Raw genomic sequence first — 57,370 nt, 5'->3', positions numbered from 1 at the left:
GCCCTGATCTCCACCTGTGGGCTGAGCCTGCTCGCCCTGCTCATCGCCCGCCTCGGCTCCCAGCGCCAGCATCTGCTCCAGCAGGCCCGCTCCACGGCGGAGGCGGTCCAGCTCGCGCTCCTGCGCAAACTCCCGCTCCGCACCAAGGACTTCGAGGTGTATGGGGTCTATCTCGCCGCCGACGAGTACGCACGCGTCGGCGGCGACCTCTACGAGGTCATCGAATCGCCCTTCGGAACCCGCGTCCTGGTGGCCGACGTCCGCGGCAAAGGACTCGACGCCATCAACGCGGGCGCGACCGTCCTCAGCGGCTTCCGCGTCGCGGGCTACGAGGAACCGGACCTGGCGCAGCTCACCGCGCGCATGGAGAACGTCCTCGACCGCTACAACGAGTACGCGGCCGGCGCGGGCCAGGAGGAGCGCCATGTCACCGCGCTGCTCGTCGAGTTCGACCCGGTGCGGCGGCTGATGCGCCTGGTGAACTGCGGCCACCTGGAGCCCTATGTCGTCGGGCCCGCCGGGGCCGTGGAGGTCGACCTGGGCGAGGCCGGCCTCCCGCTGGGCTTCGGCTCGCTCGTCGCGGACCCGGAGCGCCCGGTCGTGGAGCTCCGGCTCCCGCGCGAGGGACGGATGCTGATGTTCACGGACGGGGTCACGGAGGCGCGCGACGCGCGCGGCGAGTTCTATCCCCTCGCCGAGCGCCTCGAAGGCTGGACCCACCTGGAGCCGGCCGCGCTCGCCAAGGAGATCGAACGGGACCTCGGCGCGTACGTCGGCGGCCGCCTCCAGGACGACGCGGCCATCCTGGTGGTCGCGGCGCGCTGAGCGCTGCCGCGGTTACCCGCAGACCGCGCCGTTCGCCGGGACCTTGCCGTCGAGCAGATAGCCGTCGACCTTCTTCGCCACGCAGCCGCTGCCGCCGTGGTACGCGCCGTGGCCCTCACCCTTGTTGGTGAGCAGGACCCCGACCCCCGCGCCCAGCGCGTCCGCCATCTTCTTCGCGCCCTCGTACGGGGTCGCCGGGTCGCCCGTCGTACCGACGACCAGGATCGGGCCCGCACCCTTCGCGTCGGCGACCGGGTGGTCGCGCTCGCCGGTCACCGGCCACTGGTTGCACCAGCCGGCGGTGTCCCAGGCCAGGAACTCACCGAAGACGGGGGAGAGTTCATGGAACGAGGGGAGCAGCGCCTTGGCCTGGGCCTCGGTGGGGTGGGTCTTCGTGTCGGCGCAGTCGATGGCCCGCTGGGAGCTGGACTGGGTGGAGTAACGGCCCTTCTCGTCACGGTCGTTGTAGGAGTCGGCCATGGCGAGGAGGAGGTCCCCCGTCCCCTGCTGCTCGGCTTCCTTGAGGCCCTGGGTGAGGTAGGTCCAGCTCGACTTGGAGTAGAGCGGCATCACGATGCCGGTGAGGGCGAGCGACTGGTTGAGCTTGCGGCCGCCGGAGGTGGGCAGCGGGTTCTTGTCGAGGCGGGCGAGAAGGGCCGCGATCTTCGCGGTGCCCGCCTTCGGGTCCTGGCCGGTCGACTTGAGGTAGTCGTCGAGGGCGCGCTGGAAGCCGAGGGCCTGGTTGCGGGCGTGCCCGACCGCGTCGGCGGTGGGGTCGACGACGGCGTCCAGGACGATGCGTCCGACGTGCGTCGGGAACAAGTGGGCATAGGTGCCGCCCAGTTCGGTCCCGTACGAGAAGCCGAGATAGTGCAGCTTCGCATCGCCGAGGACCGCGCGCATCAGGTCCATGTCGCGCGCGGTGTTGCTGGTGGTGACGTACGGGAGGACCTTGCCGGAGCGCTCTTTGCAGCCCTGGCCGAAGTCGGCGGTGTCCTTGAAGTAGGCGGCCGTCTCGGCAGGTGTGTCGGGGGTGAGGTCGACGGACCGCTCGGCCGCCGCCTGCTGCGCATCGCTGCGGCAGACGACACCGGCGCTGCGGGAGACGCCGCGCGGATCCCAACTGACCAGGTCGTAGCGGGTGTTGAGATTCCGGTACTCGGAGGCGGCCTGCGGGAGAATGTCCACGCCCGAGCCGCCGGGCCCGCCGAAGTTGACCAGCAGCGAGCCCAGCCGGCTGGACCCGCTCCTGGCCTTCTTGCGTACGAGAGCGAGGGAGATGGTCTCGCCGGCGGGGTGCGCGTAGTCGAGGGGGACCTTGACGGTGGCACAGCTCCATCCGCCCGGACTGTCCTTGCAGGAGCCCCAGTTCGGCTTCTGCGAGGTGAGCGACGCGGGCAGGACGGAGCCGCCCTGGGAGGGGGCGGGGGCCGGGGGCGCGGGCGTGGTGGAGCCCTTCGCCTCGGGCACGGGGGAATCCGTACCGCCGCTGTCGCAGCCGGTGAGCAGGGCGAGCGCTGCCGTGACGGAGAGTGCGGTGGCGCGTATGAGCTTGGTCATGCGGTGGTCCCCCTCGTGATGTCCGGTCATCGTAGGGCAGGCGGTTCAGCGGGGGACGGTGATACGCAGGGGGCCGCAGCCGGTGCGGGCGGCTTCGGCGGCCGCGTAACGGGGGAGCAGCGCCTTGATGTCGGCGGCGTGTTCGGCGTCGTCGAACTGTACGAGGAAGACGGCATTCCCCTTCTGGCAGCCCGCACGGAAGACGGCGAGGTCGGCGCGGACGATGCCTCTGCCCGCGGTGCTCTTGATGGGAGTGCCGCCGTTCAGGACGGTGTCGTAGTAGATGCCGGCGAGACGGGGGTCGGTGATGGTCATGAGGCGCATGCGGGGGCGGCTGTAGTTCGAGGCGAGGTCGCAGGTGCGGACCGGTCCCGTGCCGCTGGTGACCAGCGGGTGGTCGAGGGCCGGGTCTTTTGTGTAACCGGCGGCGAGGGCCAGGCCCTTGACGCCGCAGAAGTCGCCGGGCTTCTCGTCCAGGGACTGGGGAACGGCGGGCAGGTGCGCGGACCGGTCGGCGATGGTGCCGCTGCAACCGCTCGTCACCATCGCGCGGTTGACGAGCTTGACCAGGGCGCGGGCCAGGGCGGCCCGGTCCCCGGCGTCGATCTTCCGGCCCGGATTCGCCGTGCCCATCGCGATGTCGATGACAGCGGGGCCCCTGTTCGCATCGCTGCGGCCGGCGCAGTCCTCCGGCAGCGCCAGCCAGGCGCGGGTGTCGGAGGCCATGCCGAGGAGACCGCCGCCGAGAGGGCTGAGCCGGGCGCTCAGGAACTCGTCCGCCCACTGTCCGCTCGCGCCGCCGTGATCGCCGGAGAGTTCGTGGGCGGTGGCGGTCACCTGCCAGGTGAGCCGGGAGAGGCGACAGGACCCGCTGAGGCCGCTGCTCGTCAAGCCGTTGGAAATCAGGGGCAGTTCGGCGGATTTCACGTTCCCGGGCGTATGGAAGAGGCCGGTGATGTCGCTCTGGTCGAGTGCGCCCCAGCAGGGGGAGCTGTCAGAGGCGAAGGCGCCCGTCTGCCAGGCGGTGGTGCCGGCCCCGATCAGGAGGCCCGCGAGGGCCGCGGCGACAACTGGACGGAGGCGGCCGCGCAGGAGGTGGGCCAGGCGGGGGCGGAGGGGCTTCACGAGGTGGCTCCTGCCGGGGGAAGGGTGGTGATGGCGGCACAACCCAGGCGCTGCGCAACGGCGTTGGCGAAGACGGCGAACGTACGGGCGGGAGGTACGGCGCCCGGGTCCAGCGTCAGGAACGTGGTGGCGCGGCCCGCGCAGTCGGCGCGCAGCACCGCGTAGTCGTCGGTGAAGGTGCCGGTGCCGCGCCAGCCCGGAAGCCTGGTGGTGCCCGCCGTGTCGCCGAACAGGGCGGAGATGCGGGGCTCGGCGACCATGAGGAGGTCGAGGATCTCCGTATGGCTGTCGTGGGAATCGCGTACCGCACAGGACTGGAGATCGCGGCTGACCGCGCCCACCTGGTACTCGAGGCGGGTGGCGCGTGTCTGCGGGAAATCCAGGCCGGGGATGCGGCAGGCGCGCCCCGCGAAGTAGCTCTCGGTCTCCTCGGGGAGGGAGAGCACGGGCGAGGTGATGCGCAGAGGTTTCGCCGGGGCACAACCGGCCTTCTCCATACCGTGGTTGGCGGCGGCGGTGATGATCTCGGCGACTTCGCCGATACCGCCGAGATCGGTGGTGGACGTGGCGTCGGTCTCCAGGGCCACGGCGGTCGGACGGCCGTCGGAGGTGTCGCACTTCGCGGGGAGCACGAGCAGACCGGTGTCGGCACCGGCGGCGCCGGACAGGCCGTCGGGGAGCGGGACCCTGCCGGGGCCGAGATGGCTGAAGATCCAGCCGGTGCGCTCGGACGGGGACGCGGGGGCAGGGCCGTACGAGACGGTCACGGTGACGTCGCCCTTGCTCGTGGCGACCGTGGCGGTGCAGGTGCCCTGCGGGTGGCCGGGGGAGGGCGTGCCGCCCTTGTCCTCCCTGAGCCGGACCGAGTCGCTGCCCTCGCCCTCCTGCCAGGAGCCCCAGCAATGGCTCGTCTCCGGAGAGCTGCCGAACGGGCCGGTGCCGGTGGCCCAGGTGACGGCGGTGGCCGCGACGAGCGCGGCGACGGCCGCGGTGAGCAGTTTGGTGCGCCTGGTCTTTGGTATCACCCGGTGATCTCCCCCTGATCGATCGGCCGGATGATCGTACGCGAGGGCCTGGCGGGAGGTACGGGCGAGGCGGTGGTGCCTACAACTCGCCCTTGCGCGTCAGGTAGTTGAAGCACAGCCAGCCGGGGAAGACCGGGAGCCAGAACGTCAGCAGCCGGTAGAGGAGCACCGCCGCACCCGCGACGCCCGCCGGCAGCCCCGCGATCACCAGCGCCGTCGTCAGGGCGGTCTCCACCGCGCCGACCCCGCCCGGTGTCGGGATGGCGGAGCCGACCGCGTTGGCCGTCAGGAAGACCACGGCGATGGAGGCGTAGCTCAGGTTGTTGCCCTCGCCGAACGCGCGGATCGAGGAGTCCAGGCACATCACGAACGTGGCCGTGAGGAGGAGCATTCCGCCGATGCCGGTGAGGAGTTTGCGCGGGCGCTGCAGTACGTCCAGCATGCGCGGGATCACCCCGGCGAACAGCGAACGCACCCGGGTGACCACGAACTTGCGCAGGAAGGGGACCGCCGTGACCACCAGCGCCAGGACCGCCGCCGTGAGCAGACCGGCGATCACCGTGCGGGAGGGGGAGAGGTCGGCCGTCGACTCCGTGCCGGTGATGTAGCCGAAGACCATCAGCAGGGTGATGTGGCTGGCCAGACCGAACAGCTGCGATGCGCCCACGCTCGCCACCGCGAGTCCCGGGCGGATCCCCGAGCGCTGCAGGAAGCGGGTGTTGAGTGCGACGCCGCCGACCGCCGCGGGGGCGACCAGCTTCACGAACGAGCCGGCGATCTGCGCCATGACCGTACGGAGGAAGGAGACGTTCTCGGGTACGAAGCCGAGCAGGCTCATCGCGGCCGCGACATAGCTGAACGCGGAGAAGAAGACCGCGGCGATCACCCAGCCCCACTGCGTCTGGTGGAGGAGGTCGGCGAAGGGGATGTTCGCCATCTGGGTGAAGAGGAAGTACGCGGCGATCGAGCCCGCGATCAGGCTGATCAGGGTGCGCGGCTTGATGCGCTCCAGGCGGACCGGCTCGACCGGGGCCTGCGGGCGGATCAGCAGGACCTGGTGGCGGATCTGGGTGAGCAGATCCTCCTCGCGGGCGTTCTCCAGGGCGTCGTCGATGGCGTCCTTCTCGGCCTTCTTCTCCGCGCGTACGTCCTTGCGCGAATCGGCCGGGGCCACCTCGTTGGTGTTGCTGCGGGCCCGCGCCTGCCGGGCCGCGTCCGAGGCCTCTATCACTGCCTCGCGCTCGAGCTGGGCGCGCTCGCGGGCGATCTGGCGCAGGGTCGCGCGGGTGGTGCGGCTCAGCGCGATCGGCTGGAGAAGGGGAAGGCTGTCGGCGACGGCGTCCGGACCGAGCACGGACACGGCGGCGGCCACCGCCCGCTCGGCCCCTGCGCGCAGGCCCAGCGTGGTGAGCAGCTGGGCGATGTCCATGCGGAGCACGATGTCGCCGGCCGCGATCTCGCCGCCCCGAAGATCCGTGATGATCACCGCGCCGGAACGATCCACCAAGATCGCGTCGCCGACCAGCCGGCGGTGCGCGATCCGCCGGGACTGCAGCGACTTCACCTGGCGCCAGGCGCTGTGCAGCAGCTCGTCGGTGATCTCGTCGTCGGCGAGGGAGTCCAGGGAACGCCCGCCCAGGTGCTCGTAGACGAGCATCACGGCGTCCGGGCCGAGCTCGGAGGTGGCGATCAGCTTGGGGGCGTTCGCGCCGGCCGCGATGGCCGCGTACGCGAGGAGCGCCTCTTGTTCGAGGGCCTGGCGCAGCGACTGGATGGAGCGGCCGGTGGAGATGGAGCGCAGCGTGAGGCGCCGCCAGACCCGGTAGAAGAAGCCCTGGGCCTGCTGCTCGCGGTCGACGACGGTGACGTCGAGGGGCGGGCCGTCCTCCAGCGTGACCAGATAGCGGCGGCCGCGGTCGCCCTGCTCGGAGGAGTCGGGGACGTCCTCGGCGCGCATCGCGGTGACGGGCTTGAAGCCGACGTGGCGCAGGCCGGCCAGGAGCTGGCGGCCTGTGGGACGGACATTGGGCGAGCCGACGGCGTACAGCGTGCCGTACGCGACGGTCCAGCCGATCAGGATCGTCAGGGCGATCGAGAAGGGGGTGGTCTGGCCGCCGAGGAGCACGGCGAAGGAGTTGACGAGCAGGACCACCCACAGCGCGACCCGCCAGCGTGGTCGTCTGGCCATGCCGACGGCCGTCATATAGGCGATGACGGGGGCGAGATAGCCGTGCACGGGGTCGGTGAGGCCGCCGCTGCCGCCGACGATCGGCTGGGTCAGGGCGTCGGTGATCGACTGGGGGGCGGCGCGCGAGACCCAGAGGTCGGTGGCGAGCGAGACGCCGTGGGCGAGGACGGCGGCGAGCACTCCGTCGGCGATGCGCAGCCCGTCACGTTTGACCAGGCGCTCGATCGCGAAGGCGACCGGGAGGATCAGTATCGCGATGGAGGACGCCAGGCCCGCGAGCTTGATCAGCAGCGGCGGAGTGCCTCCGGTGCTCTTGCTGATGTCCGCTTCGAGGCCGCTGGTGGTGCCGTGGGCGAAGGCGGCGATGGCGAGCAGCAGCGCGATGGCGAGGATGCCGGTGAGCAGGCGCAGCAGGTCGGAGGGGCGGTGCACACGGGCGGCGAGGAGCGGCTCGTCACCCGAGACGCGGTCGATGTGCCAGGGCGCATCGTCGTTCTCGCAGCCGGCGGCGGACGGGGACTCGGATTCGGCCGTACTCCCGGTCCCGGCGGCGGTCCCGGGCGCGGTTTCGTTCGCGGTGCCGGTGCCGGTGCCGGATTCTGGGCGCGGCTCGGCGTCGGGAGTGCTTGCCGCCGCACTGGATGGCTGCACGCCCTGCTCCTCCGTCGTGTCCTTCTGATCCCTGATCACTGGCTCTTGCCTCGCCGCCCCCGGAAGCCGCAGAACTGCACTCCACCTTGGTCACTGCCGGGAAGATGGTGGCACGGCGGACCGACACAAGGGGGCATCAGGGCCCCTTTGCGGGAGGAATCACGCTCCGTGTCCGGGCCGGAAGGGTGCTCCGGGCACTGTCGGTGGTGTGGTGCAGGATGGGTCGGATGAGCGACGAGCTGGACGAGCTGCCGGAGTACGCGGAGAGGGTCCTCGAAGTGGCGGAGATGATTCCGCCCGGGCGCGTCATGACGTACGGGGACATCGCCGAATGGCTGGAGGAAGGCGGCCCGCGCCAGGTCGGCCGGGTGATGGCGCTCTACGGCGGCGGCGCCCCGTGGTGGCGCGTGGTGCGCGCCGACGGCGCCCTGCTGCCCGGCCACGAGCTGCGCGCGCTCGGCCACTACCGCGCCGAGTCCACCCCGCTCAAGGAGGCCTCCCGGGCCGCCGAAGGCCATCTGCCGCGCCTGGACATGCGGCGGGCGCGCTGGGACGGCGGCGACGGGGCTCATGTCTGACAGCTTCCGCCATGCGCGTGTGCGGCGGGTTCTCTGAGGACCGTACGGAGTACGGGCCCGCCCGCACGACCGCGTACGCGACCGATCCTCTGCGCCCCCGACGCCACCTGGCGTAGCGTCGTCCGCAGGCGCCCCGCGCAGCCCCGTCACCACCAGCACACTCCCCAGGACCGGCGATCCACTTGAGCTCCTCCTCCACCCACCGGGTACGGCAACGGACCCAGGGCGCATACCGACTGGTGCGTACCCCGCCGGGCCCGGTGGATCCTCCTCTTCTGGACGCAGAGCAGCGCGCCGTGGTTGACCATGCCGGACAGGGGGCGGGACCCCTGCTGGTTCTCGCCGGTCCCGGCACAGGCAAAACCACCACTCTGGTGGAGGCGGTGGCACGCCGCGTCGCCGAGGGCGGCGACCCCGAGCGGATTCTCGTCCTCACCTTCAGCCGCAAGGCGGCCGCCGAACTGCGCGACCGCATGGCGGTGCGGCTGGGGGGCGCGCGCGGGCCGCAGGCCACGACCTTCCACTCGTACTGCTACGCCGTCGTACGGGCGCACCAGGACGCCGATCTGTACGCCGAGCCGCTGCGGCTCCTCTCCGGACCCGAGCAGGACGTCGCCGTACGGGAACTGCTCGCCGGGCAGCTGGAGCTCGGCCACATCCGCTGGCCCGACGAGCTCCGCGCCTGTCTGACCACGCGCGGCTTCGCCGACGAGGTGCGTGCCGTGCTCGCCCGCAGCCGCGAACTGGGGCTGCGCCCCGAGACCCTGGCGGACTTCGCCCGGCGCACGGGCAGGCCCGACTGGGACGCGGCCGCCGCCTTCCTCGCGGAGTACCTCGACGTCATGGAGCTGCAGGGCGTCCTGGACTACGCGGAGCTGGTGCACCGGGCGATCCCGGTCGTCGAGGAGGCGGACCTCGGGCGTGCGTACGACACGGTCTTCGTCGACGAGTACCAGGACACCGACCCGGCCCAGGTCCGCCTGGTGCAGGCGCTGGCCGGCGGCGGGCGCACGCTGATCGCCTTCGGCGACCCCGACCAGTCGATCTACGCGTTCCGGGGCGCGGACGTCGGCGGGATCCTGGACTTCCCCGACACCTTCCACCGCACCGACGGAACCCCGGCCCCGGTCGGTGTCCTGCGGACCTCGCGCCGCTCGGGGGCCGAGCTCCTCAAGGCCACCCGGCTGCTGACGCAGCGGATGCCGCTGACCCGGCTGCCCGCCGAGAAGGTACGGGCCCACCGCGATCTGGGTGCGGTACGGGCGGGGGGCCGCGTGGAGGCGTACACCTACCCCACCGCCGGAACCGAGCTCGACAACATCGCGGACATCCTGCGCCGCGCCCACCTCGAAGAGGGCGTCCCCTGGGGCGAGATGGCGGTCCTGGTGAGGGCGGGCGGCCGCTCGATCCCCGCCGTGCGCAGGGCGCTGACCTCGGCCGGCGTACCCCTGGACATCGACGGCGACGACCTGGCGCTGCGCCACGAACCGGCGGTCGCACCGCTGCTGCTCGCCCTGCGGGCGGTGGCCGAGGCGGTGCAGGACCCGGACTGCGGGCTGTCGACTGAGGTGGCCCTGGAGCTGCTGGCCTCGCCGCTCGGCGGGATGGACTCCACCGATCTGCGCAAGCTCGGGCGGGCGCTGCGGGACGAGGAGCGGGCGGGCGGCAATCGCGTACCGCCGCCGTCCGACGAGCTGCTCGCGCGCGCGGTCGCCGAGCCCGAGCGCCTCGTCGTGCACGACGCTTCGTACGCGCGCGGCGCCCAGCGCCTTGGCCGGCTGCTCGCCGCCGCGCGGCAGGTCCTCGGCGACGGAGGCACCGCCGAGCAGGCGCTGTGGGAGCTGTGGAGCGGCACCGGCTGGCCGCGCCGGCTGGAGCGGGCGGCGCTGCGCGGCGGGGCGGGCGGCCGGAACGCGGACCGCGATCTCGACGCGGTGTGCGCGCTGTTCGACACCGCCGCACGCGCCGAGGAGCGCACCGGCGGGCGGGGCGCGCTCAACTTCCTGGAGGAGCTGGACGCCCAGGACATCGCCGCCGACACCCTCACCCGGCGGGCGCTGCGGCCCGATGCCGTACGGCTGATGACCGCCCACCGCTCCAAGGGCCTGGAGTGGAGCCTGGTCGTGGTGGCCGGCGTGCAGGAAGGGCTCTGGCCCGACCTCCGTCGGCGCGGATCCCTCCTCGAAGCGGACCGGATCGGCCGCGACGGACTCGCGGAACCGCTCACTCCGGGAGCGCTGCTCGCCGAGGAACGCCGCCTCTTCTACGTCGCGGCCACCCGTGCCCGCCACCGCCTGGTCGTCACCGCCGTCAAGGCCCCCGCCGACGACGGCGACCAGCCCTCACGCTTCCTGGCCGAACTGGGCGTCGAGCCGAAGGACGTCACGGGCCGCCCGCGCCGCCCGCTCGCGGTCGCCGCGCTCGTCGCCGAACTGCGCGCCACCACCGTCGACCCGCACGCATCGCCGACGCTGCGCGAGGCGGCGGCCCACCGCCTGGCACGGCTGGCCGCCCTCGCCGACGAGGAGGGCCAGCCAATGGTCCCTTCCGCGCACCCCTACCGCTGGTGGGGCCTGTACGACACGACGCGCTCCGAGGTCCCGCTCCGCGACCGCGACGCACCCGTCGCGCTCTCCGGCAGCGCGCTCGACCAGCTGGCCAACACCTGCTCCCTGCAGTGGTTCCTGGGCCGGGAGGTCAAGGCGGACGCACCGTCCACGGCCGCCCAGGGGTTCGGGAACGTGGTGCACGTCCTGGCCGACGAGGTGGCTTCGGGCCGTACGCCCGCCGACCTCGCCGTCCTGATGGAGCGGCTCGACTCGGTGTGGGACGGGCTCTCCTTCGAGGCGCCCTGGAAGTCCGCGCAGGAGAAGGAGAACGCGCGCGTCGCCCTGGAGCGCTTCCTGCGCTGGCACGTGATGGACCGGGCGGCCCGCACCCCTGTGGCCACCGAGCACGGTTTCGACGTGACGCTGGAGGCGGGCGCGTACGAGGTCCGCATCCGCGGCTCCATGGACCGCGTCGAGACGGACGCGGAGGGCCGTGCGTACGTCGTCGACTTCAAGACCGGCAAGTCCACGCCGACGCGGGACGAGGTCGCGCACCACCCGCAGCTCGCGGTCTACCAGCTGGCCGTACGGGAAGGAGCCGTCGACGAGATCTTCGGCGGGCAGCGGCCCGTCCCGGGCGGCGCCGAACTCGTACAGCTGCGGCAGGCGGCGGCCAAGAAGGACGGCGGCGAGGAACTCCCGAAGGTGCAGGGGCAGGAGCCCCTGGTGGGGGAGTGGGTCGGCGACCTGCTCGCCACGGCGGCCGGGAAGGTGCTGGACGAGCGGTTCACGCCGACGACCGGGACGCACTGTGGGCACTGCACTTTCCGGGGGGCGTGCAGCGCGCAGCCCGAGGGGCGCCAGATCGTGGAGTGATGTGTTCCGGATCACGTCGGGTGCTGTGCATCCCCTGTGAGGGTTCGGTAGTCGTAAAGACTCGGTAAAGCGTTTCTTTGCGAGGAGAACAACTCATGGCAGCCCAGCGGAAATTCTTGGTCACAGCGGTGGCGTGCGTGGCGGCGACCGTCGCTCTCGCGGGCTGCGGAGGCAGTGACGACGGCGGCAAGGCGAAGGGCTCGGACGGCAAGGGCTCGTCCTCGGCCTCGAAGAGCGCGGACGCTCCGGCCAAGTCCGCCGTCGACGGGCTCACCCCCGAGCAGATCGCGGCGAAGGCGCTTGCGGCGACGAAGGGCGCGGGGTCCGCGCGGGCCGACGGTACCGAGACCACGGAAGGTGACACCACGAAGATGACGGTGTCGGTCACCGACGCCGGCGGCGGTCAGTGCACCGGCACGTTCTACTCGCCCAAGGGGGCCCCTGCGGAGCTGGTCGGCCAGGGCAAGATCACGTACATGAAGGGCTCCGACGCGTTCTGGACCGAGCTCGGCGGGGGCGAGGACGGCGGCGCGATGCTCAAGCTGCTCAAGGGCAAGTGGATGAAGACGGGCGAGGACAGCGCCGGCGGCGATGACGACTTCTGCTCGCTGACCTCCCTGCTCAGCCACCTGGAGGCGAAGGACACCAAGGGGGTGACCAAGGGGGCCGACGCCGAGGTCGACGGCAAGAAGGCCGTCACCCTCGTAAAGAGGACGGGCGCCGAGACGCGCACGTTCTACGTGGCCGCCGAAGGCGAACCGTATTTCCTCAAGGTCGAGAGCAAGGGCGGCAAGGAGCCGGGCACCTTCACGCTCACCGACTTCGGCAAGCCGGTGAAGGCGACGATCCCGCCGGCGAGCCAGGTCGCCGACCTGGACGCACTGGGGGGCTGACCCCTTCGGGGCGCGGGTGGCCTCGGGCAGTCGCGGCGCGGCTGTCAGTGGCCACCGCTAGCCTCACTGGGGTGACCGCACGTATCACCGACCCCGAGCAGCTCAAAGAGCTCCTCGGTATCCCTTTCACCCCGGAGCAGACGGCCTGCATCACGGCACCGCCCGCTCCGCAGGTCGTCGTGGCCGGGGCGGGGTCGGGGAAGACGACGGTGATGGCCGCCCGGGTGGTGTGGCTCGTGGGGACCGGGCAGGTGGCGCCCGAACAGGTCCTCGGGCTGACCTTCACCAACAAGGCCGCGGGGGAGCTGGCCGAGCGCGTACGCAAGGCACTGGTGCGCGCGGGTGTGACCGACCCGGACGTGATCGACCCCGACAACCCTCCGGGCGAGCCCCGGATCTCCACGTACCACGCCTTCGCCGGGCAGCTGCTGAGCGACCACGGGCTGCGCATAGGGCTGGAGCCGACCGCCAGGCTGCTGGCCGACGCGACGCGCTACCAGCTGGCGGCGCGGGTGCTGAGGGAGGCGCCGGGCCCGTACCCCGCGCTGACCAGGTCCTTCATCTCGCTGGTGAGTGATCTGCTCGCGCTGGACGGCGAGTTGTCGGAACACCTCGCCGAACCGGACCGGCTCAGGGCGTACGACACCGCGCTGCTGGAAACCCTGGAGGGAGTCAGACTCTCCAACGCCGACCTGCGCAAAGTGCCCGAGGCGGCCGAGGCGCGCGGCGAACTCCTCGACCTGGTGGAGCGCTATCGCAAGGCCAAAGCGTCCCGCGACCTCCTCGACTTCGGCGATCAGATCGCGCTCTCGGCGGAACTGGCACGGACCAGGCCCGAGGTGGGGACGATCCTGCGGGACGAATTCCGGGTGGTGCTCCTGGACGAGTACCAGGACACGTCCGTGGCCCAACGACTGCTGCTGTCGGGCCTGTTCGGGGGCGGCACCGGCCACGCGGTGACCGCGGTGGGCGACCCCTGCCAGGCTATCTATGGCTGGCGCGGCGCCTCCGTGGCCAACCTCGACGACTTCCCCGAGCACTTCCCGTACGCCGACGGCCGCCCGGCGGTGCGCTTCTCGCTCAGCGAGAACCGCCGCAGCGGCGGCCGCCTCCTCGACCTCGCCAACAACCTGGCGGCGCCCCTGCGCGCCATGCACGCCGGCGTGGAGGCGCTGCGGGCCGCGCCCGGCGCGGAGCGGGACGGGATGGTGCGCTGCGCCCTGCTCCGTACGCACGAGGAAGAGATCGACTGGGCGGCCGACTCCATCGCCCATCTGGTGCGTACGGGCAAGGAGCCGGGCGAGATCGCGGTCCTGTGCCGTACGGCCGGTGATTTCGCGGAGATCCAGGGGGCGTTGGTCGCCAGGGACGTCCCGGTGGAGGTCGTGGGCCTGTCCGGACTGCTGCACCTCCCGGAGATCGCCGACCTCGTGGCGTACTGCGAGGTGCTCCAGGACCCGGGCGCCAACGCGTCCCTGGTGCGGCTGCTGACCGGACCGCGCTGGCGGATCGGGCCGCGCGACCTGGCGCTGCTCGGCCGCAGGGCGCGCCTGCTGGTCCGTTACGAGACGGGGTCCGACGACGATCCTGACCAGCGGCTCGCGGACGCGGTCGAGGGGGTGGACCCGTCGGAGGTGATCTCCCTGGCGGACGCGCTGGACACCTTCCTGGACGCGGGCGGCTCCGGCGTCGAGGACGACAAGCTCCCCTTCTCGGTGGAGGCCAGGGTGCGTTTCGCGCGGCTCGCTGCCGAACTGCGCGACCTGAGGCGGTCGTTGGCGGACCCGCTGATGGACGTGCTGCACCGGGTCCTCAACACGACCGGCCTGGAGGTCGAACTGTCGGCCTCGCCGCACGCGCTGGCGGCCCGCCGCCGCGAGACCCTCTCCAACTTCCTGGACATAGCGGCGGGCTTCGCGTCCCTGGACGGCGAGGCGTCGCTGCTGGCCTTCCTGGGATTTCTGCGGACGGCGGCCCAGTACGAGAAGGGCCTGGACAACGCCCTGCCCGGCGGCGAGAACACGGTGAAGGTCCTCACGGCGCACAAGGCCAAGGGCCTGGAGTGGGACGTCGTGGTGGTCCCCGGCCTGGTGGCGAAGCAATTCCCGAGCGAGCAGTCACGCGAGAGCTGGACGGCCCAGCCGAAGGTGCTGCCGAACGCACTGCGCGGCGACGCGGCGACACTCCCCGAGGTCGGGGCGTGGGACGCGAAGGGCATCGCGGCGTTCAAGGCGGCGAACAAGAGCCACCAGCACACGGAGGAACTGCGCCTGGGCTACGTGACGTTCACGCGCCCGCGCTCCCTGCTGCTCGGCTCGGCGCACTGGTGGGGCCCGACGCAGAAGAAGCCGCGCGGCCCCTCGGACTTCCTGATGGCGCTGTACGACCACTGCGAGGCGGGCTTCGGCGAGATCGAGGCGTGGGCGCAGACCCCGGAGGAGGACGAGGAGAACCCGGCACTGCAAGAGGCGGCCAAGGACCACGCCTGGCCCCTCCCTCTGGACGAGGCGGCGACGGCGCGGCGGCGAGCGGCGGCGGCGCTGGTGCTGGCGTACCTGGAGCGGCCGGAGGACGTGGCGACGGTCCAGGAGGAGCCCCCGGAGGACCTCGCGGATTGGGACGACTGGCCCACGGAAGAGCCAGACGTGGGAGACGAGGACCACACCTCTGCTCACGCGGACGAGGACCTGGCCCGCGCGCACAATCAAGCCCGAACCAGGCAAAATTCCGCCCCTCCGGCGATTGAGGAGCGGGGGTCCGGGGGCGGAGCCCCCGAAAGCGGGGCCCAAGGCGCAGCTCCGCCCGCGGCGGAGCCGCGAAATGTCACAGCGGGAAGGGGCGGGTCAGGGGAACATGCCTCGGCCCAAACCACGCCCGACCCCGGCGCACGCCCGCACCCCACGGACCCCCTCACTCCGGAGGAGACCAGGACACTCACGTCCTGGGACAGAGACCTGGACGCGCTCACGGAGGAGCTCCGCCGGGCCCGCCGGGCCACGGTGGACGTTCCCGTCCCCCCCGCCCTCTCGGCCTCCCAGCTCCTCCACATCGCCGCAGACCCGGACGGCTTCGCCCAGGAGCTGGCCCGCCCCATGCCCCGGCCCCCCGCCCCCGGAGCCCGCAGAGGCACTCGCTTCCACGCCTGGGTCGAGGCCCGCTTCGAGGAGATCCCTCTCCCGATGCTCGGCCCCGACGAACTCCCCGGCGGTCACGACGACGAGCCCGAGATCCAGGACGAGCGCGACCTCGCCGCGCTCAAGGACGCCTTCGAGCGCACCCCGTACGCCCACCGCACCCCGTTCCGCATCGAGGCCCCCGTCCAGCTGACCCTCGCGGGCCGCGTGATCCGGGGCCGTATCGACGCGGTCTACCGCACAGGACCTTCCACCTACGAGATCGTCGACTGGAAGACCCATCACGCCCCCACGGCGGACCCCCTCCAGCTGGCGGTCTACCGCCTCGCCTGGGCCGAGCGGTACGGACTGCCGCTCTCCGCCGTGGACGCCGCGTTCCTCTACGTACGCAGCGGCGAGGTGGTCCGCCCCGCCCACCTCCCGGGCCGCGCGGAGCTGGAGCGGATCCTGCTGGGCGAACCCCTGGGCGAACCACCAGCGGAACCACCCCCACCGGCCGGTTAGGCTCGATGGCATGAGCGACACCCCGGACAGCGCCGTCCGTACGTACATCGAAGCGCACCGCACGGCTTTCCTCGACGATCTCGCCGACTGGCTGCGCATCCCGTCCGTCTCCGCCCAGCCGGACCACGACGCGGACGTACGGCGCAGCGCCGACTGGCTGGCCGCCAAGCTCAAGGAAACAGGCTTCCCCACCACGGAAATCCTCGATACGCCCGGCGCCCCCGCGGTCTACGCGGAGTGGCCCTCCGAGGACCCCGCCGCCCCCACCGTCCTGGTCTACGGACACCACGACGTGCAGCCCGCCGCCGTCGAGGACGGCTGGGACACCGACCCCTTCGAGCCCGTGCTCAAGGGCGGCCGGATGTACGGACGCGGCGCCGCGGACGACAAGGGGCAGGTGTTCTTCCACACACTCGGCGTCCGCGCCCACCTCGCCGCCACCGGCCGCACGACCCCCGCCGTGAACCTCAAGCTCCTCATCGAGGGCGAAGAGGAGTCCGGCTCCCCGCACTTCCGCGACCTGGTCGAGGCGCACGCAGACCGCCTCGCCGCCGACGTCGTGATCGTCTCCGACACCGGCATGTGGTCCGAGACGACGCCCACCGTCTGCACCGGCATGCGCGGCCTCGCCGAGTGCGAGATCACCTTCCGCGGCCCCGACCAGGACATCCACTCGGGCTCCTTCGGCGGCGCCGTCCCCAACCCGGCGACCGCCGCGGCCCGCCTGGTCGCAGCCCTGCACGACGCCGACGAGCGCGTCGCAGTCCCCGGTTTCTACGACGGGATCGCGGAGCTCACGGAAGCCGAACGGAAGCTCTTCTCCGAGCTGCCCTTCGACGAGTCGGAGTGGCTGCGCACCGCGAAGTCCCGCGCCCCGCACGGCGAGAAGGGCCTGACCACCCTGGAGCGCATCTGGGCCCGCCCGACCGCCGAGGTCAACGGCATCGGCGGCGGCTACCAAGGCCCCGGCGGCAAGACGATCATCCCCTCGTCCGCGATGGTGAAGCTCTCGTTCCGCCTGGTCGCGGGACAGGACCCGGCGCGCATCGAGCAGTTGGTCACCGACTGGACGGCCCAGCAGATCCCCGCCGGAATCGACCACACCATCACCTTCGGCGCGGGCACCCGCCCCTGCCTCACCCCGCTCGACCACCCGGCGCTCCAGTCGGTGGTCCGGGCGATGGGACACGCCTTCGGCACCAAGATCCGCTTCACCCGCGAGGGCGGATCGGGACCCGCCGCCGATCTCCAGGACGTACTCGGTGCGCCCGTGCTCTTCCTGGGTATCTCCGTACCGTCGGACGGCTGGCACGCACCCAACGAGAAGGTCGAGATCGACCTGCTCCTCAAGGGCGTCGAGACCACCGCCCACCTGTGGGGCGACCTCGCGGCCGCGCTCCACTGAGCTCCACCGAATCGAACAGTCAGTCCACGAGGGGGAGTTGGAAGCAGAAGTGAGCACCAACAGCCACACCACCACCGAAGACCCGAACCGGCCCATCGGTCTGACCGCTCTGAGCGGCATCGACCGCGCCGCACACCATCGTCTCGACGAGGCGTGGCTCGCGGCGGCCTGGAGCCACCCCTCCACCCGGGTCTTCGTGGTCTCCGGCGCGCAGGCCCTCATCGACGAGAACGCCGAGGGGCAGACCGAGCTCGTCATGACGCCGTCCTTCGAGGCGCCGCTGACCGAGGAGCACCGCTACTTCCTCGGTACGGACACCGAGGGGATCCACTACTTCGCGCTGCAGAAGGACGCCCTGCCCGGCCGCATGGACCAGCCCGCGCGCGCGGCCGGCCTGCGCGAGGCGGGTCTGCTGCTGTCCGCGCGAGACGCCGGGCTGCTGGTCCACGCGGTGGCGCTGGAGAACTGGCAGCGACTGCACCGCTTCTGCTCGCGCTGCGGGGAGCGCACGGTCATCGCGGCGGCCGGCCACATCCGCCGCTGCCAGGCCTGCGGGGCCGAGCACTATCCGCGTACGGACCCGGCCGTGATCATGCTGGTGACGGACGACGAGGACCGGGCGCTGCTCGGCCGCCAGGTGCACTGGCCGGAAGGGCGCTTCTCGACCCTGGCGGGCTTCGTCGAGCCGGGCGAGTCGATCGAGGCGTCGGTGGCGCGGGAGGTCTTCGAGGAGGCCGGGGTGGTGGTCGGTGAGGTGAGCTACGTCGCCAGCCAGCCGTGGCCGTTCCCCTCGTCGCTGATGCTCGGCTTCATGGCGCGGGCGACCACGTTCGAGATCAATGTGGACGGTGAGGAGATCAGCGAGGCGCGCTGGTTCTCGCGCGAGGATCTGCGTACGGCGATCGAGACCGGCGAGATCCTGCCGCCCGCGGGTATCTCGATCGCGGCCCGCCTGGTGGAGATCTGGTACGGAAAGCCGCTGCCGAAGCCGCTGGGCTGACCTGCGGCCGGGCGGGCTCGCTGTTCCTGAGCCCGCCCCGCGGCGGTGCGGCTACGCGCTCAGCGCCTGCTTGACCTGCGCGAGCGACGGGTTGGTCATGACGGACTCCGCGCCGGTGTCGCCGACGATCAGCAGGGTCGGAACCGTCTGGTTCCCGCCGTTCGCCTTCTCGACGAACGCGGCCGAGTCCGGGTCGTGCTCGATGTTGATCTCGTTGTACGCGATGCCCTCGCGGTCCATCTGGCCCTTCAGCCGACGGCAGTAGCCGCACCACGTGGTGCTGTACATCGTCACAGTGCCCGGCATGTGTCTCGCGCTCCTCTGCTGCTTCTGCTCCCACGTCCGACGCGTGTTCGCACCGCGTAGAACGTACGTGACCAGGTGACCATTCCCGCACGGGTACGACAGCAGTACGACTAACCCCGCCCCCTGTGGACAACGCTTCACGTCCGCCCCCGGCGACCTGGCAGCATGGCGGGGTGACATCAGCAACGCACTCCCCGCTCTTCCCGCAGACTCCCCAGGTCCCCGAGGTCCCGGACTCGGCGGACGCGGTGCTCGACGGGCTCGACCCCGAGCAGCGCGAGGTCGCCCTGGCCCTGCACGGGCCGGTGTGCGTCCTGGCGGGCGCGGGCACGGGCAAGACCCGCGCCATCACCCACCGCATCGCCTACGGGGTGCGTGCCGGGATCCTGCAGCCCAGCACGGTGCTGGCCGTCACCTTCACCAACCGCGCGGCGGGCGAGATGCGCGGCCGGCTGCGCCAGCTCGGCGCGGGCGGCGTCCAGGCGCGTACGTTCCACTCCGCGGCCCTGCGCCAGCTCCAGTACTTCTGGCCCAAGGCGGTCGGCGGCGACCTGCCACGCCTCCTGGAGCGCAAGGTCCAGCTGGTCAACGAGGCGGCGGCGCGCTGCCGGATCCGGCTGGACCGCAATGAGCTGCGCGATGTCACATCCGAGATCGAGTGGGCCAAGGTCACCCAGACCGTCCCTGCCGACTACCCGGCGGCGGTCGCCAAGTCCTCCCGTGACGCCCCCCGGGCCCCGGCGGAAATCAGCCAGATCTACTCCACGTACGAACAGCTGAAGCGCGACCGCGGAGTCATCGACTTCGAGGACGTCCTGCTCCTGACGGTCGGCATCCTCCAGGACCGCCACGACATCGCGGCGACGATCCGCAGCCAGTACCAGCACTTCGTGGTCGACGAGTACCAGGACGTCAGCCCGCTCCAGCAGCGGCTCCTGGAACTGTGGCTCGGCGACCGCGACAACCTTTGCGTGGTCGGGGACGCCAGCCAGACGATCTACTCCTTCACCGGGGCCACCCCCGATCACCTCCTGAACTTCCGCACCCGCCACGCGGGCGCGACGGTCGTGAAGCTGATCCGCGACTACCGCTCCACCCCCCAGGTCGTCCACCTCGCCAACGGACTGCTCTCCCAGGCCCGCGGCAAGGCCGCCGACCACCGCCTGGAGCTGGTCTCCCAGCGCGAGGCCGGCCCCGCGCCCGCCTACGTCGAGTACGGGGACGAGCCCGCCGAGGCCGAGTCCACCGCCCGCCGCATCCGCGACCTGATCGCCTCCGGCGTCCCGGCCTCCGAGATCGCGGTGTTCTACCGCATCAACGCCCAGTCGCAGGTCTACGAGACGGCCCTCGCCGACGCCGGAGTGCCCTACCAACTGCGCGGCGCCGAGCGTTTCTTCGAGCGCCCCGAGGTCCGTGAGGCAGGCGTCGCCCTGCGCGGGGCCGCCCGCGCCGGAGGAAACGACTCCCTCCTGGACGACGCGGACGACCTCGCGTCGCAGGTGCGGGCCGTGCTCGGCACCAAGGGCTGGACGGCCAAGGCCCCGGCGGGCTCCGGTGCGGTCCGCGACCGCTGGGAGTCGCTCGCCGCCCTGGTCGGCCTGGCCACGGACTTCTCCAAGGCCAAGCCGGGATCGACGCTCTCCGACCTCGTGGCCGAGCTCGATGAACGGGCCGCCGCCCAGCACGCCCCCACGGTGCAGGGCGTCACCCTCGCCTCGCTGCACGCGGCGAAGGGCCTGGAGTGGGACGCGGTCTTCCTGGTCGGCCTGACCGAGGGCATGCTGCCGATCACGTACGCCAAGACCGAGGAGCAGATCGAGGAGGAACGCCGCCTGCTGTACGTCGGCGTCACCCGCGCCCGGATGCACCTCACGCTCTCCTGGTCCCTGTCGCGCGCTCCGGGCGGCCGGGCCTCCCGCCGCCCCAGCCGCTTCCTGACGGGCCTGCGCCCGGGCACCGTGGCATCGGGCGCACGCAGTGCGGGCGGCAGCGGTGGCATCGAGCGGGGCGGTTCCACGGCGCCCGGCACGGAGTCCGCGGCCCCGGGCGCGGGCCTGCGCCGCAAGAAGCGCGGCCCCGTCCGCTGCCGGGTCTGCGGCAAGGCGCTGAACGACGGCGGCGAGATGAAACTGATGCGCTGCGAGGACTGCCCCTCGGACATGGACGAGGGCCTCTACGAACGGCTGCGCGACTGGCGGGCGGTCCAGGCGAAGGCGCTGGGACAGCCCGGATACTGCGTGTTCACGGACAAGACACTGATGGCGATCGCCGAGACCGTGCCGTCCACCGGCGGCGAGCTCACGATGATCTCCGGAGTCGGTGTCCGCAAGATGGATCGTTTCGGTTCGGACGTCCTGGCGATCTGTGCAGGTCAGGAGCTTGGAGAAAGCTCCGAGGACGACTGAGGGAAAATCGTCGAGAAAATAGTTTGCGCACGCCCCAGGAACCCCCATAGGTTCTTCATCACGGGAACAGCGTCTTCTCTGAAGCCCTGACTCCGTGCTGTACTTAACCCATATACGTATGGGACCAGGCCTCCGGGCCGAGGTCCTCGAGACGCCGAGAGGAGGCGAGACCAGTGGCAATCATCATCGACTTCACCAAAATGACCGATTCCTCGGTCGTCGCCACCTGCCCGCTCGGCTCCTCGCTTCGCGCCACCGGTCTGTCCGGCATCTCTGCCGTCAGCCCTGTCGCCCTGTCGAGCTTCCCCGTCCGGGAGCGTAATGAGCGACCGACCCAGGCACCGGAAGCAGCAGTAGCGAAGGCACAGGCCAAGGCCTATGCGTTTGCGGCAACCGGTGCCGGACTCGGAAGCAAGACGCAGCAGCAGACGACACAGCACCACCACAAGATGTGGGCCTTCCGCGGGCTCGAACCCTGGAGTGATCCAGCCTGATTCAGTCAGGCAGGCGCCTTCAGGGCCGCGGAACCCCACCCGGGATCCGCGGCCCTTTTGTTTGTTCTGGGCCACCAGCAACCTCCGGTCAAACAGACCGGAACGACCAGACGAGGAACGAAACCACCGTGCAGACCACCCTGCAGACCGCAGCGCAGACCACAGCGCAGACGGCAGTGCACGCCCCGTCCGTACCGCCCTCCCAGACACTCCCGCCCCCTGACGCCCAGAAGGACCCCACCTTGACTCCGCTCACCGCGCTCACCGCTCTCGACGACGCCATCGAGAACCTCGGCGCCCCCGTCCCCTGCCGTTCGTACGACCCCGAGGTCTTCTTCGCCGAGACCCCGGCCGACGTCGAGTACGCCAAGGCCCTCTGCGGCACCTGCCCGCTGGTCGAGGCCTGCCTCGCCGGCGCCAAGGAGCGTCGCGAGCCGTGGGGTGTCTGGGGTGGCGAGCTCTTCGTCCAGGGCGTCGTCGTCGCCCGCAAGCGTCCCCGTGGCCGTCCGCGCAAGAACCCGGTCGCGGCATGAACCTCACCGGCTCCGGAACCATCGACCGACCCAGCACACACGAACCTCAGAAGCAGGACCCCATGAGCACCTCCGCCAACGAGCCGTCCGGCTCCGCAACCCCCGTCGTCACCACCATCGGCGCGACCGCCTCGCGCAAGAACAGGACCCTCGAGATGCAACTCATCCCAGAAGCCATGGCTCGTTCACATATGCACGAGCGGCTGCGTGAAGCCGAGATGGAACGTCGGGCCCTGCGCCTGATGTCCGCCCGGCGCCTGCAGCGCCGTGCCGAGCGCGCCTCCCAGCGCGCCCGCCGCGCGCTGGCCATGGCCGTCATGCAGTAGTACCTCGTGCAGTAAGCGGCATGCGGTACAAGAGATACGCCTCCCGTGGGGCCGGTCCGAAAGGGCCGGCCCCACGGGTGCGTTCACGCCTCAGGCGCCTCTTCCGGCAGGAACCCCGGCAGCCAGGTCTCCAGCTCGTCCCTCAGCCGCACCGTCGCACCCAGCTGGCAGAGCACCCCGATGGTGCTCAGCGTCACGCGGTGGATCAACAGATAGCTGGGCGGCAGATTCAGCTGCTTGCCCAACTGGTGGGCGGGGGAGCGGGGATCGGCGATCCTGGCCGCCTGCGCCCGCATCCAGCCGCGGCTGAAGGTGAACTCCTCCGCCTGGGCCGGCTCGATGATCGGCAGCAGATAGTCCAGGACCGCGTCCGGGTCGAGATCTATGGACTCCTTCACGAACCCCTCGTCGCGGAGCATTTCGTACACCGCCTCCGCATCGCCCTCGATGGTCATCCGCAGCGAGTCCCCGATCGTGGTCGGAAGCCCCCCGGGCAGCCGGTCCACCGTCCCGAAGTCCAGCACCCCCAGCCGCCACCCTTCTTCCTCCGCACCCTCGTGCGGCGGCAGCAGCCGGAAGTTGCCCGGATGCGGATCGGCGTGCAGCAGCCCCGTGCGCGCGGGACCGGAGAAGAGGAACCCGGCCAGCAACTGCCCTGCCCTGTCGCGCTGTTCCTCCGTGCCCTCCGTGATGATCTCGGCCAGCGGTATCCCGTCGATCCACTCCGTCACCAGCACCTGATCGACCTGGTGCACCACATCCGGCACCATCACATCGGGGTCCCCCGCGAACTCCGCCGCATGGTCCCGCTGGGCCTGCGCCTCCAGTGCGTAGTCCAGCTCCTCCGACACCCGGTCGCGCAGTTCGACGATGAGCGGCTTGATGTCCATGCCCGGGATCAACGGGCCGAGCAGCCGCGCGAACCGGGCCAGTTGATTGAGATCCGAGAGCAGCGCCTCACCGGCCCCCGGGTACTGCACCTTCACCGCGACCTCGCGCCCGTCATGCCACACCGCCCGATGCACCTGCCCGATCGAGGCGGCGGCCGAGGGCTTCTCCTCGAACTCCAGGAACAGCTCCCGCCACTGCTCGCCGAGCCGCTGTTCCAGTACGGAGTGGACCGTACGGGTCGGCATCGGCGGAGCCGCCTCCTGCAGCTTGGTCAGCGCCGCCCGGTAGGGCCCCGCGACCTCCTCGGGCAGTGCCGACTCGAAGACGGAGAGCGCCTGCCCGAACTTCATGGCGCCGCCCTTCAGCTCACCCAGGACCTTGAACAGCTGTTCCGCGGTGCGCTGCTGCAGCTCGCGCGCCACGATCTCCGCGGACTTGCCGCCGATCCGCTTGCCCAGGCCCCAGGTGGCACGGCCGGCGAAGCCCAAGGGGAGGGCGGCCAGTTTGGCAGTACGAGTGACCGCCTTCCGGGGAAGATCAGACATGCGCCCCTCCATTTCCCAGACTGCCGTGGTGCGTACGGCGGTTACCCGGCCATTGTGGCGTGCCGCGCCCCGGCCCCCGAGGCCCGCTCCCCTCCAGTCTTCCCAGCAGCGCTGTTCCCAGCTGCGCCGCAGCCGCATTCCGGATGCGGCGGGATCCGCGCCGCACGCCAGTCGAGGAGCGGAAGCGACGCCTCCCACCTCGATCCCGTCGTCGCGGGCAGACCCCCGTCGAGATACGACAGCGCATGGGCCGAGGCCAGTCCGGCCACCGTCGTGGCCAGACCCAGATCACAGGCCACCGCAGTGGAGCGCCGACCGGACCGCCACTGCGCCACCATCCGCGGCCACCCTGGATCACGGTCGGCCCGCTGCAGCGCGAGACACCCCGCGCACGCCGACCCGCCCGGCAGGACCAGCGGCCCCACCACACCCGTTCCCTCGATCACCCCCGCGTACAGATGAGGTGTCCCCGCCGCGACCCAGTCCGCTGCCATGCCAGGATCCGGCACATACGCGTCGAAGCCGTCCCGCGGTGCGACGACGACCAGGGCGAGTCCTGGCTCACCCCCTGCACCGGCCTGCGGTGTCTTTGCCGCCCGCGGCGGCGCGCCGGGCGCGACACGCCGCACCAATCGCCGGGCCGAGACATCCCGCCGCTCGCCGACGGCCTCCTCGGGCAGCCCACCCGGGGCGATGTCCCACGGTTCCGTACGCCCTCCGTCCAGCACCTCGACGTGCCCGACCCCGGAGGCCGAGAGCACCGCCGCGATCGCCGCGCCGACCCGCCCCGCGCCCCGCACCTGCACCCGGACCGCACGGCGCGCCGCCAGCCGCTCCAGTGCGCCGCCCGGTTCCGGATGGACGGTGGAGAGGGACGCCGCATCGGGCCGCAGCCTGTCGAGTGCGCCGTCCCGATTCCTCAGCGCATCGACCGCCGCACTGTGCCCGGGCGGATCGTCCAGCACACCCGCCTTCTCCAACTCGGCGACCAGCGAGTCGACATGGCCGTCCGGCAGATCCAGCTTCCTGGCCTCCTCCCGCAGCAGATCCAGCCCGCGTGTGCCGTCCAGCAGAGCGAGAAGGCACCCTGTCGCCGGGTCCACCGGGCCGAGAACCACCGCATGCGCGGGTGTCACCCCGAACTGCACACGGTCCCTCTCCCGCCATGCGCGCCGCAGCGCCGGCTTCACCATCGGATGCACACGGACCACCCCCGTTCCGTCCTCGTCGGATCCCCCCGTCGGACCCGTTTGATCAGAATGCAGGAGGCGGGCGAGGAGTGCGGAAAGTTATCCACAGGCCTGTGGTATTAGTCGTTCAAATGGTGCGCGCACGTGATGGATCACGGTCCAACCGCCCCGGAGGCGGGACTTCCCCCACTGACAGCGGGTAACGTCGGGGCGTGCCCGTCGACCCACTGCACACCGCCGGAAGTCCACCGCGCAGCGCGAAAAGCCAGCCGCCCCGCGGCTCGGCGACGAGCGCGGTCGAGGTCCGCCGATCAGCCCGGCGCAGCAGAACGGTCTCTGCGTACCGGGAGGGTGACCGCACCATCGTGCTGATCCCGGCCCGGATGTCGGAGGCGGAGGAACAGCGCTGGGTGGGCGTGATGCTCGACAAACTTGCCGCCCAGGAGAGCAAACGCATTCTCGGGGACGCGGAACTGACCGAGCGTGCCGAGCGGTTGTCGGAGCAGTATTTCGAAGGCCGGGCACGGCCCGACTCGGTGCGATGGGTGACCAATCAGAACACCCGCTGGGGCTCCTGCACCCCCGCCGAGGGATCGATCAGGCTCTCCCACCGCTTGCAGGGCATGCCGGAATACGTCCTGGACTACGTCCTCGTCCATGAGCTGGCCCATCTCCTGGTGCCCGGCCACGGCCCGCGCTTCTGGCAGCTGCTCGAGGCCTATCCGCGCACCGAGCGTGCCCGGGGCTACCTCGAAGGGGTTGTCGCCGCCGACCGTCTCCCGCATCTTCCGGCGGCGCGCGGCGAGTGACGCTGCGTGATTGTGTACCGGCCCTGTACCGGGTCCGCCCCCACTTGTCCGGATCTCAGGTTTTGCCGTTAGCCTGGCGCGACGCAATCACCATCCGGATGGGGGACGGTCGTTACGCATGGCCAGGGAATTCCAGCGCGGCCACAAGGCCAAGATCAGTGACCTCACAGCGGGGACGGATCTGTACGTAGGTGTGCAGATCGCCGGTCCCGGACTGACCTTCGACATCAGCTGCTTCGGCCTCGACGCCAATGAACAGCTCTCCGACGACCGGTTTTTCATCTTCTTCAACCAGCCGAAATCGCCCGAGGAGTCGATCCAGCTCCTCGGCGCGCAGTCCGGTGACACAGAGTCGTTCCGCGTCACCCTCGACCGGATCCCGGCCGGCATCCACAAGCTCTCCTTCACCGCGACAGTCGACGGTGCGGGGCAGATGTCGCAGGTCGGCCCCGGGTACATCCGGATCGTCGCGGGTGGTGAGGAGGTCGTCCGGTACGCCTTCACGGGTGCGGAGTTCACCACCGAGCGCGCGGTCATGCTGGGCGATTTCTACCTCAAGGACGTATGGCGTTTCGCCGCCATCGGCCAGGGCTTCGACGGCGGGCTCGACGCGCTGCTGAAGAACTTCGGCGGTGAAGTCGCGGAGGAGGAACCGGCCGCGCAGCCCCCGGCTGCCGCGCCTGCGTTCGGCGCCCCCGCGTTCGGCGCTCCCGCAGCCCCGGCCCCCGCGTTCGGCGCGCCTGCCGCCCCGCCGCAGCAGGCCCAGCCCCCGCAGCCGGCTCCGTCGTTCGGTGCCCCGCCGCAGGCCCCCCAGGCCCCGGCGCCCGCTCCGTACAGCCCGCCGCCCGTGCACGCCGCGCCGACCATCGCCGCGCCGATGCCGCCGATGCCGACCCAGGCAGGGCCGGTCCCGCCGCCTGTCCCGGCACCGGCTCCGTACGGCCAGCAGCCGCCCCAGCAGCCGCAGTTCGGCCAGGTCCCGGGCCAGGCTCCGGCTCCTTACGGACAGCCCGCGCCTTACGGACAGCCCGCGCCTTACGGACAGCCCGCACCCCAGGGGCAGGGTCAGCCGGGCGCAGGTCTCCAGGTCGCCCTGCAGAAGTACCGAGAGGCGCCCACCGGTCAGCGCTGGACCGCGCAGAACCACTACCTGATGCGCGCCGACCTCAGCGCCGACGCCACCCCCGTCCTCGCCCGCCAGGGCAGCATGGTGATGTATCAGGGCAAGGTCGACTTCGGCTACAAGGGCGCCGGTTTCGCCGGCCGGATCGTCGGCAATGCCACCGGCCAGGAGATGCAGCTGATGCGCTGCACGGGCCAGGGGCAGATCTTCTTCGCCGAGAACAGCGCCCATCTGCACTCCATCGAGCTCCAGGGCGACGGCATCTGTGTCTCCGCCGAGAACGTCCTCGCCTTCGACGAGACGCTGCAGCACGAGGTCCGCAGGATCGAGGGCCACGGCATCCCGGGCGGCGCCCTGTTCACGATGCTCTTCCAGGGCACGGGGACGGTGATCGTCAAGACGCACGGCACCCCGGTCGTCCTCCCCGTCACCCCCACCACCTTCGCCGACTCCAACGCCATCGTGGCCTGGTCGGCGGCATCCCAGGTGATCGTCTCCAGCCAGGTCAGGCTGCGCCGCAACTCCTATCCGGGGCACAGCGGCGAGACCGTGAACCTCCAGTTCCGGGGCGCACCCGGCAACTTCATCGTCGTCCAGCCCTACGAGGTCTGAGGGAGCCCGTCATGACACAGCAGCAACTCGCGGGCTTCGCCCCGACCCCGATCGCCGCCCGCATGGAGAACCACGGCAGCACCATGCTCAAGGTCGCCATGCAGACCGGCAACGACCTTCTCGCCCGCACCGGTTCGATGGTCGCGTACGAGGGCTTCGTGCAGTACGAGCCGAATCCGCCCGCCGTCCGCCAGATCGCCCGCGACTGGATCACCGGCGAGGGCGCACCTCTGATGAAGTGCTCCGGCGACGGACTGCTCTACCTCGCGGACTACGGCGCGGACATCGTCGTCATCAACCTCAACAACGACGCCCTCTCCGTCAACGGCACCAACCTCCTGGCCCTCGACGCGTCCCTCCAGTGGGGCGTCGAGCGGGTCAAGGGCCTCGCCAAATTCGCGGGCCAGGGCCTGTGGAACGTCAAGGTGTCCGGCACCGGCTGGGTCGCCGTCACCTCGCGCGGCACACCGGTCGTCGTCGACTGCGGCCGCGGCGACGACGAGACGTATGTCGACCCGGACGCGCTCGTCGCCTGGTCCCCGAACCTCAAGGTGAAGGGCAAGCGCAGCTTCAAGGCGTCCTCCCTGATCGGGCGGGGCAGCGGAGAGGCGTACCAGATGGGCTTCTCCGGCGAGGGAATCGTCGTCGTACAGCCGAGCGAGGACAGCACGGACCGCCTGCGGGCCCGGGGCTGAGGGGAGCGAACACACCATGCAGAGCCCGCTTTTCAGCTATACGGAACAGCAGACCCAGGACCGGTACAGCGCACAGAACCCGCAGCTCCTGCGGGTCGTGCTGGCCGGGCACGACGACGTACTCGCCCGCAAGGGATCGATGGTCGCCTACCAGGGGCTGGTCGAATTCGACGGCGAGTACCGCTCCAACCAGCAGGGCCGCGCCCGCGCCGTCACCGGTGAGGGCCTCGACCTGATGCGCTGCTCGGGACAGGGGACGGTCTACTTCGCCAACCTCGCCCAGCACGTCCATGTCGTGGACGTCGACCACGACGGACTGGTCGTGGACAGCGCCTACGTCCTCGCCATGGACTCCTCGCTGAGCTACACCGTCGTCGCGGTGGACAGCCAGTACGGGATCTCCGGCTCGGGCAAGTACCAGCTCAACATCACCGGCCAGGGCAAGGTCGCGCTGATGACCTCGGGCCAGCCGCTGATGATGCAGGTCACGGCCGACAAGTACGTCAACGCCGACGCGGACGCCGTCGTCGCCTGGTCGGCCTCGCTGCGAGTGCAGATGCAGGCGCAGACCCACTCCTCGTCGGTCATGCGCAGGCGTGGCAACACCGGTGAGGGCTGGGAGCTGAGCTTCCTGGGCCAGGGGTTCGCGCTCGTCCAGCCGTCCGAGGTGATGCCCCCGCAGGGAGCGCAGATCGGACAGGGGCTGGCCGCCCAGTACGGCATGGGTCAGCAGGGCGCGCGCGGCCAGAACCAGGGCAACGCCTGGAGCTAGCGGGGCGCGCCCTGTGGGCGCTTCGTCTTCGATCGCCGGACGGGCTTGATTCTCTAACCCGTCCGGCGACGCGTTTGCTCCACCAGCCGCACGACGGACGCGTCGGCCACGGCCGCCACCTCGTCGTAGGCGAACCAGCGCAGGTCCAGCGACTCCTCGCTGATCGCCTCCACCGCCCCGGCCGGCGCCAGCGCCGCGTACTGGACGTCCAGATGCCAGTTGCAGGGCGCCGGAATCGCATGCCGGTCAAGGGTGACAGGGCCGCCGGGCAGCAGCGTCAGCCCCTCGATGCCGGACTCCTCCGTCGCCTCGCGCAGCGCCGCGACGGCCAGCGACGCGTCGCCGGGCTCGCAGTGACCGCCCATTTGGAGCCACATCTGCAGCTTCTTGTGGAGGGTGAGCAGAACGCGACCGCGCTCCACGTCCACCACCAGCGCGCTCGCCGTGAGGTGCCCGGCCTCGCAGGCCTTCCACATCCCGTCCGGGTGCGCGGAGAGATGGTCCAGGTAGACCTGGCGCAGCTCTGCCTGTTCCGCCGTGCCCTCGTACGCCTTCAGTACGAGGGCGGCGTCGTCGTGCAGCGTCACTTCGCGGAGTCGTCCTCTTCGGTCTCGTCGGGGCCGTCCTTCTTGGGCCGGTTCTGGTCGGCGGCCTCGCCGAGCATCTTGTCCAGCTCCGAGAAGTCCAGCTGCTCGTGGTGGACGAAGCCGTCCGGGTCGTCCAGGTCGGTCGCCGTCGGCAGCATGTCCGGGTGCTCCCAGAGCGCGTCACGCCCGTCGACACCCCGGGCGTCCGTGAGCGAGGCCCACAGCCTGGAGGCGTCCCGGAGCCTGCGGGGACGCAGTTCCAGGCCGATCAGCGTGGCGAAGGTCTGCTCGGCGGGACCACCGGACGCACGGCGCCGGCGCAGCGTCTCGCGCAGCGCGTCCGCCGACGTCAGCCGGGACTTCGCGGCCTCGTGCACCACCGCGTCCACCCAGCCCTCGACGAGCGCGAGCGCCGTCTCCAGCCGGGCCAGCGCCGCCTTCTGCTCGGGGGTGTCCTCCGGCTGGAACATGCCCTGCTGGAGAGCCTCCTGCAGCTGCTCGGGGGACTGCGGGTCGAACTGGCCGACCACGTCCTCCAGCTTGCTGGTGTCGACCTTGATCCCGCGTGCGTACCCCTCGACCGCACCGAACAGGTGCGAGCGCAGCCACGGCACATGGGCGAAGAGCCGCTGGTGGGCGGCCTCGCGCAGCGCCAGGTACAGCCGCACCTCGTTCTTGTCGATGCCCAGGTCCTTGCCGAGCGCCTCCACGTTCAGCGGCAGCAGAGCGGCCTTGCCGGCCGGCCCGAGCGGCAGACCGATGTCGGTCGAACCGACGACCTCGCCCGCGAGCACGCCCACGGCCTGGCCGATCTGCTGGCCGAACATCGCGCCGCCCATGGAGCGCATCATGCCGAGCAGCGGGCCCGCCATGGCCTGCATCTCCTCGGGCAGTACGCCGCCCATGGCCGCGCCGACACGCTCGGCGACCGGGTCCACGAGCTCCTTCCACACCGGGAGGGTCGCCTCGACCCACTCGGCGCGGCTCCAGGCCACGGCCGTGCTCGCACCCGAGGGCAGCGAGGTCGCACCGTCCAGCCACAGGTCGGCCAGCCGTACGGCCTCTTCGACCGCGGACTTCTCGGCGGGGCCCACGCTGGCGTCCTTGGTGCCGTCGGCGGTGCCCTGGGCGACCGTCTGGCGTGCGATGTCCTTGGCCATGTCCCAGTTCACGGGACCGCCCTCGTAGGAGAGCATCTGGCCGAGCTGCTGGAAGGCTGCGCCCAGGTCGTTCGGGTTCATCGAACCGAACATCGCGGCGAAGGGGTTGTCGCCGCCGGCCCCGGGACCGAACCCGAACGGATTCGCGGGTCCGGAAACACCGTCGCCGCCCTGCCCGCCCTTGTTCCTGCCCTCGTCGCCGTCTTCCGGCTCCTCCGGCGGAACGCCGAATCCGAATGGGGTGTCACTCACGGGTTTCCTCGGCTCGTAGGGCCACCGACCGGACGGTCGACAGCGGCTTGCCCGACTACACGACCAGCGTAAGGGCGTGCCCGGCTTTCGGGCTCGGTGCTCCGCCGAGTCACGGCCTGCGGCAGGATGGACGCCACCTGGTCCGTACGTGTCGTTTCGCGTACGTACTGAAGACAACCGCTGGAGACGCCCGGTGAGTTCCCCAGATCCTCAGGTTCGCGCAGCGCGAAACCTCTCAACCTCCACGCCCAAGGGGCCCGTCGTCGCGGTCACCGGCGCCGCTTCCGGCGTCGGCGCGCTGCTGACGGAGCGCCTCGCGGCCTCGGAGGAGATCAAGCAGGTCATCGCCATCGACGAGCGCCGGGGCGATGTCTCCGAGGCGCAGTGGCAGATCCTGGACGTACGCGACCCGGCGATCGCCGAGAAGCTGCGCGGCGCCGACGTGGTGGTCCACCTGGCGCTCGACCTGGACCTGGAGACCGACCCCGCCGCCCGTACGGCCTACAACGTCCGGGGAACGCAGACCGTCCTCACCGCGGCCGCTGCCGCCGGGGTCCACCGTGTGGTCCTGTGCACCTCCGCCATGGTCTACGGGGCGCTCGAGGACAACGACATCCCGCTCTCCGAGGACGCCGAGCTGCGCGCCACCGCCGAGGCGACCGGCGTCGGCGACCTCCTGGAGATCGAGCGCCTGGGCCGCCGCGCCCCCCGCGCCCACCCGGGCCTCAACGTCACCGTCGTACGTCCCGCGGTCCTGGTCGGCGGTACGGACACCGCGCTGACCCGCTATTTCGAGTCGCCGCGCCTGCTGGTCGTCACCGGGTCCCGCCCCACCTGGCAGTTCTGCCACGTCGAGGACCTGGTGAGCGCCCTGGAGTACGCCGTCCTGGAGAAGGTCGACGGCGAGTTCGCCGTCGGCTGCGACGGCTGGCTGGAGCAGGAGGAGGTCGAGGAGCTCAGCGGGACCCGCCGCATGGAGCTGCCGTCGGCGGTCGCGCTCGGAGCCGCGGCCCGGCTGCACCGGATCGGCCTCACGCCCTCCCCTGCGGGCGACCTGGCGTACACGATGCACCCCTGGGTGGTGAGCGTCGGCCGCCTCCATGACGCGGGCTGGCGCCCCCAGTGGACCAACGAGGAGGTTCTCGCCGAACTCCTCGCCGAGGTCGCGGGCCGCCACACGGTGGCCGGCCGCCGGCTGGGCCGCAAGGACGCGACGGCCGCGGGTGCGGCAGGCGCGACGGTGGCGCTGCTCGGCGCCGCCGCGGTGGTGCGGCGGGCCAGAAAGGCGCGCCGGCGCATCTGACCGGCCGGCGCTGGTAGGAGGCTCCAACCGCGACACGTGCGGGCCGGTCGAAAACGCCATTCCGCGATGTCAGTGCCGTACGGCACGATGGGTGCCATGGCGAACACCCATGACCACCCGGGCGAGCAGGCCGCGCAGGACCCCATCCGGCTGCTGGCGATCCGCGACACCCCGCTGAGCCTCGACGAGGTCTTCCAGGCGGTCGGCGACGACGCCGCGGGCGGCACCGCGCTTTTCGTCGGCACCGTGCGCAACCACGACGGGGGCGCGGACGTCGACGCCCTCGGATACTCCTGCCACCCCTCGGCCGAGGCGGAGATGCGACGCGTCGCCGAGAAGGTCGTCGCGGACTATCCGGTACGGGCGCTGGCCGCGGTCCACCGCGTGGGCGACCTCGCGGTGGGCGACCTGGCCGTGGTCGTCGCCGTCTCCTGCCCGCACCGCGGCGAGGCGTTCGAGGCGTGCCGCAAGCTGATCGACGACCTCAAGCACGAGGTCCCGATCTGGAAGCACCAGAAGTTCTCCGACGGTACGGAGGAATGGGTCGGCGCCGGAGAGTGCTGATTTGCGTAACCGGACCCCAGCAACGAGCGTTGAACCACTGGATGGTTAATCTGCTGATCAGCACGTTCAGCACACACGGGGCCCGGAGGACGCAATGGCAGCACTCTCGTGGTTGCTGATCCCCTTGCTGGCCGCCGTCGGCGCGGCGATATGGGGAAGCTGGGCCGGTCGGCACCGCACGACCGGCGACGTCTCCGAACTGGCCGGATACGCCCGGTTCCGTGAGGCGATGGAGAAGGAACACAGCAGCTGACGCAGCCCCCGTACGGACCGGCCCCAGCGGTGCGCTGACAGACCCGTCCCGTACTGTCGTTCCATGCCACGCCGCACTGCGACGATGCTCGCCTCCACCCTCGTCCTCATCGCGCTGCTCTGCGCCGGGGTGCTCATCAAGGTTCCGTACGCGGAGATGAGCCCCGGACCGACGGTCAACACCCTGGGTGAAGTGAACGGCCAGCCCGTACTGAGCATTTCCGGCCACCAGACCTATCCGACCTCGGGTCATCTCAACATGACGACGGTCAGGGTCACCGGTGCGGACTACAACATGAACCTCGTCGAGGCGGTCTACGGCTGGCTGGCACACGACAACCTCGTGGTGCCGCACAACACGCTCTACCCGGACGGCAAGACGGAACAGCAGTCCACCCAGGAGAACGCCGAGGAGTTCAGCCAGTCCCAGGAGAGCGCCAAGGTCTCGGCCCTCACCGAACTGGGCATCCCGGTGAAGTCCCGTGTCGTGGTCTCCACCGTCGTCAAGGACAGCCCCGCCGAGGGCAGGCTGCACGCGGGCGATGTCATCAAGTCGGTCGACGGCACGGTGGTCAAGGAGCCCAAGGACGTCGCGAAGCTGGTGACCAAGCGCGAGCCCGGCGAGAAGGTCGTGTTCACCATCGTCCCGGCGAAGAAGGCAGCCGCGGCGGAGAAGGCGGGCAAGGAGGCGACGGAGACCGAGCAGGTCGCCATCACCACCAAGAAGGCCACCGACCCCGAGACCGGCAAGAGCCGTGCGGTCGTCGGCATCACGGCCGGCACCGACCACACGTTCCCGTTCACCATCGACATCTCGCTCGCCGACGTGGGCGGCCCGAGCGCGGGTCTGATGTTCTCCCTCGGCATCGTGGACAAGCTGTCGCCCGGTGAACTGACGGGCGGCAAGTTCATCGCGGGCACCGGCACCATCGACGACAAGGGTGCGGTCGGCCCGATCGGCGGTATCGAGATGAAGCTGATCGCCGCACGGAACGCGGGCGCCCAGTACTTCCTGACGCCGAGCGACAACTGCGCCGACGCCGCCTCCGACACCCCCTCCGGCCTCAAGCTGGTGAAGGTGAAGAACATCGACGACGCGACGAAGTCGCTCGCCAAGATCCGTGCGGGCGAGACGTCCAGCCTGCCGAGCTGCTCGGCAGGCTAGAGCGCGCGGTTACGCCTCGAAAGTGGCGGCGAGAGCCTCGGCCAGGCCCGGCACCAGGTCGGCGCCGGTGAGGACGTCGTTCGGGGAGTCCTTCTCGCGCAGCCGCAGCGCCGATTCGCGCTTGCCGTTGCGCAGGACCGCCACGGTCATCCGCACTTCCTGGCGCTCCGGGTGCTTGGCCACCCACGCGGCCAGCTGGGCGTCGTTCATTCCTTCCGGTACGGATGCCTCCGCGGACGGCGGAAGCATGAGCCGCTCCACCGTCATCGCGCACCCGGCCACCGCATCGGGCCAGGCGATCGTGCCGAGGAATTCGTCGAGCGGGGTGGAGGCGGGGATCTCGTCCTGCTCCACCGGGGTCAGTCCGGCAGGGGCCGGTCCGTCGGTGTCGAGGCCGAGCTGGGCGGCGATGCCGGGCTCCTGGGAGCGGAGTTTCGCGGTGTCGACGAGGGCGAAGAGACGGGCCGGCTGGTCCCAGCCGAGCCCGGATGCGTACTCGTCGATTTCGAGCACTGCGACGGTCAGTGGACTTGCGGCCATCGGGGGCCCTGAGGGGGTCGTGTTGGACATGGTCAATATCCTGCCCTGTTCCACCCCGCCAACGGGAACTGAGTAAAGCCTCAGTAAGTTGCATGAGTGGGCTCTACGATCGCGGGGCCCGTTCGACACGACCGCGAACTTCGAGGTGCGCACGTTGGCTTTCCAGATGCCGGACCGCGGCGGAGGCCCGACCGGGCCACGGATCAGAGTGGGCCGGCCGTCCCGGCGCGCCCGGACCCTGCTCATGACACTGGGCGTACTGGCCGTACTGGCCATGGCGTTCGTCATGTTCGCGGGATTCTGGACCGACTGGCTCTGGTACCGCTCAGTCCACTATTCCTCGGTCTTCACCACCACCCTGTGGACCAAGATCGGGCTCTTCCTCGTCTTCGGCCTGCTCATGGCGGCCGCGGTCGGCGTGAACATCTGGCTGGCGTACCGGCTGCGGCCGCCGCTCAGCGCGATGTCCATGGAGCAGCAGTCGCTCGACCGCTACCGGATGGGCATCCAGCCGTACAGGAAATGGCTGCTGCTCGGGATCACCGCGCTCGTCGGCCTGATCGCGGGTGCTTCCGCGTCGGGCCAGTGGCGCACCTGGCTGATGTTCGTCAACGGCGTGTCCTTCGACCAGAAGGACCCGCAGTTCCACCTGGACGTGTCGTTCTACGCCTTCGACCTGCCCTGGTACCGCTTCCTGCTCGGCTTCGGCTTCGCGGCCGCCGTGCTCTCGCTGATCGCCGCCGCCCTCGTGCACTACCTGTACGGCGGACTGCGCGTCACGAGCCCCGGAGCGCGCGCCACGGCGGCGGCCACCGGCCACCTCTCGGTGCTGCTCGGTGTCTTCGTCACGCTCAAGGCCGTCGCGTACTGGCTGGACCGGTACGGACTGGCGGTCAAGTCCAGTGACTTCAAGGCCACCGGCAACTGGACGGGTCTGCGGTACGTGGACGCCAACGCCTATCTCCCGGCGAAGACGATCCTCTTCTGCATCGCCGTCATCTGCGCCCTGCTGTTCTTCGCGACGCTGTGGCGCCGCACCTGGCAGCTGCCGATGATCGGCTTCGGTCTGATGGTGCTCTCGGCGATCCTCATCGGCGGGCTCTACCCGGCGATCGTGCAGAAGTTCACGGTCCAGCCCAATGAGCAGGCCAAGGAAGCGCCGTACATCCAGAAGAACATCGATGCCACGCGCAAGGCGTACGGCATCGCGGGCACGGATGTCGCGGACTACTCGGGCAAGAGCAGCACGAAGGACACCGCCAAGCAGCGTGCGGACGCCGATCTGGCTGCCAGCTACCGGCTGATAGACCCCAACGTCGTCTCGCCGACCTTCCAGCAGCTGGAGCAGAAGCGGAAGTACTACGGCTTCCCGGCGACCCTGGACGTCGACCGCTACAAGGGCCAGGACACGGTCATCGGCCTGCGCGAGCTGAACATCGCGGGCATCCAGAAGCACAACTGGATCAACGACCACTTCACCTACACCCATGGCTACGGCGCGATCACGGCCAAGGGCACGGCCACCGACTCCAACGGTGCGCCGGTCTTCACGGAGTCCGGTCTGCCGACCACCGGCAACCTCGGCGAGTACCAGCAGCGGATCTACTACGGCGAGAAGACCACGCAGTACTCGATCGTCGGCGGTCCGCAGAAGGAACTCGACTACGAGGACAACGGCGAGAAGACCACCAGCTACGCAGGCAAGAGCGGGGTCAGTCTCTCCAACCCGCTCAACCGTGCGGCGTACGCCGTGACGCTCGGTGAGCCCCAGATCCTTTACTCCGGAGCCATCGGCGACGGTTCGAAAATCCTCTACAACCGCACCCCGAAGCAGCGCGTCGAGGCGGTGGCCCCCTGGCTCACCATCGACGGCGACGCCTATCCGGCAGTGGTCGGCGGGAAGATCCAGTGGGTGGTCGACGCCTATACAACGACCAACGGCTACCCGTACGCGTCGCGCACGACGCTCGGCGACACCACAGCCGACTCGCTGACCGACAACCAGCGTGCGGTGGTCGCCCAGCAGAACCAGGTCAACTACATCCGGAACTCGGTGAAGGCGACCGTCGACGCGTACACCGGCGACGTCAAGCTCTACCAGTGGGACAACGAGGACCCGGTCCTCAAGACCTGGATGAAGGCGTTCCCCGGCACGGTCAAGGACAAGAGCGAGATCCCCACGGATCTGATGTCCCATCTGCGCTACCCGCAGGACATGTTCAAGGTCCAGCGTGAGCTGCTGACGCGCTACCACGTCACCGACCCCAAGCAGTTCTACAGCGGCAGTGACGCCTGGCAGGTGCCCAACGACCCGACCACGAAGGACAATCGGGCCGTTCCGCCGTACTACCTGTCGATGAAGATGCCCGGGCAGAAGGCGCAGGGCCAGCAGTTCTCGCTGACCACGACCTTCACCCCGAGCGGCAGACCGAACCTCGGTGGGTTCATGGCGGTCGACGCCGATGCGTCGAGCCCCGACTACGGCACGATCAGACTACTGAGAGTGACGTCCGAGGTGCCGGGCCCCGAGCAGGTGCAGAACAAGCTCAACGGTCTGCCGGCGGTCGCCAACTTCGTGCGTGACATGAAGGGCGCCGACTCGGACATCGAGTACGGAAATCTGCTGACGGTGCCGCTCGACGGCGGTTTCCTGTACGTCGAGCCGGTGTACGCCCAGGGCAACAACTCGCACTATCCGCTGCTGAAGAAGGTGGCCGTCTCGTATGCGGACGCCGATTCGCCGGACGGCGACACCACCGCGTTCGCCAACACCCTCGGTGAGGCGCTGAACGAGGTCTTCGGAGTGGACGGTGCGGGCACCACGCCACCACCGGGCACCGGCAACACCACGCCTCCGCCCACCGGTGGCGACGCCACCGCCAAGCAGGCCATCGCCGATGCACAGAAGGCGTACGACGACGGCCAGGCGGCGCTGAAGAAGGGCGACTGGGAGGCGTACGGCAAGGCGCAGACCGCCCTGCAGGACGCCCTGCAGCGGGCTGCGGACGCCGAGAAGGCGGCCAAGAAGAGCTGAGAAGGACCCACCCCGCGTCGTGGTACGGTTGCAACACAACGACGCGGGGTGGAGCAGCTCGGTAGCTCGCTGGGCTCATAACCCAGAGGTCGCAGGTTCAAATCCTGTCCCCGCTACTGAAGGCCAAGGCCCGGATCTCGAAAGAGATCCGGGCCTTCGTCATGCATATGGTCGTTTGCCTCTGTCATGTGACGGTCCGAAGAAGCCGCCGTGCGGGGGGAGTTGGGCCCGGATCATGTTTGACTTGTCTCCCTGTGGGCATGTCGACAAAACGCTGAAGTGACCTCACCGGCTGCGGTATACCAGGTGTACGCGGGTTGCAGGTGGTGCGACGATGGTATTTATGGGGGACAGGGCAACTCTGTTGAAGACAGGGCGGTTTGTGCATACGCACGCCGATATCGGAACGGACGCCGAGAGCGAGGCGCGCTTCCGGTGTGCGGCGGAGAGCGGCGATGCCGCCGCGATGAGCGCGCTCGGTGCCCTGCTGCTGCGCCGCGGCGATCTCGATGGTGCAGAACCCTTCCTGCGCGCTGCCACCGCCGAGGGCGACCGGGCAGCCGCCAACAACCTGGGTGTACTGCTCCATCAGCGCGGCTACGCCGACGAGGCCGCCGGATGGTGGCGGATCGCCGCCGTCGCGGGCTCCGCGGCCGCCGCCCACGCGCTGGGCCGGCACTACCGCGAGCGCGGCGACGAGCCCGCCGCCGAGTACTGGCTGCGCCAGTCCGCCGAGTCCGGGCACGCACTCGGTGCGTACGCCCTGGCCGATCTTCTGGAGCACCGCAGCGACGTCGGCGCCGAGCGCTGGCTGCGCGCCGCCGCCGAGCAGGGGCACCGCGAGGCCAGTTACCGGCTCGCGCGCGCCCTGGACCGTGCGGCGACCGAGGACAAGCCCGCCGCCGAGGCCGAGCAGTGGTACCGGCAGGCGGCCGCGCGCGGGCACCGGCGGGCCGCCCTGCACCTCGGGGCGATCCTCGAGAAGCGCGGCGACCTCAAGGAGGCGGGCCGCTGGTACCTCACCTCCGCCAAGGACGGCGAGGCGCGGGCCGCCTGCGCGCTGGGCTTCCTGCTGCGCGACGCGGGCGACGAGGAGAGCGCGGCCGTGTGGTGGCTGCGCGCCGCTCAGGACGGCGACGGGAACGCGGCCAACGCGCTCGGCGCGCTGCACGCCGCCCGCGGTGAGCAGCAGACCGCCGAGCGCTGGTACCGGGCCGCGATGGACGCGGGCGACGTGAACGGTGCGTACAACCTCGCGCTGCTCTGCGCCGCCCAGGACCGCAACGCGCAGGCCGAGCAGTGGTACCGGCGTGCCGCCTACGCGGGTCACAGGGAGGCTGCCAACGCGCTGGCCGTGCTGCTGCTGCAGGGCGGCGACCCAGCAGGGGCGGAGCCCTGGTTCTCCAAGGCGGCCGAGGCGGGCAGCGTGGACGCCGCGTTCAATCTCGGCATCCTGCACGCCGGCCGCGACGACGACCAGGCGGCCTTCGTCTGGTACGAGCGGGCGGCAGCGGCCGGGCACACCGAGGCTGCGCTGCAGGTCGGAATCGCCCTGCTCAGGGACGGCGAGGAGCAGAGCGCCGAGCGTCATCTGCGGTGCGCGGCGGGCGGCGGCAGCGCGGAGGCGGCCTTCCGCCTCGGGGCGCTGCTCGACTCGCGCATGCCGCCGCCGGGGCCGCCGATCCTCGGCGAGCCGGTGACCGAGAAGAGCGAGTGCGAGGAGTGGTACGAGCGCGCGGCCGAGCAGGGCCACCGGCGTGCCCAGGTCCGCGTGGGGATGCTCGCCGCGTCCCGCAACGATGTCGAGGGGGCCGCGCGCTGGTACCGCGAGGCCGCCGAGGCGGGCAGCCGCAACGGCGCCTTCAACCTCGGGCTGCTGCTGGCCCGCGAGGGCAGCGAGCGCGAGGCCGGGCTGTGGTGGGCGCGGGCGGCGAACGCGGGGCACGGCCGGGCCGCGCTGCGCATAGGGCTCCTCGCCATCCGGCGCGGGGAGCTCGTCGAGGGGCAGAAGTGGTGTGCTCGGGCCGCCGAGCTGGGGCCGGCCGAGGTCGCGGAGCGGGCGGCACGGCTGCTCGAGGCGCTGCGGCAGGAGCTCAGCGCTTAGTGGCGCTGCGGTGACCGTGGGGGTCCGTGGGGGCTGCGCGGTAACGGGCCAGAAGCGATTTGCGCTGGTCGGCGGGGCAACGTACAGTTGTGTTCACCGACGCGGGGTGGAGCAGCTCGGTAGCTCGCTGGGCTCATAACCCAGAGGTCGCAGGTTCAAATCCTGTCCCCGCTACTTAGTAGCACCGAAGGCCCGGACTCGAAAGAGTCCGGGCCTTCGTCGTGCTCTCTCCTCGATCTACGGTTTGTGGCCCACCGCCTCCGCGTACAGCGAGCGGTCCACCGTTTTGTCCTCGGGCAGCGGGGTGCCCTTCGAGACGCCCGCGTCGCGGTACGCCTTCTGCAGCCGGTCCGTCGTTCCCTTGCGGATCTCCCAGTCCATACGGAGCGACGGCGTCGACTTGAGGATCGCCTCGTCGGTCTTGAGGAGGGCGGCGAGGGAGGCGGTGAAGGCCGGGTCCGACTTGTAGTCCCCTGCGAAGTAGGTGTTCACGGTGCGGATGTACGCCCGCAGGAAGGCGACCCCGGCGTCCGGGTCCTTGTTCAGCAGGCTCGGCCCGAACAGGACGCCGCCCAGGGGCTCGCCCTGGGGCTGACCGCCCAGGAAGGCGTACTTGGCGTCCCCGTCGACCTTTCGCCAGATGGGATCGAGCAGCCAGGCCGAGTCGACGCCGCCGTTCTGCAGTGCGGTCAGCACGTCGGCGGAGCCGAGCTGCTGGAAGCCGATGTCGGTGAGGTTGCTGCTGTGGTCCTTGAGCGCCTTCTCCATCGGGTACGAGATCACCGAACCCTTGCCGATCATCGTGCCCATCCTGCGTCCCTTGAGGGAGACGGAGGAGGCGCTCTCGCCGTCCTTGAGGCGGACCCACAGACCGCTCTTGGAAGCCGGGGCGGGAGAGAAGTTGCCGGCCACCCATTTGATGTCGAAGCCGCCGTCGATGCCGTTCATGACGGCCGCCTCGGGGGCCGCCCACTGGGCGTCGATGTCGCCCTTGGCGAGGAGCGGGAGGGCGTCGGGGGTGGGGAGGACCTTCAGCTGGACGTCCAGGCCCTCCTTGGCGAACTCGCCCTTCTCCACGGCCATTTCGAGCGGGGCGACGTACTCGGCGGCCAGGGTGCCGGTCGCGACGGTCAGCTTGCGCTTCTTGGCGAGGGGCTTGGGGGCGGGGGCGTTCTTGTCGCAGCGGGCCGGTGCGCGGTCGGGTGCGAGGTCGGCCGGGTCGGTCCAGCCGTGTGCCGTACAGCCGGGAACGGCGGTGATGGTGCGGGGCCCGGCCGCCGACGCGGGGGCGTTGTCGTCGTGTTTGGCGCAGCCGGCCGAAGTGAGCAGGGCCGTGGCCATGAGCAGGGTGAGGGTGGTGGTGCGGGTGCGCATTCCGGTTTCCTCCGTACGGGGCGTGCGGGCGGGACGGTCAGGACTGGCTGCGGCCTCGGTCGCGTGGGGCCCAGGGGGTGAGCAGCCGGCCCGCGATGCGCACCACTTCGGAGAACAGGACACCGAGGACGGCCACGCAGACGATGCCGACGAACATCACGTCGTTCTGGAAGAGCGCGCGGGAGTCGAAGATCAGGTGGCCCAGGCCGTTGGAGGCCGCTATCTGTTCCGAGGCGACGATGACGAGGACGGCGACTCCTGCCGCGATCCGTGCGCCGACGAGGACCGCGGGGAGTGATGCGGGCAGCAGGACATGGCGGAACATCTGCCAGGGCGATGCGCCGAACACCTGGCCCGCGTCGCGGTGGCCGACGGGAACTGCCAGGACTGCGGCCATCGTTGAGATCCATACGAAGAAGAAGACCGTGGCGGCGACGAGTGCGATCTGCGGGCCCTCGCCGAGGCCGAACATGTTGAGGAAGACGGGGAGCAGGGCGAGCTTCGGGACGACGTAGAGGGCGTCGAGGAGAGGTTCGAGGGCTGCTCTGACGAGGGGGAGGGAGCCCATGAGGAGGCCGAGGGCGTAACCCGCGACGGTGCCTATGGCGTAGCCGCCGAGCACGCGCTTGAGGGTGGCCCGGACGTCGGGCCAGAGGTCGCCCTGGGCTGCGCGGTCCCAGCCGTCGGACAGGATCGTGGAGGGGGCGGGATATACGCGGTCGTCTATCCACTGCTGGTACGCGGCCAGTTGCCACAGGAGGACCAGGGCCAGGGGGACCGCGATCGCCAGGGTCAGTTCCAGGGTGCGGCGCCTGCGGTGGGTGCGGGCGGGGTGGAGTTCGTGTGGCCCCGGTTTGCGGACCAGTACCGCTTCTTCCTGGTCGGGCCGGGGCTGGTGGGTGGCGGCTGTAGTTGTCATGCGGGGGCCTTCTCTGTACGTACCTTCTCCGGGCGTACCTCGGTGCGGAGCAGGTCCCACAACTCGCTCTTGAGGGCGGTGAATTCAGGGGTCGTACGGATGTCGCCCGTACGGGGGCGGGGGAACGGGGGGCGCCGTTCGGCGATGATGCGGCCCGGGCGGGCGGACATGACCAGCACGCGGTCGCCAAGGACGATCGCCTCTTCGAGGCTGTGGGTGATGAAGAGGGTGGTGGTGCGGGTGGTCTGGGTGAGGTCGAGGAGTTCGTCCTGGAGGATCGTGCGCAGCTGGGCGTCCAGGGCTGCGAACGGCTCGTCCATGAGGAGGAGTTCGGGCTCCACGGCGAGGGCGCGGGCAATCGCCACGCGCTGGCGCATGCCGCCGGAGAGGGTGGCGGGGTAGGCGTCGGCGAAGTCGGCGAGGCCGAGGCGGCTCAGCCAGTCGCGGGCCTTGGCGTTCGCTTCCGCGCGGGGGGTGTGCTGGATGTCCAGGCCGAAGCGGACGTTGGCCAGGACGGTCTTCCAGTCGTAGATGCCGTAGTCCTGGAAGATCATCGCGGCGGGGCGGGGGGACTGCGTACGGATGCGGAGTTCGCCCTGGGAGGGGCGGAGGAGGCCGGCGGCTATGCGGAGGAGGGTTGATTTTCCGCAGCCGGAGGGGCCGACGATGCAGGTGAACTCGCCCGGGGGGATGTCGAGGTCGAGGGGGCCGAGGGCGGGGAGGGACTTGGGGCCTCGGCCGAAGGTGCGGGTGAGGGTGCGGGCCTGGAGTTTGGGGTGTGGGGTGGGGTGCGGGTCGTCTCCCACGGGGGCTCCCTTGCGCGGTGCGGGGTGATGAACGCGCAGAGAATATGACGGGGCGTCAGATTGTGGAAGAGGTGCGGAGGGTGGGGCTGGTGGGGCTTGTCCCCTGACCCGCCCCTTCCCGCTGTGACATTGTGCGGCTCCGCCGCGGGCGGGGCTGCCGCCCCGGGCCCCGCTTTCGGGGGCTCTGCCCCCGGACCCCCGCTCCTCAATCGCCGGAGGGGCTTGATTGGGCCCTCGGGTGCTCTTGTCAGGCTGTTGCGCAGGCCGGGCAGACGCCTCGGTAGGTGACTTCCACGCCGGAGATCGTGAAGCCGAAGCGTTCCGTGTCCGGGAGCGACGTCAGGGGGTTGCCCGTGGGGTGGACGTCGCGGATGGCGCCGCACTGTGCGCAGACCAGGTGCTGGTGCGGGCGGTGGGCGTTCGGGTCGTAGCGCTTGGCGCGGTGGTCCGTCGAGACCTCGAGGATCTCGCCGAGCGAGACCATTTCGCCCAGGGTGTTGTAGACGGTGGCGCGCGAGATCTCGGGCAGTCGTGTCACGGCGCGCGCATGCACCTCGTCGGCCGTCAGGTGGACGTGGTCGCCGTCGAGGACCTCGGCCACGACACGGCGCTGCGCGGTCATCCGCCAGCCTCGGCCGCGAAGGCGTTCCAACAGGTCACTCATAAGGGTCAGCCTAACAGGCAAGGGGCCGAAGTCCCGAACAGGTGTGACTTTGGACCTCTGATTGACTTAGACAATGTCCAGTGTAGGGTCGGAAGCAGCTTGACGCCATGGACACGGCTGGCAGGAATGACGCAGGAGGCGCACATGACGACACAGGGACCGCTCACCACAGAGGCCGGCGCACCGGTCGCGGACAACCAGAACAGTGAGACCGCGGGTCTCGGTGGACCGGTGCTCGTCCAGGACCAGGCGCTGCTCGAGAAGCTCGCGCACTTCAATCGCGAGCGCATCCCGGAGCGGATCGTGCATGCGCGCGGCGCCGGTGCGTACGGCACGTTCACGCTGACGCGTGATGTCTCGCAGTGGACGCGTGCGAAGTTCCTTTCGGCGGTCGGCAAGGAGACGGAGACGTTTCTGCGGTTCTCCACCGTCGCGGGGAACCTCGGGTCCGCCGATGCCGTGCGTGACCCGCGCGGCTTCGCGCTGAAGTTCTACACCGAGGAGGGGAATTACGACCTCGTCGGGAACAACACCCCCGTCTTCTTCATCAAGGACGCCATCAAGTTCCCCGACTTCATCCACACGCAGAAGCGCGACCCCTACACGGGCTCGCAGGAAGCCGACAACGTGTGGGACTTCTGGGGGCTGAGCCCGGAGAGCACCCATCAGGTGACCTGGCTCTTCGGCGACCGTGGTATTCCGGCCACCCTGCGCCACATGAACGGGTACGGCTCGCACACGTACCAGTGGAACAACGAGGCCGGCGAGGTCTTCTGGGTCAAGTACCACTTCAAGACCGACCAGGGCATCAAGAACCTCACCCAGGCCGAGGCCAACCAGCTCGCCGGTGAGGACCCCGACAGCCACCAGCGCGACCTCCGTGAGGCCATCGAGCGGGGTGAGTTCCCGTCCTGGACCGTGCAGGTGCAGATCATGCCGGCCGCCGAAGCGGCTGCGTACCGCTTCAATCCGTTCGACCTGACCAAGGTCTGGCCGCACGAGGACTACCCGCCGATCGAGATCGGCAAGCTCGAGCTGAACCGGAACCCGGAGAACGTCTTCGCCGAGACCGAGCAGTCCATCTTCTCGCCCGCGCACTTCGTGCCGGGCATCGGTCCCTCGCCGGACAAGATGCTGCAGGGCCGTCTTTTCGCGTACGGCGACGCCCACCGCTACCGCGTCGGCATCAACGCCGACCACCTGCCGGTGAACCGCCCGCACGCCACCGAGGCGCGGACCAACTCCCGTGACGGCGCGCTGTACGACGGCCGTCACAAGGGCGCCAAGAATTACGAGCCGAACTCCTTCGGCGGGCCCTTCCAGACGGACCGGCCCCTGTGGCAGCCCGCCCAGGTGTCGGGTGCCACCGGCAACCACGAGGCGCCCAGCCACGCCGAGGACGACGACTTCGTACAGGCCGGCAACCTTTACCGGCTGTACTCGGAGGAGGAGAAGGTCCGTCTGATCGAGAACCTCTCCGGGTTCATCGCCAAGGTGTCGCGCGACGACATCGCCGAGCGGGCGATCGACAACTTCCGCAAGGCCGACGGTGACTTCGGCAAGCGGCTCGAGGTCGCGGTCGCCGCCCTGCGCGCCTGACAGCGGGTGGTGAGCAGAGGGCCGGTCCTGTTCGTCGGGGCCGGCCCTCTTTTACGTATCGGCTGTCAGGACACCAGTTGCTCCGCCGGGTGCAGTCTGTCCGGCGCCCAGCAGCGGATGATGTCGCGCACCGACACCACACCCACCGGGCCCACGTCGTCCAGGACGATCAGATGCCGGAAGCCGCCGTGTGCCATGGCCGCCGCGGCCTCTTCCAGGGTCCAGGACGGTGCGGCGAAGACGACGTCGGTCGTGGTGTGCGTGGCGGAGAGCTCACGGTCGGGGTCGAGGCCCGCTCCCACCGCGTTGAGGATGTCGCGTTCGGTGAGGATGCCGAGGCCGCTGGTGTCGGGGTCGAGGACCACGGCCGCTCCTACGCGGCGTACCGACATCAGTCTGGAGGCCTGACGCAGGGTGTGGGCGGGGCCGATGGTGAGGACCACTGTGCTCATGGCGTCGCGGACGAGCATGAATGGAGCCACCTCCTTGGTGGACCGGATCACGAGAACCGATTCACAAATTCACAAGTGGGGGAGCTCTTAGAGTCGCATCCCACCGTGGGGTCAACAAGGGGGTGGTAGAGGCAAGTTGAGGGGCGCGTAAAACCACGGCTCACGCCCCTCAGGCGTCACGGAACCCCTAGTAGCGCTGGTTCAGGTAGCCCAGCAGGTCGCCGTGGAGCAGGCCGTTGGAGGCCGCCGCGTTGCCGCCCTCCACGCCGCGCACCCCGTCCAGGCTGGTGAACTGTCCGCCCGCCTCCTCGACGATGATCGCGTTCGCGGCCATGTCCCAGAGGGAGAGTTCGGGCTCCGCGCACATGTCGACCGAGCCCTCGGCGACCATCATGTACGGCCAGAAGTCGCCGTAGCCGCGCGTCCGCCAGCAGTCCCGGGTCAGGTCGAGGAAGCCGTCGAGCCTGCCCTGCGCCTCCCAGCCGGTGAGCGAGGAGTACGCGAACGAGGAGTCCGCGACCTTGCTCACGCTGGAGACGCGCAGCCGGGTGGCCGAGGAGAGACTGCGGCCTGTGTACGCGCCGCCGCCCTTCGCCGCCCACCAGCGGCGGCCCAGCGCGGGCGCCGACACCACGCCGACCACCGGTTCGTAACCGCCCTCGCCCACCACGGTCAGGGAGATGAGCGTCGCCCAGACCGGCACACCGCGTACGTAGTTCTTGGTGCCGTCGATCGGGTCGATGATCCAGCGCCGGGGGCCCGTGCCCGCCAGGCCGAACTCCTCGCCCAGGATCGCGTCGCGCGGCCTGGCCCGCTGGAGCTGGCTGCGGATCAGCTCTTCGGCGCCCTTGTCGGCCTCGCTCACGGGGGTCATGTCCGGCTTCGTCTCGACCTTGAGGTCGAGCGCCTTGAACCGGTCCATGGTCACCGCGTCGGCGGCGTCCGCCAGGACATGGGCAAGGCGCAGATCATCGTGGTAGTCGGGCATGGTCGCCACAGTAGCCATCCGGCTCTGTTCGGGCCACCGTGCCCTGCCCGGGCACGGTCCGCCGGGGCTATTGACAGCGCTCTGTGGCCCGTCAAGTCTGAGCGAAGAGCCGCTTGGTCTGGGAGGCAACGATGCCCACAGCGCGCGAATCCTTACTCGACTCCGCCCTCTCCGCACTCACGGGCCTGTCCTGGTCCGCCGTGCGCATGGTCGATGTCGCATCCGCTGCCGGGGTCTCCCGGCAGACCCTCTACAACGAGTTCGGCAGCAAGGACGGCCTCGCCCGCGCACTGGTGCGGCGCGAGGCCGACGTCTATCTGCGGGGTGTCGACCGGGCGCTCGGCGAGACGGCGGCCGCCCCCGCCGAGCGGCTGGCCGCCGTCGCCGAGTGGACCGTGGCCGCCGCCCGCGCCCACCCGCTGGTGCGGGCGCTGCTCACCGGCTGCTGGGGCGAGCGGCTGCCCGCCCCGCGCACCGCCGCCCGTACCTCCGTGTCACCCGTACCCGCCCAGCGCCGGGCCGACGTGGGTCTGCCCGGCCCCGCCGAACTGCTCGCCGTCGTACGGGACCGGGCGGTCGCGGCGCTGGAGGCGGGCCGGCCCAAGGAGGAGTCCGCGTCGATCGCGTACCGCTGCGAGGTGGCCCTGCGCCTCGCACTGAGCCATGTCGTCGCACCGGGCGGGCAGGGGGTGGGGCGGCTGGTGCGGGGCGGTCCTGCCGCGTGAGCCGGCCGGCTACTTCACCCAGCCGACCTTGGTGTAGTCGGTGTCGGCCAGACCGGAGGCGCCGAAGTTGGCGAGGCCCTTGCGGACCGCGAGGATCTGCGGGCGCTGGTAGAGCTCGATGGAGTGGCCGAGCTTCCAGATCAGGGCGTCGGCCTCGTTGTAGAGCTTGACCGACTCGGCGTGGTCGGTCGACTCGCCTGCCTTCGTCAGCAGGGCGTCGATCTCCGGCGAGCCGACCGAGCCGAAGTTCTGGAAGAGGTTCTTGCCCTTCGGCTCGCGGAAGACCGGGGTGAGCATGGTCTGGTAGACCGCGTCGACATTGCGGAAGCTGACGAGGTCGAAGTTGCCGGTGTTGACGAACTTGTTGAAGTAGTCGTTGGCCGGGACCGACTTGATGTTCACCTTCACGCCCACCGCGCCGAGCATCTGCTGCACCAGCTCCGCCTGGTCGCTCTGGGCCGAGGTGCCGCCCGCGCTCACCGTGTAGTCCAGCGTGAGCTGCTTGCCGTCCTTGGTACGCGGCTTCCCCTCGCCCGCGTCCTTCCAGCCGGCCTCCTCCAGGAGCTTCTTCGCCTTCTCCGGGTCATAGGCGTCGAACTCGCTGGAGTTGTCCTGGTACCCCTCCTGGTTCGGCATGAAGAAGTGGTTGTTCAGCGGCTTCAGTTCGAAGGTGAGGTCCTTGCTGAAGCTCTCGTTGACGCCCGCCCGGTTGATCGCGTGCTGCAGCGCGTTGCGCACCTTCACGTCCTTCAGCGGGCCGCGGCCGCCGTTGAGCGTGATGTGCACCTCGTCCCAGCGGGCGCCGCGCCTGATGTCCGTGTCGGCCGCCTTGACCAGGCGCTTGTAGTTCTCGGGGAGCAGCGCGGTCGTCTCGTCGATCTCCTTGTTGAGGTACGCCTCGGTCTGGGCGGAGGAGTCGAGGACGCGGTAGACCACCGAGTCCAGCTTGGGCTTCGGGCCCCACCAGGCGGGGTCGGGGACGATGGTGATGGTCTGGGCGGTCTTGTCGTACGTACCGACCTTGAAGGCCGCGCCGGTGACCGCGGCCTTCTCCGACCAGCTCTTGTTGAACTTCTCCGGGGTGTCGGTGTACGCGGCCGGGTAGAGCGGGTCGAAGAGGCGCTGCCAGTCGGCGTACGGCTTGCTGAAGGTGATCTTCACGCCGTGGGCGTCGGCGCCCTGCTCGACCTTGGATATCTGGTCGTAGCCGGAGGTGTCGGCGGCCTCGTAGGCCGTGTTCGTGCCGTTCAGCGCCTTCCACTGCGCCGCGAAGTCCTGCCAGCTCAGCGGCTTTCCGTCCGACCACTTGGCCTTCGGGTTCAGTGCGTACTCCACCACCTGCGGGCTGGTGGAGACGACCTTCGCCGAGACGAGGAAGCTGGGGTTGGTGTGGATCGCGCCCTTGGCGTCCGCGTCGAACAGGTCGGGCAGGACCGCCTTGATGATGTCCTGGGCGTCGCCCTGCTGGCCGTCGACCGTGTTGATGTTGTACTGCGTGATCCACTGGTCGATGGCGAACCGCAGAGAGCCGCCCTGCTTGAGGTCGCCCGGCGGGCGGACGTTGATGCCCTGCCCGTCCACCTTGGGAGCCGCCTGCTTCGCGGCCGGTTTCGCGTCGTCGCCGGAGGAACCGCAGCCGGTCGCCACCAAGGTGGCCGACGCGGCTGCGGCGATGGCAATGAGGGTGGTTCTGCGCATCGGAATTCTTCCTCCGGTTCAGGTGCGGCCTGATCGAGACCGCAGGCTCCGCAGACGGTAAGCCGGTGCGCGAGCGCGGCGGGAGGGGTGCGGAGACCCTGCAACGGAGTCTTCGCATGTACGCAACAATCGGCGGTCAGACTGGACCGACAAGCCGACGACCTGCACCTTTCGGTCCTGCCGCGGCGTGATCCCGTCACCTTTCCTGCGGAGGAACCCAACCCCGTGGCCGCCTACCTGGCCAAGCGACTCGGCTACTACGCTGCCCTGTTGCTCGTCGCCGTCTGCCTCTCCTACCTCCTGTCGTCACTGGCGCTCGACCCGCGCGCGTACTACGAAGGCCGCCAGCCGCCCCTGTCGCCCGCCTCGGTCGACCACCACCTCACGGCGCTCGGCGTCAACGACCACGAGCCGCTGCTCACCCGCTTCCTGCGGTGGGCCGGGCACGCGGTGCGCGGCGATCTCGGACAGACCATCGACGGGACGCCGGTGGGTGCCGAGTTCGGGCGCCGCATCGGTGTCAGCCTGCGGCTTCTGCTGCTCGGTACGGTCGCGGGCACCGTCATCGGGGTGCTGGCCGGGGCGTGGACCGCCGTACGCCAGTACCGGCTCTCCGACCGCGTGGTGACGCTGGTGTCGTTCGTGCTGCTGTCGACTCCCGTGTTCCTGCTGGCCGTTCTGCTGAAGATCGGTGCGATCTGGTTCAACCAGACGACCGGGACCGAGGTCATCCGCTTCACCGGCGAGAAGACACCCGGCGTCGACTCCGGTTTCTGGGCGGTGTTCCAGGACCGCGGGGTGCATCTGCTGCTGCCCACCGTCTCCATCGCCCTCGGGACGATCGCGAGCTACAGCCGCTACCAGCGCTCCACCATGCTCGACGTCCTCGGCTCGGACTATCTGCGCACCGCCAGGGCCAAGGGGCTCAGCCGGCGCACCGCCCTGCTCAGACACGGTCTGCGGACCGCGCTCATCCCCATGTCGACGTACTTCAGCTACGGATTCCTCGCCCTGTTCACCGGCGCCACCTTCACCGAGACGATCTTCGGCTGGCACGGCATGGGCGAGTGGTTCGTCTCCTCGATCGGCAAGAACGACGTCAACTCGGTCGTCGCCGTCAATGTGTTCGCCGCCGTGGTGGTCCTGCTGTCCGGCTTCCTCGCGGACGTGCTTCACGCCGCGCTCGACCCGCGTATCCGCCAGGCCTGAGGAGTACGACCCGTCATGACCGCCGTCATAGAGACCGCCGCCGACGCGGCCGCCCAAGCCCAAGGAGCCGCGCCGCCACGGCCGGTGGGGCGCGCCGGCGTGGTGGCGCGCAGATTCGTACACAACCGGGGTGCGCTCGCCGGGGGCGTCGTCCTGCTGCTGCTCTTCCTGCTCGCCTTCCTCGGGCCCCTCCTCAGCCCCTGGGACTACGCGCACATCGACTACGGCGCGCTGCGCGAAGGCCCGAGCGCCGACCACTGGTGGGGCACCAACCGCATCGGCCAGGACGTCTTCGCGCAGACGGTGCGCGGACTCCAGAAGTCGCTCGTCATCGGGCTGCTCGTGGCGCTCTTCTCGACGGTGCTCGCCTCGCTGGTGGGCGCCTGCGCCGGGTACTTCGGGGGGTGGACCGACCGGGTGCTGATGTTCTTCGTGGACCTGCTGCTCGTTTTCCCCTCGTTCCTGATCATCGCGATCGTCTCGCCGCGGCTGCGGGGCGGCGGCTGGTTCGCCTTCGTGGCGCTGCTCGCCGTCTTCGGCTGGATGATCACCGCGCGGGTGGTGCGGTCGATGACCCTGTCGCTCAAGGAGCGCGAATTCGTGCGCGCGGCCCGGTACATGGGGGTCGGCCCGTTCCGGATCATCTGGCGCCATGTGGTGCCGAACATCGCCTCGTTCCTGATCATCGACGCGACGATCGCGGTGGGCGGGGCGGTGATGAGCGAGACGGCGCTCTCCTACTTCGGGTTCGGCGTGCAGTCGCCCGATGTGTCGCTGGGCACGCTCATCGCGTCGACGACGGGGGCGGCCGTCACGTACCCGTGGATGTTCTTCTTCGCGGCGGGCCTGCTGATCGTGTTCGTACTCGCGGTGAATCTCGTGGGGGACGGGTTGCGCGACGCGCTCGATCCGACCTCGCGCACCCGGCGCAGGAAAGGATCGAAGTGATGGCCGCCGTACTGAAAGTGAGCGGGCTGGAGGTCGACTTCGACGGACGGCCTGCCGTGCGCGGAGTCGACTTCTCGCTGGAGCGCGGCGAAGTCCTGGGCCTGGTGGGGGAGTCGGGGTCGGGGAAGTCGGCGACCGCGCTGGCGGTCCTCGGGCTGCTGCCGGGCAATGCGGCGGTACGCGGCTCGGTGCGGCTCGGCGGGCAGGAGCTGGTCGGAGCCTCGGACGTGGCCCTGTCGAAGGTCCGGGGCAGCCGGATCGCGATGGTCTTCCAGGACCCGCTCTCCGCGTTCACCCCGGTCTACCGCATCGGGGACCAGATCGCGGAGGCCGTGCGCGCACATCAGGACGTATCGAAGGAGCGGGCGCGCAAGAGGGCTGTCGAACTCCTCGACCTGGTGGGGATTCCGGAGCCGGACGTACGGGCGCAGGCCTTCCCGCACGAGTTCTCCGGCGGGATGCGGCAACGGGCGATGATCGCCATGGCGATGGCGAACGACCCCGATGTGATCCTCGCCGACGAGCCGACCACGGCACTCGACGTCACCATCCAGGCCCAGGTCCTCGACGTCCTGCGGACCGCCCAGCGGGAGACGGGGGCGGCGCTGGTGCTGGTCAGCCATGACCTGGGGGTGATCGCGGGGGCTGCGGACCGGGTCGCGGTGATGTACGCGGGACGGGTCGTGGAGACGGCGGGGGTACGGGAGTTGTTCGCGCGGCCCGTGATGCCTTACACGATGGGGCTGATCGGGGCCGTGCCGCGGGTGGATGCGGCGGGGGGCGCGCTGGTGCCCATTCCCGGGAACCCGCCGGGGGCGGGGGCCGTGTTGCAAGGGTGCCCATTTGTGGAACGGTGCCCTCTGGTCGAGGAGCGGTGCCGCGAGACGGAACCCGAGTTGTGGGCCCACACGGCCTCGGGGGCCCATGAGTTGGACGGGGCCCATGAAGTGGCCTGCGTACGGGGTGGCGAGATCGTCGAGCGGGGGCTCGGGGTGCTGGATGTGTTCCCCGTGCCGGTGATTCCCGATGTGGTTCAACACGGCCCGGGGGAAGCCGTGTTGAGCGTACGCGGGCTCGTCAAGACCTTCCCCGTGCTCAAGGGATCCGCCTTCAAGCGGCGCGTCGGGACCGTCCATGCCGTGGACGGCGTCGACCTCGACATCCGGCGCGGCGAGACCCTCGCTCTCGTCGGCGAGTCCGGATCGGGGAAGTCCACCACCCTCTTCGAACTGCTCGATCTGGCGCGCCCGGAGGGCGGCACCGTCGAGCTCTTCGGGCAGTCGCTCGACGGGCTCGGCAAGGCCGGACGCGCGGCGCTGCGCAGACAGGTGCAGATCGTCTTCCAGGACCCGATGGCCAGTCTGGATCCCCGGATGACCGTGGGCGACATCGTCGCCGAACCGCTGCGGGCGCAGGGTGTGCGCCGTACGGCAGCTGCCCGGCGCGTTCCCGAACTCCTGGAGCAGGTGGGGCTCGACGCGGCCCACGCCGACCGGTTCCCGCACGAGTTCTCCGGAGGTCAGCGTCAGCGCATCGGGATCGCGCGGGCGCTGTCCGTCGAGCCCCGGCTGCTCGTGCTCGACGAACCCGTCTCGGCCCTCGATGTGTCGGTACAGGCCGGCGTGCTCAATCTGCTCCAGCGCCTCAAGGCGGAGCTCGGCCTCGCGTATCTCTTCGTCTCGCACGATCTGTCCGTCGTACGGCATATCGCGGACCGGGTGAGCGTCGTCTATCTCGGGCGTACGGTCGAGTCAGGACCGGTCGAGGAGATCTTCGAGCGGCCCCGACACCCGTACACCCAGGCCTTGTTGTCGGCCGTACCGCTGCTCGACCCGGAACGCGAGCGCGAGCGGCAGCGCACCAGGATCCTGCTCCCTGGCGATCCGCCGAGCCCGACCCGCCGCTACGAGGGCTGCCGGTTCAGCGCCCGCTGCCCGGTGTTCGCCGGACTCGGGGCGTCGGAGAAGGCGCGGTGCACGAGCGAGGAGCCGGTGGCGGTCGACGACGGGGCCGCCTGTCACTTCCCGCGCGTGCTGTCAGTGGGCTGAGCCCGAGAGCTGCAGTCCGATGACGCCGACGATCACGAAGGAGATCGAGACCAGCTTCAGGGTGGAGACGATGTCGCCCAGGAAGATCATTCCGTAGATGGCGGTCCCCGCCGCGCCGATACCCGTCCACACGGCGTACGCGGGACCGACGTCCAGCTTCCGCAGCGCGAGCGTCAGCAGGCCGAAACTGCCGAGCGCGAAACAGGCGAAGGCGACCGTCGGCCAGAGCCGGGAGAACCCGTGCGAGAGCTTGAGGCAGACGGCGAAACCCGTCTCCAGGAGTCCTGCGACCACGACCAGCAGCCACGGCATGTTGATTCCTCCGCCTTCGCCCTCGGATTGGTGACTGCTTCGTCATCAGTTGGTGCGATTATGCATTTAGCCAGGGGGAGGTGGCGGTAAACGTGACGGTCAGTCGCCCTCGCGTCGTTCCCGGGTGGCGAGCAGCCGGCGCAGCGAGTACAGCCGGGCCGGGTCCGCGTGGCCATCGGCCACCCAGGCGTCCAGGGCGCAGTCCGGTTCGTCGTGGCTGCAGGCGCGCGGGCACTCCTCCGTCCCCGGTACGAGGTCGGGGAAGGCCAGGATCACGCGCGAAGGGTCCACATGGTGGAGTCCGAAAGAGCGCACGCCCGGAGTGTCGACCACCCAGCCGCGTCCGCCCGGCAAGGGGAGCGCGAGCGCCGATGTGGTGGTGTGGCGGCCGCGCCCCGTGACGGCGTTGACGTGTCCCGTCGAACGCCGGCGGTCCTCGGGGACGAGCGCGTTGACCAGGGTCGTCTTGCCGACGCCCGAGTGGCCGACGAAGGCGGTGATCTTGTCGTTGAGGAAGTCCCGTACGCGGTCGGCGGCCTCGCCCTTCGCCAGTTCGTCGCGGCTGGTGACGACATAGGGGATGTCGAGTGCGCCGTAGGACTCCAGGAGTTCGTCCGCGGAGGCCAGGTCGGACTTGGTCAGGACGAGGAGGGGCGAGAGCCCGCCGTCGTACGCCGCGACCAGACAGCGGTCGATCATGCGCGGGCGCGGCTCGGGGTCGGCGAGCGCGGTGACGATGGCGAGCTGGTCGGCGTTGGCGACGACCACGCGCTCGTACGGGTCGTCGTCGTCGGCCGTACGGCGCAGGACCGAGGTCCTGGGCTGGATGCGGACGATGCGCGCCAGGGTGTCCTTGTCGCCCGAGAGGTCTCCGACCACCATCACCTGGTCGCCCACCACGGCGGCCTTGCGGCCCAGTTCGCGGGCCTTCATCGCGTGGACCGCGCGGCCCTCGATGAGGACGGTGAGGCGGCCCCGGTCCACGGTGAGGACCATGCCCTCGGCCGCTTCCTCGTGCTTGGGGCGGATGTTGGTGCGGGGGCGGTTGCCCTTGGGGTTGGGGCGGACGCGGATGTCGTCCTCGTCGGGGTTCTTGCCGTAGCGGCGCATCGCGTCAGACCCCGAGCATTTCGGTCCACATCTTCGGGAAGTCGGGGAGCGTTTTCGCGGTCGTGCCCACGTTCTCGATCCGAACGCCCTCCACCGCGAGCCCGATGATGGAGCCCGCCGTCGCCATCCGGTGGTCGTCGTACGTGTGGAACGTGCCGCCGTGCAGCGCGCGCGGCTTGATGTGCAGCCCGTCGGCGGTCTCGGTGACATCGCCGCCGAGCTCGTTGATCTCCTTGGTGAGCGCGGCCAGCCGGTCCGTCTCGTGCAGGCGCAGGTGGGCCACGCCGCGGAGGGTGGACGGGGAGTCGGCGAGGGCCGCGACGGCCGCGATGCCGGGGGTCAGCTCGCCGACCTCGCTCAGGTCGACATCGATGCCGTGGATCGTGCCCGTGCCGGTGAAGGTGAGGCCCTGGGCGGTCAGTTCGCAGGTCCCGCCCATCTCCGTGAAGATCTCGCGGAGCGCGTCACCGGGCTGCGTGGTGCGGGACGGCCAGTCGGGGATCGTGACACGGCCGCCGGTGATCAGGGCCGCGGCCAGGAACGGCTGGGCGTTGGACAGGTCGGGCTCGACGGTCAGGTCGCGGCCCAGCAGCGCGGAGGGGGAGACCCGCCAGACGTTGGGCTCGCCGCCCGTCTCCGGCTCGTCGACCTGGGCGCCGATGGACCGGAGCATGTCGACGGTCATCCGGATGTGCGGCATGGAGGGGAGGGTCGCGCCCGTGTGACGTACCTCCACCCCCTGGTTGAAGCGGGGGGCGGAGAGCAGCAGCGCGGAGACGAACTGGGACGAGGAGGAGGCGTCGATCTCGACCGGGCCGCCGTCCAGGGCCCCGCTGCCGTGGACCGTGAGCGGGAGGGCGCCGCGGCTGTCGTCGTCGATACGGGCGCCGAGGGCGCGCAGCGCGTCGATGACACCGTGCAGCGGGCGTTCGTACGAACGGGGGTCGCCGTCGAAGCGGATGGGGCCGTTGGCCAGCGCGGCGACGGGTGGCAGGAAGCGCATGACCGTACCCGCGTTGCCGACGTCGATGGTGGCCGGGCCGTGCAGGCCGGCCGGGATGACGCGCCAGGCCTCACCGGAACCGTCGGGGCCGACGCCTTCCTCGATGCCGACGCCCATGGCGCGCAGCGCCTCGGCCATGAGGAGGGTGTCGCGGGAGCGCAGCGGGCGGCGGAGCCAGCCGGGCTCGGCGGCGAGCGCGGCGAGGACCAGACCGCGGTTGGTGACCGACTTCGATCCGGGCACGGTGACCGTCGCGTCGACGGCCCCTACGGCATGGGGGGCGGGCCAGAGGGCGGTGTGCACGGAGCTTTCGGTCATGGCTCGCAGTTTACTGGCGGGTCACTGGACGGGGCGCCAGACGAGGGGCACGGCTTGCGGGGGAGAGTCACAAGCCGAGCAGCCAGCGGCCGCCGCCGATGAGGCAGCAGAGCGAGACGATGTGGAACAGGAGGAGCCAGAGGGCCGCGGGGGCGTGCGTGAGGCGGGCGAGCTGGTCCGCGTCTGAGTCGCCCGCGTTGTAGCGGCGGCGCTTGGCCTGGAGTTCGAAGGCGGGGCGTACGCCGCCGATGAGCAGGAACCAGACGGCCGTGTACGCGAACGCCGCCTGCACCTGGGGGCCGGTGAGCCAGGAGATCAGGACGAAGGCCGCGCCCGTGACGATCACGGTGAGAGCGCCGTACGCGTTCCGGATCATGACCAGCATCGCGATGAGCAGGGCGCTGACCGCCCACAGGAGCAGGGTGATGTGGTTCGCGGCGAGGAGCGCCGCGCCACCGAGGCCGAGGAGGGGAGGGGCGGTGTACCCGGCGGCGGCCGTGAGGATCATGCCGGGGCCGTGCGGTTTGCCGCGGCTCACCGTGAGGCCCGAGGTGTCGGAGTGCAGCCGGATGCCGTCGAGGCGGCGGCCGGTGAGCAGCGCGACCAGGCCGTGACCGCCCTCGTGGGCGATGGTGACGGCGTTGCGGGACAGGCGCCAGACGGAGTGGGGGACCACTGCGGCCAGGGCCAGCGCGGCGGCACCTATGACCAGCCACTGGTCGGGGTCGGGCTGGGTGCCGAAGATGCGATCCATCTGCGGGGGGCTCCTCGGGGGTGGCAGGCTGGGACGTATGTGCGGACGGTATGCGTCGAGTCGTAAGGCCGAGGATCTCGCAGGAATCTTTGAGATCGAAAAATGGGATCCGACGGAAGCTCTGGCTCCGGACTGGAACGTGGCACCGACCAAGTCGGTGTACGTGATTCTGGAGCGTCCTGTAAAGGACGCCGAGGATGGCCGTCCGGTTCGTCAGCTGCGGACCTTGAAGTGGGGGCTTGTGCCGTCCTGGGCGAAAACGCCCGAGGGCGGGGCGCGGATGATCAACGCGCGGGCGGAGACCGTCCACGAGAAGCCGTCGTTCCGGCGGCCCTTCGCGGCGCGGCGCTGCATCGTTCCCGCTGACGGCTATTACGAGTGGGTGACCGCCGCGGAGGAGCGGGGGCTGGAAGTCGAGGGGAAGAAGAAGCGGCCCAGGAAGCAGCCGTACTTCGTGACGCCTGCCGA

At 70.5% G+C, this 57,370-nt stretch carries 48 protein-coding genes and 2 tRNA genes (2 of these 50 cut by a window edge); 29 read left to right on the top strand and 21 right to left on the bottom strand.

Annotated features, from left to right (window positions below; translation table 11 throughout):
- A protein-coding gene (locus AB0H78_RS18765; RefSeq protein ID WP_363235530.1) for a PP2C family protein-serine/threonine phosphatase crosses the window boundary here: on the top strand, positions 1-825 show its 3' portion. 297 nt of this gene lie to the left of the window's left edge; the window shows 825 of its 1,122 coding nt (coding positions 298-1,122); its start codon lies beyond the left edge, outside the window; the stop codon is at positions 823-825.
- Positions 826-837: 12 nt separating this feature from the next.
- On the opposite strand, the gene AB0H78_RS18760 is transcribed toward AB0H78_RS18765, so the two are convergent.
- From AB0H78_RS18760 to AB0H78_RS18745, 4 genes are all read right to left on the bottom strand, one after another.
- Entirely contained in the window at positions 838-2,385 is a 1,548-nt protein-coding gene (locus AB0H78_RS18760; RefSeq protein ID WP_363235529.1) for an alpha/beta hydrolase, read from the bottom strand.
- A gap of 45 nt (positions 2,386-2,430) precedes the next feature.
- On the bottom strand, positions 2,431-3,510 hold the full coding sequence (locus AB0H78_RS18755; protein ID WP_363235527.1) for a hypothetical protein: 1,080 nt from the start codon (positions 3,508-3,510) through the stop codon (positions 2,431-2,433).
- Complete coding sequence (locus tag AB0H78_RS18750; protein ID WP_363235525.1) at positions 3,507-4,535, bottom strand: hypothetical protein; 1,029 nt, start codon at positions 4,533-4,535, stop codon at positions 3,507-3,509. Before AB0H78_RS18750 ends, AB0H78_RS18755 begins: the two co-directional genes overlap by 4 nt.
- Positions 4,536-4,614: 79 nt before the next feature.
- Entirely contained in the window at positions 4,615-7,374 is a 2,760-nt protein-coding gene (locus AB0H78_RS18745) for a lysylphosphatidylglycerol synthase transmembrane domain-containing protein (protein ID WP_363235524.1), read from the bottom strand.
- A 218-nt stretch (positions 7,375-7,592) separates the two neighbouring features.
- On the opposite strand from AB0H78_RS18745, the gene AB0H78_RS18740 reads away from it, so the two are divergent.
- The 6 genes from AB0H78_RS18740 to nudC all read left to right on the top strand — a co-directional run bounded on the left by AB0H78_RS18740 (position 7,593) and on the right by nudC (position 18,313).
- Positions 7,593-7,952: an MGMT family protein gene (locus tag AB0H78_RS18740; protein WP_363235523.1), complete on the top strand. Its 360-nt coding sequence runs from the start codon at positions 7,593-7,595 to the stop codon at positions 7,950-7,952.
- A 182-nt stretch (positions 7,953-8,134) separates the two neighbouring features.
- Complete coding sequence (locus AB0H78_RS18735; protein WP_363235522.1) at positions 8,135-11,377, top strand: ATP-dependent DNA helicase; 3,243 nt, start codon at positions 8,135-8,137, stop codon at positions 11,375-11,377.
- Positions 11,378-11,472: 95 nt separating this feature from the next.
- Positions 11,473-12,270 (top strand): hypothetical protein, encoded by a 798-nt coding sequence (locus tag AB0H78_RS18730; RefSeq protein ID WP_363235521.1) that lies wholly within the window; start codon positions 11,473-11,475, stop codon positions 12,268-12,270.
- A gap of 71 nt (positions 12,271-12,341) precedes the next feature.
- Positions 12,342-15,908 (top strand): UvrD-helicase domain-containing protein, encoded by a 3,567-nt coding sequence (locus AB0H78_RS18725; RefSeq protein WP_363235520.1) that lies wholly within the window; start codon positions 12,342-12,344, stop codon positions 15,906-15,908.
- Positions 15,909-15,918: 10 nt separating this feature from the next.
- On the top strand, positions 15,919-17,313 hold the full coding sequence (locus AB0H78_RS18720; RefSeq protein WP_363235519.1) for a dipeptidase: 1,395 nt from the start codon (positions 15,919-15,921) through the stop codon (positions 17,311-17,313).
- A 49-nt stretch (positions 17,314-17,362) separates the two neighbouring features.
- Entirely contained in the window at positions 17,363-18,313 is a 951-nt protein-coding gene (gene nudC, locus AB0H78_RS18715; protein ID WP_363235518.1) for an NAD(+) diphosphatase, read from the top strand.
- 51 nt (positions 18,314-18,364) lie between these two features.
- Here nudC and AB0H78_RS18710 read toward each other — a convergent pair whose 3' ends face one another.
- Complete coding sequence (locus tag AB0H78_RS18710) at positions 18,365-18,619, bottom strand: glutaredoxin domain-containing protein (RefSeq protein WP_363235517.1); 255 nt, start codon at positions 18,617-18,619, stop codon at positions 18,365-18,367.
- 173 nt (positions 18,620-18,792) lie between these two features.
- On the opposite strand from AB0H78_RS18710, the gene AB0H78_RS18705 reads away from it, so the two are divergent.
- The 4 genes from AB0H78_RS18705 (at position 18,793) to AB0H78_RS18690 (ending at position 22,377) form a co-directional block, all read left to right on the top strand.
- Positions 18,793-21,024, top strand: coding sequence for an ATP-dependent DNA helicase UvrD2 (locus tag AB0H78_RS18705; RefSeq protein ID WP_363235516.1), 2,232 nt, complete (start codon positions 18,793-18,795; stop codon positions 21,022-21,024).
- Positions 21,025-21,197: 173 nt separating this feature from the next.
- Positions 21,198-21,518: a hypothetical protein gene (locus tag AB0H78_RS18700; protein ID WP_363235515.1), complete on the top strand. Its 321-nt coding sequence runs from the start codon at positions 21,198-21,200 to the stop codon at positions 21,516-21,518.
- A 176-nt stretch (positions 21,519-21,694) separates the two neighbouring features.
- The gene (locus AB0H78_RS18695) at positions 21,695-22,051 is read left to right on the top strand and encodes a WhiB family transcriptional regulator (protein ID WP_363235656.1); all 357 of its coding nucleotides are present in this window, start codon (positions 21,695-21,697) and stop codon (positions 22,049-22,051) included.
- Complete coding sequence (locus AB0H78_RS18690) at positions 22,048-22,377, top strand: hypothetical protein (RefSeq protein ID WP_363235514.1); 330 nt, start codon at positions 22,048-22,050, stop codon at positions 22,375-22,377. Before AB0H78_RS18695 ends, AB0H78_RS18690 begins: the two co-directional genes overlap by 4 nt.
- An 83-nt stretch (positions 22,378-22,460) precedes the next feature.
- Here AB0H78_RS18690 and AB0H78_RS18685 read toward each other — a convergent pair whose 3' ends face one another.
- Positions 22,461-23,813 (bottom strand): AarF/ABC1/UbiB kinase family protein, encoded by a 1,353-nt coding sequence (locus tag AB0H78_RS18685; protein WP_363235513.1) that lies wholly within the window; start codon positions 23,811-23,813, stop codon positions 22,461-22,463.
- A gap of 41 nt (positions 23,814-23,854) precedes the next feature.
- Entirely contained in the window at positions 23,855-25,015 is a 1,161-nt protein-coding gene (locus AB0H78_RS18680; RefSeq protein ID WP_363235512.1) for a ThiF family adenylyltransferase, read from the bottom strand.
- 200 nt (positions 25,016-25,215) lie between these two features.
- Here AB0H78_RS18680 and AB0H78_RS18675 point away from each other — a divergent pair, with 200 nt between their 5' ends.
- The 4 genes from AB0H78_RS18675 (at position 25,216) to AB0H78_RS18660 (ending at position 29,014) form a co-directional block, all read left to right on the top strand.
- Entirely contained in the window at positions 25,216-25,812 is a 597-nt protein-coding gene (locus AB0H78_RS18675; protein ID WP_363235510.1) for a M48 family metallopeptidase, read from the top strand.
- A gap of 118 nt (positions 25,813-25,930) precedes the next feature.
- Positions 25,931-27,547, top strand: coding sequence for a TerD family protein (locus AB0H78_RS18670; protein WP_363235509.1), 1,617 nt, complete (start codon positions 25,931-25,933; stop codon positions 27,545-27,547).
- A gap of 11 nt (positions 27,548-27,558) precedes the next feature.
- Positions 27,559-28,242: an AIM24 family protein gene (locus AB0H78_RS18665; RefSeq protein WP_363235508.1), complete on the top strand. Its 684-nt coding sequence runs from the start codon at positions 27,559-27,561 to the stop codon at positions 28,240-28,242.
- A 16-nt stretch (positions 28,243-28,258) separates the two neighbouring features.
- The gene (locus AB0H78_RS18660) at positions 28,259-29,014 is read left to right on the top strand and encodes an AIM24 family protein (RefSeq protein WP_363235507.1); all 756 of its coding nucleotides are present in this window, start codon (positions 28,259-28,261) and stop codon (positions 29,012-29,014) included.
- A gap of 53 nt (positions 29,015-29,067) precedes the next feature.
- On the opposite strand, the gene AB0H78_RS18655 is transcribed toward AB0H78_RS18660, so the two are convergent.
- Positions 29,068-29,601: an NUDIX hydrolase gene (locus AB0H78_RS18655; RefSeq protein WP_363235506.1), complete on the bottom strand. Its 534-nt coding sequence runs from the start codon at positions 29,599-29,601 to the stop codon at positions 29,068-29,070.
- On the bottom strand, positions 29,598-31,013 hold the full coding sequence (locus AB0H78_RS18650) for a zinc-dependent metalloprotease (protein WP_363235504.1): 1,416 nt from the start codon (positions 31,011-31,013) through the stop codon (positions 29,598-29,600). Before AB0H78_RS18650 ends, AB0H78_RS18655 begins: the two co-directional genes overlap by 4 nt.
- A gap of 193 nt (positions 31,014-31,206) precedes the next feature.
- On the opposite strand from AB0H78_RS18650, the gene AB0H78_RS18645 reads away from it, so the two are divergent.
- From AB0H78_RS18645 to AB0H78_RS18630, 4 genes are all read left to right on the top strand, one after another.
- Positions 31,207-32,316 carry an SDR family oxidoreductase gene (locus AB0H78_RS18645; RefSeq protein ID WP_363235503.1) on the top strand — a complete coding sequence of 370 codons (1,110 nt, stop codon included), beginning with the start codon at positions 31,207-31,209 and terminating at the stop codon, positions 32,314-32,316.
- Between the two features lie 96 nt (positions 32,317-32,412).
- Positions 32,413-32,880: a molybdenum cofactor biosynthesis protein MoaE gene (locus AB0H78_RS18640; RefSeq protein ID WP_363235502.1), complete on the top strand. Its 468-nt coding sequence runs from the start codon at positions 32,413-32,415 to the stop codon at positions 32,878-32,880.
- A gap of 94 nt (positions 32,881-32,974) precedes the next feature.
- Positions 32,975-33,133, top strand: a complete 159-nt coding sequence (locus tag AB0H78_RS18635; protein WP_363235501.1) for a hypothetical protein — start codon at positions 32,975-32,977, stop codon at positions 33,131-33,133.
- Between the two features lie 63 nt (positions 33,134-33,196).
- Positions 33,197-34,297: a PDZ domain-containing protein gene (locus tag AB0H78_RS18630; RefSeq protein WP_363235500.1), complete on the top strand. Its 1,101-nt coding sequence runs from the start codon at positions 33,197-33,199 to the stop codon at positions 34,295-34,297.
- Positions 34,298-34,306: 9 nt separating this feature from the next.
- Here AB0H78_RS18630 and AB0H78_RS18625 read toward each other — a convergent pair whose 3' ends face one another.
- Positions 34,307-34,867: a PPA1309 family protein gene (locus AB0H78_RS18625; RefSeq protein ID WP_363235499.1), complete on the bottom strand. Its 561-nt coding sequence runs from the start codon at positions 34,865-34,867 to the stop codon at positions 34,307-34,309.
- Between the two features lie 136 nt (positions 34,868-35,003).
- Here AB0H78_RS18625 and AB0H78_RS18620 point away from each other — a divergent pair, with 136 nt between their 5' ends.
- The 4 genes from AB0H78_RS18620 (at position 35,004) to AB0H78_RS18605 (ending at position 40,149) form a co-directional block, all read left to right on the top strand.
- On the top strand, positions 35,004-37,871 hold the full coding sequence (locus AB0H78_RS18620; protein WP_363235655.1) for a UPF0182 family protein: 2,868 nt from the start codon (positions 35,004-35,006) through the stop codon (positions 37,869-37,871).
- Between the two features lie 42 nt (positions 37,872-37,913).
- Positions 37,914-37,987, top strand: a tRNA-Met gene (locus AB0H78_RS18615).
- A 218-nt stretch (positions 37,988-38,205) separates the two neighbouring features.
- Positions 38,206-39,975 carry a sel1 repeat family protein gene (locus AB0H78_RS18610; protein WP_363235498.1) on the top strand — a complete coding sequence of 590 codons (1,770 nt, stop codon included), beginning with the start codon at positions 38,206-38,208 and terminating at the stop codon, positions 39,973-39,975.
- A 100-nt stretch (positions 39,976-40,075) separates the two neighbouring features.
- Positions 40,076-40,149 (top strand) — tRNA-Met (locus tag AB0H78_RS18605).
- Between the two features lie 63 nt (positions 40,150-40,212).
- Here the strand turns inward: AB0H78_RS18605 and AB0H78_RS18600 are convergent.
- From AB0H78_RS18600 to AB0H78_RS18585, 4 genes are all read right to left on the bottom strand, one after another.
- Complete coding sequence (locus AB0H78_RS18600) at positions 40,213-41,349, bottom strand: ABC transporter substrate-binding protein (RefSeq protein ID WP_363235497.1); 1,137 nt, start codon at positions 41,347-41,349, stop codon at positions 40,213-40,215.
- A 37-nt stretch (positions 41,350-41,386) separates the two neighbouring features.
- Positions 41,387-42,268, bottom strand: a complete 882-nt coding sequence (locus AB0H78_RS18595; RefSeq protein ID WP_363235495.1) for an ABC transporter permease — start codon at positions 42,266-42,268, stop codon at positions 41,387-41,389.
- Complete coding sequence (locus AB0H78_RS18590) at positions 42,265-43,074, bottom strand: ABC transporter ATP-binding protein (RefSeq protein WP_363235493.1); 810 nt, start codon at positions 43,072-43,074, stop codon at positions 42,265-42,267. Before AB0H78_RS18590 ends, AB0H78_RS18595 begins: the two co-directional genes overlap by 4 nt.
- A gap of 247 nt (positions 43,075-43,321) precedes the next feature.
- Positions 43,322-43,738, bottom strand: a complete 417-nt coding sequence (locus AB0H78_RS18585) for a Fur family transcriptional regulator (RefSeq protein WP_363235492.1) — start codon at positions 43,736-43,738, stop codon at positions 43,322-43,324.
- A 126-nt stretch (positions 43,739-43,864) separates the two neighbouring features.
- Here AB0H78_RS18585 and AB0H78_RS18580 point away from each other — a divergent pair, with 126 nt between their 5' ends.
- Positions 43,865-45,337, top strand: a complete 1,473-nt coding sequence (locus tag AB0H78_RS18580; RefSeq protein WP_363235491.1) for a catalase — start codon at positions 43,865-43,867, stop codon at positions 45,335-45,337.
- Positions 45,338-45,402: 65 nt separating this feature from the next.
- On the opposite strand, the gene AB0H78_RS18575 is transcribed toward AB0H78_RS18580, so the two are convergent.
- Positions 45,403-45,807 (bottom strand): CBS domain-containing protein, encoded by a 405-nt coding sequence (locus tag AB0H78_RS18575; RefSeq protein WP_363235490.1) that lies wholly within the window; start codon positions 45,805-45,807, stop codon positions 45,403-45,405.
- A 169-nt stretch (positions 45,808-45,976) separates the two neighbouring features.
- Positions 45,977-46,777: a histidinol-phosphatase gene (gene hisN / locus AB0H78_RS18570; RefSeq protein ID WP_363235489.1), complete on the bottom strand. Its 801-nt coding sequence runs from the start codon at positions 46,775-46,777 to the stop codon at positions 45,977-45,979.
- 131 nt (positions 46,778-46,908) lie between these two features.
- Between hisN and AB0H78_RS18565 the strand changes: the two genes are divergently transcribed.
- Positions 46,909-47,502 carry a TetR/AcrR family transcriptional regulator gene (locus AB0H78_RS18565; RefSeq protein ID WP_363235488.1) on the top strand — a complete coding sequence of 198 codons (594 nt, stop codon included), beginning with the start codon at positions 46,909-46,911 and terminating at the stop codon, positions 47,500-47,502.
- A gap of 9 nt (positions 47,503-47,511) precedes the next feature.
- On the opposite strand, the gene AB0H78_RS18560 is transcribed toward AB0H78_RS18565, so the two are convergent.
- The gene (locus AB0H78_RS18560) at positions 47,512-49,200 is read right to left on the bottom strand and encodes an ABC transporter family substrate-binding protein (protein WP_363235487.1); all 1,689 of its coding nucleotides are present in this window, start codon (positions 49,198-49,200) and stop codon (positions 47,512-47,514) included.
- A gap of 225 nt (positions 49,201-49,425) precedes the next feature.
- On the opposite strand from AB0H78_RS18560, the gene AB0H78_RS18555 reads away from it, so the two are divergent.
- The 3 genes from AB0H78_RS18555 to AB0H78_RS18545 are packed head-to-tail and all read left to right on the top strand — an operon-like array spanning position 49,426 to position 53,405.
- Entirely contained in the window at positions 49,426-50,409 is a 984-nt protein-coding gene (locus AB0H78_RS18555) for an ABC transporter permease (protein WP_363235486.1), read from the top strand.
- 15 nt (positions 50,410-50,424) lie between these two features.
- Entirely contained in the window at positions 50,425-51,357 is a 933-nt protein-coding gene (locus tag AB0H78_RS18550) for an ABC transporter permease (RefSeq protein WP_363235485.1), read from the top strand.
- Positions 51,357-53,405: a dipeptide ABC transporter ATP-binding protein gene (locus AB0H78_RS18545; protein ID WP_363235483.1), complete on the top strand. Its 2,049-nt coding sequence runs from the start codon at positions 51,357-51,359 to the stop codon at positions 53,403-53,405. Before AB0H78_RS18550 ends, AB0H78_RS18545 begins: the two co-directional genes overlap by 1 nt.
- On the opposite strand, the gene AB0H78_RS18540 is transcribed toward AB0H78_RS18545, so the two are convergent.
- From AB0H78_RS18540 to AB0H78_RS18525, 4 genes are all read right to left on the bottom strand, one after another.
- Entirely contained in the window at positions 53,394-53,717 is a 324-nt protein-coding gene (locus AB0H78_RS18540; protein ID WP_363235482.1) for a multidrug efflux SMR transporter, read from the bottom strand. The genes AB0H78_RS18545 and AB0H78_RS18540 overlap by 12 nt on opposite strands.
- Positions 53,718-53,816: 99 nt before the next feature.
- Positions 53,817-54,827 (bottom strand): ribosome small subunit-dependent GTPase A, encoded by a 1,011-nt coding sequence (gene rsgA / locus AB0H78_RS18535; RefSeq protein ID WP_363235481.1) that lies wholly within the window; start codon positions 54,825-54,827, stop codon positions 53,817-53,819.
- Positions 54,828-54,831: 4 nt separating this feature from the next.
- Positions 54,832-56,148 carry a 3-phosphoshikimate 1-carboxyvinyltransferase gene (gene aroA / locus AB0H78_RS18530; RefSeq protein WP_363235480.1) on the bottom strand — a complete coding sequence of 439 codons (1,317 nt, stop codon included), beginning with the start codon at positions 56,146-56,148 and terminating at the stop codon, positions 54,832-54,834.
- 67 nt (positions 56,149-56,215) lie between these two features.
- Positions 56,216-56,902 carry a M50 family metallopeptidase gene (locus AB0H78_RS18525; RefSeq protein WP_363235479.1) on the bottom strand — a complete coding sequence of 229 codons (687 nt, stop codon included), beginning with the start codon at positions 56,900-56,902 and terminating at the stop codon, positions 56,216-56,218.
- A 37-nt stretch (positions 56,903-56,939) separates the two neighbouring features.
- Here AB0H78_RS18525 and AB0H78_RS18520 point away from each other — a divergent pair, with 37 nt between their 5' ends.
- Positions 56,940-57,370, top strand: the 5' portion of a protein-coding gene (locus tag AB0H78_RS18520) for an SOS response-associated peptidase (protein ID WP_363235478.1). 388 nt of this gene lie beyond the right edge of the window; 431 of the gene's 819 nt are visible here — the first part of the coding sequence; its start codon is at positions 56,940-56,942; the stop codon falls past the right edge of the window.

Origin of the sequence: Streptomyces sp. NPDC050738 (genome assembly GCF_040654175.1) — a bacterium.
Taxonomy (GTDB): Bacteria; Actinomycetota; Actinomycetes; order Streptomycetales; family Streptomycetaceae; genus Streptomyces.
The sequence above is the reverse complement of the archived record's forward strand: the minus strand, read 5'-3'. Positions and strand labels throughout refer to the sequence as shown.

What these genes read in the sequence shown, in the direction of transcription:
- AB0H78_RS18760 (WP_363235529.1), bottom strand. Translation starts at nt 2,385, where the DNA reads ATGACCAAGCTCATACGCGCCACCGCACTCTCCGTCACGGCAGCGCTC.
- AB0H78_RS18740 (WP_363235523.1), top strand. Translation starts at nt 7,593, where the DNA reads ATGGGTCGGATGAGCGACGAGCTGGACGAGCTGCCGGAGTACGCGGAG.
- AB0H78_RS18730 (WP_363235521.1), top strand. Translation starts at nt 11,473, where the DNA reads ATGGCAGCCCAGCGGAAATTCTTGGTCACAGCGGTGGCGTGCGTGGCG.
- AB0H78_RS18720 (WP_363235519.1), top strand. Translation starts at nt 15,919, where the DNA reads ATGAGCGACACCCCGGACAGCGCCGTCCGTACGTACATCGAAGCGCAC.
- AB0H78_RS18710 (WP_363235517.1), bottom strand. Translation starts at nt 18,619, where the DNA reads ATGCCGGGCACTGTGACGATGTACAGCACCACGTGGTGCGGCTACTGC.
- AB0H78_RS18690 (WP_363235514.1), top strand. Translation starts at nt 22,048, where the DNA reads ATGAACCTCACCGGCTCCGGAACCATCGACCGACCCAGCACACACGAA.
- AB0H78_RS18685 (WP_363235513.1), bottom strand. Translation starts at nt 23,813, where the DNA reads ATGTCTGATCTTCCCCGGAAGGCGGTCACTCGTACTGCCAAACTGGCC.
- AB0H78_RS18670 (WP_363235509.1), top strand. Translation starts at nt 25,931, where the DNA reads ATGGCCAGGGAATTCCAGCGCGGCCACAAGGCCAAGATCAGTGACCTC.
- AB0H78_RS18665 (WP_363235508.1), top strand. Translation starts at nt 27,559, where the DNA reads ATGACACAGCAGCAACTCGCGGGCTTCGCCCCGACCCCGATCGCCGCC.
- AB0H78_RS18660 (WP_363235507.1), top strand. Translation starts at nt 28,259, where the DNA reads ATGCAGAGCCCGCTTTTCAGCTATACGGAACAGCAGACCCAGGACCGG.
- AB0H78_RS18640 (WP_363235502.1), top strand. Translation starts at nt 32,413, where the DNA reads ATGGCGAACACCCATGACCACCCGGGCGAGCAGGCCGCGCAGGACCCC.
- AB0H78_RS18635 (WP_363235501.1), top strand. Translation starts at nt 32,975, where the DNA reads ATGGCAGCACTCTCGTGGTTGCTGATCCCCTTGCTGGCCGCCGTCGGC.
- AB0H78_RS18630 (WP_363235500.1), top strand. Translation starts at nt 33,197, where the DNA reads ATGCCACGCCGCACTGCGACGATGCTCGCCTCCACCCTCGTCCTCATC.
- AB0H78_RS18625 (WP_363235499.1), bottom strand. Translation starts at nt 34,867, where the DNA reads ATGTCCAACACGACCCCCTCAGGGCCCCCGATGGCCGCAAGTCCACTG.
- AB0H78_RS18620 (WP_363235655.1), top strand. Translation starts at nt 35,004, where the DNA reads ATGCCGGACCGCGGCGGAGGCCCGACCGGGCCACGGATCAGAGTGGGC.
- AB0H78_RS18610 (WP_363235498.1), top strand. Translation starts at nt 38,206, where the DNA reads ATGGTATTTATGGGGGACAGGGCAACTCTGTTGAAGACAGGGCGGTTT.
- AB0H78_RS18600 (WP_363235497.1), bottom strand. Translation starts at nt 41,349, where the DNA reads ATGCGCACCCGCACCACCACCCTCACCCTGCTCATGGCCACGGCCCTG.
- AB0H78_RS18595 (WP_363235495.1), bottom strand. Translation starts at nt 42,268, where the DNA reads ATGACAACTACAGCCGCCACCCACCAGCCCCGGCCCGACCAGGAAGAA.
- AB0H78_RS18585 (WP_363235492.1), bottom strand. Translation starts at nt 43,738, where the DNA reads ATGAGTGACCTGTTGGAACGCCTTCGCGGCCGAGGCTGGCGGATGACC.
- AB0H78_RS18580 (WP_363235491.1), top strand. Translation starts at nt 43,865, where the DNA reads ATGACGCAGGAGGCGCACATGACGACACAGGGACCGCTCACCACAGAG.
- AB0H78_RS18575 (WP_363235490.1), bottom strand. Translation starts at nt 45,807, where the DNA reads ATGCTCGTCCGCGACGCCATGAGCACAGTGGTCCTCACCATCGGCCCC.
- hisN (WP_363235489.1), bottom strand. Translation starts at nt 46,777, where the DNA reads ATGCCCGACTACCACGATGATCTGCGCCTTGCCCATGTCCTGGCGGAC.
- AB0H78_RS18565 (WP_363235488.1), top strand. Translation starts at nt 46,909, where the DNA reads ATGCCCACAGCGCGCGAATCCTTACTCGACTCCGCCCTCTCCGCACTC.
- AB0H78_RS18560 (WP_363235487.1), bottom strand. Translation starts at nt 49,200, where the DNA reads ATGCGCAGAACCACCCTCATTGCCATCGCCGCAGCCGCGTCGGCCACC.
- AB0H78_RS18550 (WP_363235485.1), top strand. Translation starts at nt 50,425, where the DNA reads ATGACCGCCGTCATAGAGACCGCCGCCGACGCGGCCGCCCAAGCCCAA.
- AB0H78_RS18545 (WP_363235483.1), top strand. Translation starts at nt 51,357, where the DNA reads ATGGCCGCCGTACTGAAAGTGAGCGGGCTGGAGGTCGACTTCGACGGA.
- AB0H78_RS18540 (WP_363235482.1), bottom strand. Translation starts at nt 53,717, where the DNA reads ATGCCGTGGCTGCTGGTCGTGGTCGCAGGACTCCTGGAGACGGGTTTC.
- rsgA (WP_363235481.1), bottom strand. Translation starts at nt 54,827, where the DNA reads ATGCGCCGCTACGGCAAGAACCCCGACGAGGACGACATCCGCGTCCGC.
- aroA (WP_363235480.1), bottom strand. Translation starts at nt 56,148, where the DNA reads ATGACCGAAAGCTCCGTGCACACCGCCCTCTGGCCCGCCCCCCATGCC.
- AB0H78_RS18525 (WP_363235479.1), bottom strand. Translation starts at nt 56,902, where the DNA reads ATGGATCGCATCTTCGGCACCCAGCCCGACCCCGACCAGTGGCTGGTC.